Source organism: Blautia difficilis (assembly GCF_014297245.1).
Classification (GTDB): Bacteria; Bacillota; Clostridia; order Lachnospirales; family Lachnospiraceae; genus Blautia_A; species Blautia_A difficilis.
On record NZ_JACOQG010000008.1, the window covers coordinates 57672 to 115342 of the forward strand.

The 57671-nt window shown below is 42.6% G+C and carries 53 protein-coding genes and 1 riboswitch (2 of these 54 cut by a window edge); of the genes, 10 read left to right on the forward strand and 43 right to left on the reverse strand.

Features of this window, described 5'->3' with window-relative positions:
* On the forward strand, positions 1-14 hold the 3' end of the coding sequence (locus tag H8Z82_RS06935) for a dihydroxyacetone kinase family protein (RefSeq protein ID WP_186994685.1). Its footprint begins 631 nt before the window's first position; the window shows 14 of its 645 coding nt (coding positions 632-645); the start codon falls outside the window, past its left edge; the stop codon is at positions 12-14.
* A gap of 74 nt (positions 15-88) precedes the next feature.
* Positions 89-841, forward strand: a complete 753-nt coding sequence (locus H8Z82_RS06940; RefSeq protein ID WP_019162695.1) for a DeoR/GlpR family DNA-binding transcription regulator — start codon at positions 89-91, stop codon at positions 839-841.
* A gap of 111 nt (positions 842-952) precedes the next feature.
* Here H8Z82_RS06940 and mtnA read toward each other — a convergent pair whose 3' ends face one another.
* The 23 genes from mtnA to H8Z82_RS07055 form a co-directional block, all read right to left on the reverse strand.
* Positions 953-2065 (reverse strand): S-methyl-5-thioribose-1-phosphate isomerase, encoded by a 1113-nt coding sequence (gene mtnA, locus H8Z82_RS06945; RefSeq protein WP_019162696.1) that lies wholly within the window; start codon positions 2063-2065, stop codon positions 953-955.
* A gap of 28 nt (positions 2066-2093) precedes the next feature.
* The gene (gene mtnK, locus H8Z82_RS06950) at positions 2094-3308 is read right to left on the reverse strand and encodes an S-methyl-5-thioribose kinase (protein ID WP_186994686.1); all 1215 of its coding nucleotides are present in this window, start codon (positions 3306-3308) and stop codon (positions 2094-2096) included.
* Positions 3309-3351: 43 nt separating this feature from the next.
* The gene (locus tag H8Z82_RS06955; protein WP_186994687.1) at positions 3352-4362 is read right to left on the reverse strand and encodes an ABC transporter permease; all 1011 of its coding nucleotides are present in this window, start codon (positions 4360-4362) and stop codon (positions 3352-3354) included.
* Between the two features lie 45 nt (positions 4363-4407).
* The gene (locus H8Z82_RS06960) at positions 4408-5934 is read right to left on the reverse strand and encodes a sugar ABC transporter ATP-binding protein (RefSeq protein ID WP_019162699.1); all 1527 of its coding nucleotides are present in this window, start codon (positions 5932-5934) and stop codon (positions 4408-4410) included.
* 132 nt (positions 5935-6066) lie between these two features.
* Positions 6067-7224: a substrate-binding domain-containing protein gene (locus tag H8Z82_RS06965; protein WP_019162700.1), complete on the reverse strand. Its 1158-nt coding sequence runs from the start codon at positions 7222-7224 to the stop codon at positions 6067-6069.
* A gap of 370 nt (positions 7225-7594) precedes the next feature.
* Positions 7595-8032: an RbsD/FucU family protein gene (locus H8Z82_RS06970; RefSeq protein ID WP_019162701.1), complete on the reverse strand. Its 438-nt coding sequence runs from the start codon at positions 8030-8032 to the stop codon at positions 7595-7597.
* Between the two features lie 108 nt (positions 8033-8140).
* On the reverse strand, positions 8141-9976 hold the full coding sequence (gene recQ, locus H8Z82_RS06975) for a DNA helicase RecQ (protein WP_186994688.1): 1836 nt from the start codon (positions 9974-9976) through the stop codon (positions 8141-8143).
* Between the two features lie 66 nt (positions 9977-10042).
* Positions 10043-11113, reverse strand: a complete 1071-nt coding sequence (locus tag H8Z82_RS06980) for a cob(I)yrinic acid a,c-diamide adenosyltransferase (protein WP_019162703.1) — start codon at positions 11111-11113, stop codon at positions 10043-10045.
* A gap of 135 nt (positions 11114-11248) precedes the next feature.
* The gene (locus tag H8Z82_RS06985; protein WP_019162704.1) at positions 11249-12409 is read right to left on the reverse strand and encodes a 1-propanol dehydrogenase PduQ; all 1161 of its coding nucleotides are present in this window, start codon (positions 12407-12409) and stop codon (positions 11249-11251) included.
* A gap of 58 nt (positions 12410-12467) precedes the next feature.
* Positions 12468-13232 (reverse strand): DeoR/GlpR family DNA-binding transcription regulator, encoded by a 765-nt coding sequence (locus H8Z82_RS06990; RefSeq protein ID WP_019162705.1) that lies wholly within the window; start codon positions 13230-13232, stop codon positions 12468-12470.
* Between the two features lie 50 nt (positions 13233-13282).
* Entirely contained in the window at positions 13283-13831 is a 549-nt protein-coding gene (locus tag H8Z82_RS06995) for a BMC domain-containing protein (RefSeq protein WP_019162706.1), read from the reverse strand.
* Between the two features lie 16 nt (positions 13832-13847).
* On the reverse strand, positions 13848-15176 hold the full coding sequence (locus H8Z82_RS07000) for a 4Fe-4S dicluster domain-containing protein (protein WP_186994689.1): 1329 nt from the start codon (positions 15174-15176) through the stop codon (positions 13848-13850).
* A gap of 4 nt (positions 15177-15180) precedes the next feature.
* Entirely contained in the window at positions 15181-15447 is a 267-nt protein-coding gene (locus H8Z82_RS07005) for a EutN/CcmL family microcompartment protein (protein ID WP_019162708.1), read from the reverse strand.
* Between the two features lie 94 nt (positions 15448-15541).
* Positions 15542-16165, reverse strand: coding sequence for a phosphate propanoyltransferase (locus H8Z82_RS07010; protein ID WP_330699333.1), 624 nt, complete (start codon positions 16163-16165; stop codon positions 15542-15544).
* 56 nt (positions 16166-16221) lie between these two features.
* Positions 16222-16500 (reverse strand): BMC domain-containing protein, encoded by a 279-nt coding sequence (locus H8Z82_RS07015; RefSeq protein WP_005427721.1) that lies wholly within the window; start codon positions 16498-16500, stop codon positions 16222-16224.
* Positions 16501-16745: 245 nt separating this feature from the next.
* Positions 16746-17054 carry a BMC domain-containing protein gene (locus H8Z82_RS07020; RefSeq protein WP_019162711.1) on the reverse strand — a complete coding sequence of 103 codons (309 nt, stop codon included), beginning with the start codon at positions 17052-17054 and terminating at the stop codon, positions 16746-16748.
* Between the two features lie 72 nt (positions 17055-17126).
* Complete coding sequence (locus H8Z82_RS07025) at positions 17127-17402, reverse strand: BMC domain-containing protein (RefSeq protein ID WP_019162712.1); 276 nt, start codon at positions 17400-17402, stop codon at positions 17127-17129.
* Positions 17403-17557: 155 nt separating this feature from the next.
* A complete protein-coding gene (locus H8Z82_RS07030) occupies positions 17558-17872 on the reverse strand; it encodes a BMC domain-containing protein (RefSeq protein WP_019162713.1) in 315 nt (104 codons plus the stop codon).
* Positions 17873-17899: 27 nt separating this feature from the next.
* The gene (locus H8Z82_RS07035; protein ID WP_019162714.1) at positions 17900-19114 is read right to left on the reverse strand and encodes a zinc-binding dehydrogenase; all 1215 of its coding nucleotides are present in this window, start codon (positions 19112-19114) and stop codon (positions 17900-17902) included.
* A gap of 27 nt (positions 19115-19141) precedes the next feature.
* On the reverse strand, positions 19142-20530 hold the full coding sequence (locus H8Z82_RS07040) for an aldehyde dehydrogenase family protein (RefSeq protein ID WP_019162715.1): 1389 nt from the start codon (positions 20528-20530) through the stop codon (positions 19142-19144).
* A 29-nt stretch (positions 20531-20559) separates the two neighbouring features.
* Positions 20560-21429 carry a class II aldolase/adducin family protein gene (locus tag H8Z82_RS07045; RefSeq protein WP_186994690.1) on the reverse strand — a complete coding sequence of 290 codons (870 nt, stop codon included), beginning with the start codon at positions 21427-21429 and terminating at the stop codon, positions 20560-20562.
* 179 nt (positions 21430-21608) lie between these two features.
* Complete coding sequence (locus H8Z82_RS07050) at positions 21609-22400, reverse strand: glycyl-radical enzyme activating protein (protein WP_173742202.1); 792 nt, start codon at positions 22398-22400, stop codon at positions 21609-21611.
* A gap of 15 nt (positions 22401-22415) precedes the next feature.
* Complete coding sequence (locus tag H8Z82_RS07055; RefSeq protein WP_186994691.1) at positions 22416-24941, reverse strand: glycyl radical protein; 2526 nt, start codon at positions 24939-24941, stop codon at positions 22416-22418.
* 306 nt (positions 24942-25247) lie between these two features.
* Here H8Z82_RS07055 and H8Z82_RS07060 point away from each other — a divergent pair, with 306 nt between their 5' ends.
* Entirely contained in the window at positions 25248-25970 is a 723-nt protein-coding gene (locus H8Z82_RS07060) for a phosphatase (protein ID WP_186994692.1), read from the forward strand.
* A gap of 120 nt (positions 25971-26090) precedes the next feature.
* Here the strand turns inward: H8Z82_RS07060 and H8Z82_RS07065 are convergent, their stop codons facing one another.
* The 11 genes from H8Z82_RS07065 to H8Z82_RS07115 form a co-directional block, all read right to left on the reverse strand.
* Positions 26091-26384 carry a cysteine-rich small domain-containing protein gene (locus tag H8Z82_RS07065; RefSeq protein WP_186994693.1) on the reverse strand — a complete coding sequence of 98 codons (294 nt, stop codon included), beginning with the start codon at positions 26382-26384 and terminating at the stop codon, positions 26091-26093.
* Positions 26385-26663: 279 nt separating this feature from the next.
* Positions 26664-26855: riboswitch (cobalamin riboswitch) on the reverse strand.
* A 212-nt stretch (positions 26856-27067) separates the two neighbouring features.
* Positions 27068-28483, reverse strand: a complete 1416-nt coding sequence (locus H8Z82_RS07070) for a C40 family peptidase (protein WP_019162721.1) — start codon at positions 28481-28483, stop codon at positions 27068-27070.
* Positions 28484-28703: 220 nt separating this feature from the next.
* Entirely contained in the window at positions 28704-30182 is a 1479-nt protein-coding gene (locus H8Z82_RS07075) for an N-acetylmuramoyl-L-alanine amidase family protein (protein WP_186994694.1), read from the reverse strand.
* Positions 30183-30407: 225 nt separating this feature from the next.
* Positions 30408-31394 (reverse strand): diaminopimelate dehydrogenase, encoded by a 987-nt coding sequence (locus H8Z82_RS07080; protein ID WP_019162723.1) that lies wholly within the window; start codon positions 31392-31394, stop codon positions 30408-30410.
* Positions 31395-31547: 153 nt separating this feature from the next.
* Complete coding sequence (locus tag H8Z82_RS07085; protein ID WP_019162724.1) at positions 31548-32192, reverse strand: DnaJ domain-containing protein; 645 nt, start codon at positions 32190-32192, stop codon at positions 31548-31550.
* Positions 32185-33030 (reverse strand): DUF5685 family protein, encoded by an 846-nt coding sequence (locus H8Z82_RS07090; RefSeq protein WP_186994695.1) that lies wholly within the window; start codon positions 33028-33030, stop codon positions 32185-32187. Before H8Z82_RS07090 ends, H8Z82_RS07085 begins: the two co-directional genes overlap by 8 nt.
* 1 nt (position 33031) lies before the next feature.
* Complete coding sequence (locus tag H8Z82_RS07095; RefSeq protein ID WP_019162726.1) at positions 33032-33442, reverse strand: hypothetical protein; 411 nt, start codon at positions 33440-33442, stop codon at positions 33032-33034.
* 68 nt (positions 33443-33510) lie between these two features.
* Positions 33511-34017, reverse strand: coding sequence for a flavin reductase family protein (locus tag H8Z82_RS07100; RefSeq protein WP_019162727.1), 507 nt, complete (start codon positions 34015-34017; stop codon positions 33511-33513).
* Positions 34018-34033: 16 nt separating this feature from the next.
* Positions 34034-35236: a class I SAM-dependent rRNA methyltransferase gene (locus tag H8Z82_RS07105; RefSeq protein WP_186994696.1), complete on the reverse strand. Its 1203-nt coding sequence runs from the start codon at positions 35234-35236 to the stop codon at positions 34034-34036.
* 165 nt (positions 35237-35401) lie between these two features.
* The gene (locus H8Z82_RS07110; protein WP_186994697.1) at positions 35402-35914 is read right to left on the reverse strand and encodes a GNAT family N-acetyltransferase; all 513 of its coding nucleotides are present in this window, start codon (positions 35912-35914) and stop codon (positions 35402-35404) included.
* A 9-nt stretch (positions 35915-35923) separates the two neighbouring features.
* Positions 35924-37486 (reverse strand): DUF1002 domain-containing protein, encoded by a 1563-nt coding sequence (locus H8Z82_RS07115; RefSeq protein ID WP_186994698.1) that lies wholly within the window; start codon positions 37484-37486, stop codon positions 35924-35926.
* A gap of 248 nt (positions 37487-37734) precedes the next feature.
* Here H8Z82_RS07115 and H8Z82_RS07120 point away from each other — a divergent pair, with 248 nt between their 5' ends.
* Together H8Z82_RS07120 and rlmD are read left to right on the forward strand one after the other, a co-directional pair.
* Complete coding sequence (locus H8Z82_RS07120) at positions 37735-37953, forward strand: hypothetical protein (protein WP_019162731.1); 219 nt, start codon at positions 37735-37737, stop codon at positions 37951-37953.
* A gap of 96 nt (positions 37954-38049) precedes the next feature.
* The gene (rlmD, locus tag H8Z82_RS07125; protein ID WP_186994699.1) at positions 38050-39423 is read left to right on the forward strand and encodes a 23S rRNA (uracil(1939)-C(5))-methyltransferase RlmD; all 1374 of its coding nucleotides are present in this window, start codon (positions 38050-38052) and stop codon (positions 39421-39423) included.
* A gap of 81 nt (positions 39424-39504) precedes the next feature.
* On the opposite strand, the gene pcrA is transcribed toward rlmD, so the two are convergent.
* Positions 39505-41739, reverse strand: a complete 2235-nt coding sequence (pcrA, locus tag H8Z82_RS07130) for a DNA helicase PcrA (protein WP_186994700.1) — start codon at positions 41737-41739, stop codon at positions 39505-39507.
* A gap of 191 nt (positions 41740-41930) precedes the next feature.
* Between pcrA and H8Z82_RS07135 the strand changes: the two genes are divergently transcribed.
* From H8Z82_RS07135 to H8Z82_RS07150, 4 genes are all read left to right on the forward strand, one after another.
* Positions 41931-42482, forward strand: coding sequence for an ECF-type riboflavin transporter substrate-binding protein (locus H8Z82_RS07135; RefSeq protein WP_186994701.1), 552 nt, complete (start codon positions 41931-41933; stop codon positions 42480-42482).
* Positions 42483-42623: 141 nt separating this feature from the next.
* Complete coding sequence (locus tag H8Z82_RS07140) at positions 42624-44348, forward strand: ABC transporter ATP-binding protein (protein ID WP_186994702.1); 1725 nt, start codon at positions 42624-42626, stop codon at positions 44346-44348.
* Positions 44338-45168 carry an energy-coupling factor transporter transmembrane component T family protein gene (locus H8Z82_RS07145; RefSeq protein ID WP_186994703.1) on the forward strand — a complete coding sequence of 277 codons (831 nt, stop codon included), beginning with the start codon at positions 44338-44340 and terminating at the stop codon, positions 45166-45168. The genes H8Z82_RS07140 and H8Z82_RS07145 overlap by 11 nt, the downstream gene beginning before the upstream one ends.
* A 66-nt stretch (positions 45169-45234) precedes the next feature.
* Positions 45235-45852: a DUF1836 domain-containing protein gene (locus H8Z82_RS07150; RefSeq protein WP_186994704.1), complete on the forward strand. Its 618-nt coding sequence runs from the start codon at positions 45235-45237 to the stop codon at positions 45850-45852.
* 171 nt (positions 45853-46023) lie between these two features.
* Here the strand turns inward: H8Z82_RS07150 and H8Z82_RS07155 are convergent, their stop codons facing one another.
* The 5 genes from H8Z82_RS07155 to H8Z82_RS07175 form a co-directional block, all read right to left on the reverse strand.
* Entirely contained in the window at positions 46024-48225 is a 2202-nt protein-coding gene (locus H8Z82_RS07155) for an alpha-galactosidase (RefSeq protein WP_186994705.1), read from the reverse strand.
* A 127-nt stretch (positions 48226-48352) separates the two neighbouring features.
* A complete protein-coding gene (locus tag H8Z82_RS07160) occupies positions 48353-49018 on the reverse strand; it encodes a YesL family protein (protein ID WP_019162739.1) in 666 nt (221 codons plus the stop codon).
* Between the two features lie 151 nt (positions 49019-49169).
* Positions 49170-49994 (reverse strand): carbohydrate ABC transporter permease, encoded by an 825-nt coding sequence (locus tag H8Z82_RS07165; protein ID WP_019162740.1) that lies wholly within the window; start codon positions 49992-49994, stop codon positions 49170-49172.
* A 12-nt stretch (positions 49995-50006) separates the two neighbouring features.
* Positions 50007-50900 carry a carbohydrate ABC transporter permease gene (locus H8Z82_RS07170; protein ID WP_019162741.1) on the reverse strand — a complete coding sequence of 298 codons (894 nt, stop codon included), beginning with the start codon at positions 50898-50900 and terminating at the stop codon, positions 50007-50009.
* 165 nt (positions 50901-51065) lie between these two features.
* Entirely contained in the window at positions 51066-52331 is a 1266-nt protein-coding gene (locus H8Z82_RS07175) for an ABC transporter substrate-binding protein (protein WP_055199752.1), read from the reverse strand.
* Positions 52332-52574: 243 nt separating this feature from the next.
* Here H8Z82_RS07175 and H8Z82_RS07180 point away from each other — a divergent pair, with 243 nt between their 5' ends.
* The gene (locus H8Z82_RS07180) at positions 52575-53480 is read left to right on the forward strand and encodes an AraC family transcriptional regulator (protein WP_019162743.1); all 906 of its coding nucleotides are present in this window, start codon (positions 52575-52577) and stop codon (positions 53478-53480) included.
* A gap of 83 nt (positions 53481-53563) precedes the next feature.
* Here H8Z82_RS07180 and H8Z82_RS07185 read toward each other — a convergent pair whose 3' ends face one another.
* From H8Z82_RS07185 to H8Z82_RS07195, 3 genes are all read right to left on the reverse strand, one after another.
* Entirely contained in the window at positions 53564-55786 is a 2223-nt protein-coding gene (locus H8Z82_RS07185) for an alpha-galactosidase (protein WP_186994706.1), read from the reverse strand.
* Between the two features lie 115 nt (positions 55787-55901).
* The gene (mgrA, locus tag H8Z82_RS07190; protein ID WP_186994707.1) at positions 55902-56897 is read right to left on the reverse strand and encodes an L-glyceraldehyde 3-phosphate reductase; all 996 of its coding nucleotides are present in this window, start codon (positions 56895-56897) and stop codon (positions 55902-55904) included.
* Between the two features lie 245 nt (positions 56898-57142).
* Positions 57143-57671, reverse strand: the 3' end of a protein-coding gene (locus H8Z82_RS07195; RefSeq protein ID WP_186994708.1) for a glycoside hydrolase family 2 TIM barrel-domain containing protein. 2597 nt of this gene lie beyond the right edge of the window; only the last 529 of its 3126 coding nucleotides appear in the window; the start codon falls outside the window, past its right edge; its stop codon occupies positions 57143-57145.

Here is a 57671-nt window from a genome sequence, read left to right on the forward strand (position 1 = left end):
ACATATGTGAATAATTTTCAAAGACAGCCGCAGTCCCGTAACAAGGATTGAGGCTGTCTTATTTTTCCAAAAGAAAGGAGGAATTTTTTTGCTTGCAATTTCACGTCAAAACCTTATCAAAGAGCTTTTACAGGAAAACAAAAGTGTGACTATCGCAGATCTGGCAGTGCGTATGAACGTAACCCGCGAAACCATCCGACGTGATCTGCGTGCCATGGAAAAAGAGCATGAGCTGATCCGCACCCACGGAGGAGCCTATATTCTGGACGGTGTCCAGAATGATCTGGACATTTCCACCAGACAGGTTTTAAAAATCGAGGAAAAGAAGGCCATTGCTTTAAAATGTGATGCACTGATCCAGACAGGAGAAATTATTTATCTGGACAACTCTACCACAGCCTGGTTTATTGCCAACAAAATATCAAACAGGAAACTTACGGTTGTTACCAATTCACTTGAAATAGCCAATATCCTTTCCACCTCCCAGACCATCCATCTGTTTCTCATCGGCGGGGAATATTCCCAGAGAACAAAAAGCTTCGAGGGCAGCAGTGCCCAACGCAGTCTGAGGCAATATTTTTTCGATAAAGCTTTCATTTCCTGCCGAAGCGTAAACATGGAATCCGGGATCACCGATACCAGTGACAATTCTGCAGTCCTTCATCAGCTGGCCCTTTCCCACGCCAAACAGAAATATCTTGTGGTCGATCACTCCAAACTGGATAATATTTCCTTCTCCAGCGTTGCCCCTCTTGCAGATCTGAACGGTATTATTATGGATACCGAATTTTCTCCTGAGTGGAAACAATATCTGGACAAACACAATATCCGTTATTACTGACCTGATACAAGTAAGTCCCCTGCTTCAATTGCGAAGAGCAATAAGCGGGGGACTTACTTAATTTGGTTAAAAAGAGGAGCGGAATACTTTCCGCCCCCTTTCATAATACGTTTATTTTTTATCTACATATTTCTCAACCGGTTTGATACCCATCTTCTCAAAGGATTCTTTAAACGGTTCATATGCAATACCTTTTTCTGTGATAATACCAGTAACCAAACTGTGGTCTGTTACATCAAAGGCAGGGTTTACAACACCTACCCCCTCAGGAGCCATACGTTCCTTATACCACATTTCTGTAACTTCCTCTGCCTTTCGCTGTTCAATATGAATTTCGTCTCCGGACTCCAGAGTCATATCAATGGTAGAGGATGGTGCACATACATAAAACGGAACTCCATAATGTTTTGCAATGATGGCAACACCGCTGGTACCAATCTTATTTGCAAAATCTCCATTGGCGGCCACACGGTCACAACCAACAAAAATAATTCCTACTTTTCCACCCTTCATCGTATAGGATGCCATATTATCGCACTGTACATATGTGTCAATGCCTGCAGCCTGCATTTCATAAGCGCTTAACCTGGCTCCCTGTAAAAGCGGACGGGTTTCATCACAGTAAACATGAAGATCTTTCTTCGGATCCCATCCATGTTCCAGGGCAATATACATTGGAGCCAAGGCTGTTCCATATTTCGCTGTAGCCAATGTACCTGCATTACAGTGAGTCATAATGCCCACGCCTTTTCCCAGTTTCTCAAGAAGCTCAAAACCATAAGTACCGATATTTCGGCTAATCTGGATATCCTCTTCTCTGATTGCATCTGCTTCCTTCATCAGGCGTACCTTCAGGTCTGGAATATTCATATGATCTTTCTCTGTAAGCATTACATCATGCATACGATTGAGAGCCCAGGAAAGATTTACAGCTGTAGGTCTGGATGAATTGATGTATTCCATCATCTCAGTACATTCTTTTACAAATTTATCTTTATCCTCTGTTTCGATCTGATCAGCCAGAACATAATATGCATATGCTCCTGTAACACCAATAGCAGGTGCTCCTCTTACTCTCAATGAATAAATAGCTTCCCAGATATCCCCTGCCTTGGAAATGCTGAGGTATTTACACTCGTTCGGAAGCAGTGTCTGATCCAGGATTACAATTTCTTTTTTGTTTTCCGCAAGTTTCACGGTATCCAGATTAAGTGCATTTTCCATAACATCCGTCTCCTTTATCAAATATTTTTTATGCATCAACCTTTGCAATCGCATCCTTCAGAGTACCAAGGAAGCATTTGCCACACTTTTTATCGCCTCTGTTTTTAATAAAGTCAACTGCTGCGGTAATACAGATTTTCTCTGCACGTGCCCGTTTTGCTTCATCTTCAATACTGGTAATATCCTTTACATTTGCCATACCAACAATACGGCGGATCAGCTCCAGTCCTGTTACAGCAGAAGTATCTTCAATGATGGTAGCCATATAATACTTCCTGTACAGTTCATTCTTGCACATGGTGTCTGTCACATGTTCTTCATAGTATTTTTCCATTTTTTCTTTTGTCATATTAACAACATCTACCAGAACACTCTCTACCCAATTGCAGAATTCTTCTGCACCGGCAGCATCCCCATTGGCCCATGCAAAGATCATATTCGCGATCACATTACCAATATCATATCCCATAGGTCCGTAGAAGCAGAACTCAGGGTCAAATACCTTTGTGCTTTCTTCATTAATAAATACAGAACCTGTATGTAAATCTCCATGGATCAGTGACTGTGCCCTTGTCATAAAATCCATTTTCAGTTTTGCCACTTCACAGTGAAGCTCCTGGTCATCATAAAGAGTTTCTTTTACAAACTCAGCAATAGGAGGAAATACATGATTACGTTTCAGCTCATCATTATATGGTTCTGTATACACCAGTGCTTCTGTAATATCGCATAATTCTGGATTAATAAATTTACGCTGTAGTTCTTTTTTCTCCTGATGGTCCATCACAACATCTGTAGTTCCCATCAGAACCTGTGCCATAAAAGTAGAAATCTGGTCTGCAAATTTCGGGAAAATCTTATGTTCCAACATTGCTGTACGCATAATCTCATGATCGCTGAGATCTTCCATACCGCAGGCACTCATAACTGTATCATAGAAATAAATCTCCGGTACATATCCAGGTGCAAGTTTTCCTTCAAGAACAAGAATCTCTGATTCAATTCTGTTTCTGTCAGTATCCAGCTTCATATCAGAGGAAATACGGGCTTCCATCCCTGCCTGTTTGATAATCACGCTGTGTCCTTTTCCATCTGTTACTTTAAATACATAGTTAAGATTTCCATCTCCGATTTCCTTGCATTCCATGCTGTCCACATCCCAGCTTATCTGAGGAACCTTAACTTTTGCATATTCAATTGCATCGTCCGTTTTCATAAGAAAATAAGAATCAAATTTTGACATGATCTTTTCCTCCATTATTTATCCCATTATCTGTTATAAACTATTAATCTTCTTTTACAGTGATATATGCTGCAACCAGTGCCAGGCAGAGAACTGCACCCTTAACTGCCGGAAGTACGTAGTATACAACGCCGCACATTGTAAGTCCGTTTTCCAGTGTAGAAATAAGGAGAGCACCTACAACTGTTCCCAGAGCATTTGGTCTTTCAGCTCCACCTACGGAACGTCCGATAAATACTGCTGCCAGTGAGCTCATCAGATAGCTGTCACAGCTGTTGATCTGAGCTGCTGAGTTACGGGAAGTAACAACGATACCTGCAACTGCAATAAATACTGCCGCGAACATACCTGCCATAAATCTGTATTTCTTAACATTGATACCGGAAAGCTTTGCCGCTGTTTTATTTCCGCCCATAGCATATAAGTAGCGGCCATGTTTTGTTCTCTCCAGAAGTACCCAGCATACAACTACACAAAGAATCATAATAATAATGATATATGGAGATTTTCCGATATTCATAGAAGCGGTAGTCCATCCTTTTCGGAGTGGAGAATTATCTCCGCCATGTAATGCTCCGAACCATTTCGGTGCACTCAGGCCGGCAGATACAGCACTTCCGCCTGTAAACGCAAGACCAAGTCCTGCATGTACGAACTGCAGTGCACAGGTTGCCAGCATGTCCGGAATCTTACATACCAGTATTAAGAACATTGTCAACAGATACATTACCATTGTAAACACAATAGTAAGAACAATAGCCAGCCATAAAGGTGCGCCAAACCACAAAAACAGTGCTGCAAAAACATAGGCACTGAAGGTACCCAGTGTACCAGCTGACATATCAAATCCATCCGGCGCCATAGATACAGTTGCTGCAAGAGCAAAAATTGTAACTACTGACATGGCACGGAGAATATTCATCAGGTTATTCACTGAAAAAAATGCCGTGCCCTTAATTGTTGTAAAGATAATAACTGAAACCACAAGCACAATTACCGCTGCCCAGCTCAGCAATCCTTTTCCAATCGTTTTCATCTTTGAATTCTGAACCATATTATTTTCCTCCCAATACATTGATGCCTGGTATCATTTCTGATATCAGCCTGCAAATTTCTCCTCTGAACCAGTTGCATAATGCATAATCTCGTCTTCGGTAGTTTTTGCAGTTTCCAGCTCTGCCATAATCTTTCCGTCAAACATAACATACATACGGTCAGTAATTGACAGCAGCTCTGAATTTTCACATGTAGCATAGATGACACAGTTGCCTTCCTTTGCGATCTGATTGATCAGATGGAAAATTTCCTGCTTGGCACCAACGTCTACACCTTTTGTCGGTTCATCAAATATATATACATCACAGTCTGCAGCCAGCCATTTGGCAACTGCAACCTTCTGCTGATTTCCTCCTGAAAGATATGCAACCCTCTGTTTTACCGAAGGGGTCTTAATGCTAAGACTCTGCACATACTCTTTCGCCTTTTGAGCCGTCTTGCGGTCATTTACAAAAGACAGGGTGCAGAAATCTCCAAGACATGCTGCCGAAATGTTAAAGGTTACAGTTTCTGCAACAAGCACTCCCTCCTTACGCCTTTCTTCCGGCACCAGGGCAATTCGGTTCTTTACTGCATCAGACGGATTTTTGATCTTTAGTTCTTTACCATTCAGAGTAATGGTACCCCCTGATTTGCGATATACACCGAAGATTGTTTTACACAATTCTGTTTTACCTGCCCCCACCAGGCCTGCAAGTCCAACAATCTCTCCTTTTCTTACATACATGGAAACATCCTTCACACGACCTTCATGCTCATTCAGATGCTCCACAACAAAGGATTTTTCTCCAATCTCACAGATTTCTTTTGGAAAGTTTTCTTCAAAAGAACGTCCCAGCATTTTATCTACAATTTCTTTTGAAGTTGTCTGTGATGTGATAGGAGTGGTATCCACGATCTGTCCGTTTCTCATAACCGTGTAGGAGTCACAAATCTGAAGGACCTCCTGGATACGATGTGTAATAAAGATAATCGCAATGTTTTCTGTTTCTCTCAAATGTCTTACAACACGGAACAGTTCCTCTGTTTCCGTATCTGATAATGGTGCTGTAGGCTCATCCAGGATCAGGAAATTACATGAATTCTGAACCGCACGTGCTATCAGGACCATCTGCTTTTGCGCCAGCGTTAATGTGCCGCACCATCTACGCACATCAATGTCAATATTAAGGCGGGCCAAAGCCTCTTTTGCATCTTTTCTTATTTTTCCGTAGTTGACAAATTGTTTATGTCCCATGTTCATGACCATATCATTAAACATTACATTCTCAGCAACTGATAATGTGGGAACCAACGCCATATCAACTTCCTGATATACAATCTGGATGCCAAGTTTCTTCGCGGCAGCCGGATTTCTCAATTCCACCACATTTCCATTATATAAAACATCTCCTGTGTAATCAGGATTTGAACCTGCCAGAACTTTCATCAATGTTGATTTTCCAGCTCCATTTGCTCCCATAACCGCGTGGATCATACCTGTATGAATCTCAAAATCAACATTTGACAGCGCTTTTACACCAGGAAATTCTATGGAAACATTTCGTGTTCCAAGTGTGATTTTATCCATATATTCCCTCTTTTCCGTAATTCTTTTCCGTCGCAGATAATCCAGTACGGAAAAAGTGGCGCCGGAGCCTTGAACCCCGACGCCTCACTTTACTTAGATATTTTCACTAATAAGTACCGCCTTGCAAAAGGATCAGTGTCCAAGCGCTTCTACCATCCAATCGCAGGTAGGCATCCAAGAAGTATCGGAATAATCTTCTCCAGCAACTTCTGCCAGGTTTTCAATATTTATGCCGTCCTTAGAAGTAACCATTTCCTGGGTAACAATAACTGAAGGAATTTCCATCCAAGCTCCCGGATCTGCATAATAGCAGGAAGCCGCTTCAATATCCTCATACTGATCTGCCATTTCAAGTGCTAATACACGGCATGCAAATTCTCCATTGGATGTCCAGTTTGTAGTAGCGCAGGCTTTCCAGTTTTTACCTTCCTGCATGAACTGAATATCTTCATTACAGATATCTACGGATACCATTGGGATATCGGAATCAGCTTCACGAAGAGCCTGGTATACACCCTGTGCATATGCATCATAGCAACACCAGATACCATCAATATCGCCTTCGCCATATTTCTGTAAAGTAGCAGCAGTTACATCACGCATAGATGAAGTAGCATTCTGATCATCAATCGGTGCGATTCTCTCAACTGTTTTAATCTTTCCATCTTTTTCAAATGGTTCATAACCTACCTGACGACGGTCAAATGGGCTGTTATATCCGGCACCCTGCTGAACCTGAAGAATATTTACAGGCTCGCCTGCCTCTGTTTTGTCAGGATACATATCAAGGATAGCCTGAACCAGAGATTCTGCAAATCCTGCATCCTGCTGGAAGAACTGTGTAACACCATCAATCTTGGCTGTCTCACCATTTGCATCTTTAAATGGTGTATCGAATGTAACGATCTTCAGATCCGGATACTGTTCCAGGATTCCTGACAGGAAATCATATGCGTATTCCTGACCACCATGGGAAACCATCAATCCATCATAACCACCCTGCGCGCACTGTTCAATTGTACTCTTCCATGTATCCGCATTATCATTGCAGAAGAAAGTGCTTGCTTCCATTCCAAGCTTCTCTGCTGTTGCGGTAAATGAATCCGACCACATCTGGAAGATTGTTGCAGATGACATATACATAATGTATGCAATCTTTTTACCTTTTAACGGTGACTCTGTGGTGCTTTCTGTTGCTGTGTCAGCCGCTGCATCATCTGCTGCATATACCGGAACTGCTGCAGCCACCATTGTTGCTGCAAGTAACGCTGCGATTATTTTTTTCTTCATGGATATTCCTCCTTTTTTGGATAATTTGACGAAGCGTTTTTGTTTTTGTGAGTTTATATTAACACATATAAACAATTTTGTAAACCTGATAATGTGTCATTTTGTTCGTTTTTTTGTTTTTCAGTACATTTTGACAATTGTGTCAACCATATTTTGAACAATTTTCATGTTTCAATTCTGCTTTTTATGTAAAAGAATTACAAAATCCTATTTAGCTTGTGCATAATTACTAACAGTAATTAGTAATTTTGACTAATAACTTTTGAATTGTTAAGTTTTTTTCAATCTTTTTTCCACAAAAAACAGCAGTTATCTGCACAGATAACTGCTGTTTTGCATGAATGTTGTTTTTTGCCCGTTTTTGTTGTATTCAAAGACATCCTTTTTGTAATATTGTGCAGGCATAAAATGCAGTTTCCGTTGTTGCGATCACAGCATATGCCTCTTTTGCTTCTTTGTAAAAATCTTTTCTTGAAATCATCCCACAGGCTTCTTCACCTCTTGGATCATATTTTGCCACAATTTGTTTAAATTCATCCCAAACCGGACATTCAAGCTCAGCATGACGAGGCTCTTTATCCATAATCAACACCGGCTTGTCCACAAAATCATCCAATGGCATCAACGTAAGAATGGCATCCATAAGATCTGTGGCTTTTAATCCATCGCAACGTACCAGTATACTGTTTTTGGCCATAGATGCTGCTGCAAAATTAGCATCTCCTATGACCAGCTTGTCTCCATGTCCCATTTCAGCCAGAACCTTCAAAAGCTCAGGCGAGAGAATTGGCGGTATGTACCTTAACATAAATTCACGTCCTCCTTTTTTTGTTTCATAGGACTATTTTACGTCTCTCTCTATTTTCAGTCAATTGCCAGTATTGCCGATTTTTTATTTCTCTTTTTTGGTATTTTGCTATTTTTGATTGACAGCCTCCAGAAACTGTTGTCCATATTTCGCATATTTATGTTCCCCTACCCCGGAAACACTCAGCATTTCTTCTTTATTTTGAGGCTTGATCATGCACATATGTACCAGTGTTTTATCTGAAAAAACAATATAAGGAGGCACTTTTTCTTTTCTTGCAATTTCCATACGAAGCTGACGCAGTTTTTGAAAAAGAGGTGCATCCTCCTCCCGCAAAATGCCTGAAGCTTTAGACTTATTGTTTTCTTTGGATTCCTTTTTCTTAATTTTTTTCGGCTCTTCCTTTGCCATTTTCATAGTCAGAATATATGTTTCATTCAAAAGCAATTCCGAACGGTCTGTAAGCTTCACCAATGTATATTCATCATTGGAAAGCCTGATGTATTCTTTTTCCAGAAGGAAATTAAAAATCTGTCTCAGCCTGTATATGGGGATTTCTCTGCATTTTCCATAACAACTATTCTCCTCCATATGGTACTGGCGGATTTTAGCTGTATTAGCACCGCGCAATGTATCCAGGATCACATTCACACCATACCGCTGTCTGCACTCATCCACGCATCTGACAATACTGCATGCTTCTGCAGACACATCTACTTCTTCAAATTCCATAAGACAGTTCTGGCAATTTCCGCAGTAATTAGGACCATACTCTCCAAAGTATCTTAGAATATATTCTCTGAGACATTCATGGGTAAAACAGTAAAATGTCATTTTTTTCAGACGTTCCTCATCCCGCTCCTGCACAATAGCTCTGGTTACAGGATCCAGTTCCTGATTTTCCTGATTATTTTCAATAAAAAAGCGATTGGTGATCACATCCTGCCCACTGTAAAGCAATATGCATCTAGCCGGTTCTCCATCACGCCCTGCACGTCCTGCCTCCTGATAATAGCTTTCCATATTTTTAGGCATATTATAATGAAGCACATACCGGACATCAGACTTATCAATTCCCATTCCAAATGCATTGGTGGCAACCATGATCTGGCAGCGGTCATAAATAAAATCATCCTGATTATTCCGTCTTTCTTCATCAGAAAGCCCTGCGTGATATCTGGTTGCAGAATATCCCTCCTGAATCAGCTTCTGGCACACTTCTTCCACAAGCTTCCTGGAAATACAGTATATGATTCCACTTTCTGTCCTGTGTTCTGCCACATAATCTCTTATAAATCCATATTTATCCCTGGGTGTTTGCACAGAAAAAAACAAGTTCTGCCTGTCAAATCCCGTAGTGGTCACAAAAGGCTCCTGAAGCTGAAGGATATCAATAATATCCTCTTTAACCTCCTGTGTGGCAGTAGCTGTAAAGGCACTTACAACCGGACGGTCGGGAAGCCTTTCTATAAATTCCATGATCTTCAGATAGCTGGGGCGGAAATCCTGCCCCCATTGAGACACACAGTGAGCTTCATCCACTGCAATCATGGAAATCTTTACATGAAGGGCAAAATCCAGAAATTCTTCATTAAGCAATCTCTCCGGAGCTACATAGATAATAGGGTATCTTCCTGCTTTCGCAAGCCTAAGCACTGTATAATACTGCATTTCACTCAATGAACTGTTAAGAAATGCAGCCAGTATTCCAGCCTGATTTAAGGCACTTACCTGATCTTTCATAAGAGAAATCAAAGGAGAAATCACCAAAGTGATTCCTCCCATCATTAGTGCCGGAATTTGATAACACAGCGACTTCCCTGCCCCTGTAGGCATAATACCCACAACATCCCTTCCGGAAAGAATGGTATTAATCACCTCTTCCTGTCCTTCTCTGAATGTATCATATCCAAAATATTTTTTCAGTATTTGATTTTTTGTCAAAATTTTCAAATCCTTTCCAGGCAGTAACTGCAGGATCATTGCAGCCACACAAGTTTCTCACAAGTTCTACATTATGTCCCGCAAAACAGTCAGTCCATATTCTGCCAGACTGTGATCTTCTTCTGAGGTACCACCGCTGATTCCCAGGCCGCCTATGATGGTATTACCACATTTTAACGGCACTCCACCTCCAAATATTGCAATCTTTCCGCTTTCAAGTGTATCCACTCCATAAAATGTACCACCCGGCCCGGCAAGCTCACCCAGTTCTCTGGTAGACATTTTTACGGCTACTGAGGTATATGCTTTCTTTACAGCTACATCATAGCTTACCAGATAAGCACCATCCATTACATGAACTGCAATTGGATTTCCCTCAGGTCCACAGATTGCGATCACAGAATTCATGCCCCGCCGTATGGATTCCTCTTCAATTTTTTCAATCAGCGCCTTGGCTTTTTTGAGAGTTATCCTGGACTGTATTCCCATCTGTGCCAGTACTTCACGGACAACTTTTTCATCAATCCCATTACTTATCTCAGAAACAGTATTTTGTGTTTTCACTTTCTGCCTTTCCACATCTTGTTTTTCTATATTTTGCTTTTCCACCTTTTGATCCTCTGTCCATCCTGAGGCATCAGATAACTCCACATATTTTGCAAGAAGGAATAAATAGTCTGATAATCTGTTCAGATATTTCTTGCTTTCCGTATCTGCTCCAAATTTCACAGCAACCTGTGCCAGACACCGTTCCGTTCTTCTGGCTACCGCCCGGGTTACGTTTATTTCTGCTGCAGTCCTGTTCTGCCCGGATACTTTTTTTCCAGCCTGCTGTCCGCATAATTCTTCCAGTCTGTCCGTCTCTTTCTCAAGATTGTCAACAATCTCCTCATTGACTTTAAAATCTCTGCTGTATGGGTCCTCTACTCCCGCTGCGATCAGATCCAGATTATCCTGTATACTACTCAGCATTTTTACCGTTTCTTCCCATTTCAGCATACACTTTACCAGCCCGATATGACTGTTCAGCTCGTCAATTGCTCCTACAAGCTGGATACGGTCATCCGACTTGGAGACGTTTTTGGTACGGGCCATATCTGTAATTCCCTTATCTCCCCGTTTTGTATATACGCTCATATTTTTCATCTCCTGTAATGTGCAGAATGTTTCCGGTTAACTGAGTTTCTGATTTCAGCGGCAATAAATTACCTTTTTCAAGAGCCCGGCACAATGTCCGGGCCCAAAGGGCTTTCAGCAAGCCCTATAAACTGGTCAAAATGACCACAGTTTTTTATAAATCCTGATAATATCTTCTTTGGCTGGTACTCTGGGGTTATTTGCTGTGCAGGCATCTGCCAGTGCAGCATCTGCCATCTTATCAATTGCTCCAAAGTATGCATCTGGTGTAATCGTTCCCAGTTCCTGAATGGTCAGCGGAATGTTCATCTCTTTCTGCATAAACTGAATCCAGTTTACCAGAGAGCGCACTGTCATAACCTTATTATAGTTACTGAGTCCAAGGATATGGGCTACATTTGCATATCTCTTCACTGCCGGAAGATATTCTTTCTGGCTTTTACTATGTTTATTAATATCAGAGTTAAATTCAACAATATGGGGAAGAAGCATAGCATTTGCTCTTCCGTGAGGAATATGGAACATAGCTCCCAGCTGGTGTGCCATACTGTGAGTAATTCCAAGTCCTGCTGTATTAAAAGACAATCCAGCCAGGCAGGATGCTACATGCATTTTTTTACGGGCATGCATGTCACTGCCGTCAAGATAGGCACGTAACAGGAATACTCCGCAAATCTCGATTGCTTTCTCTGCAAGGGCTGAAGAAAACTCGTTATGCGCTATGCTGACATAGGATTCCAGCGCATGGGTAAATACATCCATACCTGTATCAGCCGTAATAGCCGGCGGCACACTTTTTACAAGCTCAGCATCCAGAATCGCCTCATCTGCAGTCAGACTGTCAGCAATCAACGGATATTTTACATGTGCCTCTGTATCATTTACAACAGCAAAGGATGTAACCTCTGATCCGGTACCGCTGGTAGTAGGAACGGCAATCAGGCCTACTTTTCCGTAATTATTGATCTTCAGGGCAAACTCACGGATTGCTTTGGAAGAATCAATGGCAGAACCGCCTCCAACTGCAACAACTGCCTCCGGCTGATACTGAAGAAACTTCTTTACGCCTTCTGCAATCTTATTCAGCGGTGCATCCGGCACCACATCACAAAAAATATCATATTCAATTCCTGCACTGTTTAACGGTGCAGTAATAAGATTCACCATTCCGCTTTGTACTACGAATGGATCGGTAATGATCAAAACCCTTTTGTATGGGATTTCTTTCAGTCTGTCCAGGGCATTATCGCCAAAATGGATGGCTGTTTTCATTTCGAACGTACTGAAGTTATTCATTTATAATGCTCCTTTTCTGTTACTGTCCACTTGGTACACAGTAACCCTTTCTCTGGTTTCAGACAGGATATCTGCACTCTATACCCAGTTTTTCAAAGTATATCCTCCACCTGTCCTCAGGTCTTTTATCAGTTACAACCATATCTACTTCTTTCATACTTCCCGCAACTGAAAAAGCTTTTTGGTCAAATTTCGTACTGTCTATAACCAAAATTTTCTTGCGTCCTGATTTCATCATAGCTCTTTTGGTTGAGCCAAATGCCTCCTGCGATTCCATGATTCCCCATTCCTGATCCAATGCTTTACAGGAAATGATAACCTTATCTACATAATAAGACCGGATAGATTCATCGGTTTTAGAGCCAAGGAAGGCCAGATAGCCTTCCTTCATAACTCCGCCTGTTGAAATAATATTCCATCCGGATACATCTGCCAGCTCCAGCAGAATCTCCAGAGAATTGGTGATCACAGTAAGTCTTTCTTTTCCTTTCAAAGCCTTTGCCACAAAAACCGCTGTGGTACTGGCATCCAGAAAAATATGATCTCCGTCATTTACAAGGGAAGCTGCAATTTCCGCCATTTTCTGCTTTCCCGAAACATTCTGGTTTTTACGGACATTAAAAGGTAAATCAATGCTTATATCCTCATTTATCACCGCTCCACCGTAACTTTTTATGGCAAGACCCTCTTTTTCAAGCTTGTCCAGATCACGGCGAATGGTCTCTTCAGAGACATTATAAAGCTGGCTGAGTTCACTGACTACAACCCGCTTCTCTGCCTGTAGTTTATCGAGAATCAGTTTCCGTCTCTCCAATGCAAGCATACTCGTTGCCCCCTTTACTGAGGAAATTCTCAAACATTCAATCTAAGATCTTACAAAATACTGTCAATCATTCGTCTGTCAGGATGTGCGATCACGGAAGAATCCAGATACATTCCCTTGGAAGATACCAGTTGCTTTGCTCTCTCAATAGAAGCCTCTACAGCTGAAACCTCACCTGTAATCATCATATATGATTTTCCACACATACCTTTTGCAATACGAAGTTCGATCAAATCAACGATCGCTGTTTTCGCTGCCTGATCTGCAGCCTCAATGATAGAAGCCGCATCATAGGTTTCCAAAATTCCCAGTGCACTGATTTCATCCACCTGTGTGGTTCCATAAATAGCCGGGAAAATAGATTCATGAGGATTACCCAGTACAAAACTGTCAATACACTTATCCTCATATGTAGTAACTGCTGCATCAACAGCTGCTTTTACCGCACTTAAGTCACCGGTAATAATTGCAATATATTTACCAGGACATACGGTCTGAGCCTCGATGATCTCTACCTCAGATGTTTTTACCATAGCATCTGCTGCGGTAACGCCGGTAGCTGTAGTTTTAAATTCAATCATTCCGATTGCTTTACTCATTTTGTGCACGTCCTTTCTAATTTACTGCAATTATGATATAACGGTCTGTCACTTCTGTCACTTTTCCATTGACAGAAGCATGGATTCCTACGCTTAAGCCCTGTGCAGGCTGAGCGATCATCTGTCCTCTGGTTACCGTATCACCTGCTTTTACTATTGCCTGAGCAGGTGCTCCGATATGCTGGCTCAGAAGAATTTTTACTTTCTTAACCTGTATCAGTTCTTCGTGGAGAGGTGCATCCTTGTCATATTTTGTAAGACCAAGACGTGCCATAAGACGTTCTTCAGGAACTTTACGATATTCTCTTGATTCCTGAACCGGTTTTGGCTGTACGCCCTGAGGCGGTCTGATGCCGGCTTTTCTAAGTCCGCCCTTCATATCAGCCAGAAGGCTTCTCGGTGCCAGACTCTGAGGACAGGAATACATCTCACATACACCGCAGGAACTGCAGAAGGATGCATCAATATATGGATTCAAATCCCTGAAATCCTGATTTGCTGCTGCGCGCATAAATTTTGCAGGATCAATGGGATGTCCCAGATTATGTCTCGGACATAAATCAGTACATGTATTACATTGACAGCAGATAGATGCTGCACGTTTTAAATCTATGGAAGAAGTCCGCTGCTTCTTCGCTACGATAAGATGGTCTTTTGGCAGTACCAAAATCGCATTTGTTGTCTTAGTCACCGGATCAGAACCATTTCCGATACGTCCCATCATCGGACCACCGACAAAATAGACCGGATCTTTTACTGTTGTGTTTCCAGCCTGGGCAACAACTTCCTCCAGTGTACATCCCAGAGGAACTCTCACTGTGACCGGATCACTTACCTCAGCAACAACAGATACATATTTATCAGTTACCGGCTGCTTCTCCTCAACCGCACGATATACGTTATAAACAGTTTCTACATTGAATACGGCTACTCCCTGCTCAATAGGCAGTCCGCCCGGCCGTACCACTCGTCCTGTAGCTTCATAAATAAGTACAACTTCGTCACCCATAGGATATACTTCGTCCAGAAGATGAAGTCTCATTCCCGGGAACTCCTCAATGTGCTGGTTCAACGCATTAATTGTCTGTACATAAGATTTTTTAATTCCAATGATCGCTTCAGAAGCCCCTACCGTTTCCTGGATCATATGGAATGTTTTCATAATTTCATATGCATGTTTTTCCAATAACTGTCTGTGTAATTTCAGTAATGGTTCACACTCTGCACAGTTCATAAGAATGGTATTTGCCTTATCTGTGAGCTTCATATAGGTAGGAAATCCCGCTCCACCGGCACCTACTACACCATTCTGCTGTATAATATCCTGTAATTCTTTGATTTCCATGGCGTTACTCCAATCCCGCACCGTCATCAATGATTCCGACTATAGCCGCATCTACCGGTGCTGTTTCTACGCCGCAGCCAATTCTTGCTGCGCTACCCTGTGCCACCAATACATATTCTCCCACTCCTGCTCCGATCATATCGATCGCAACAAGCTGGCTGAGGTCACCCTTCATATGATGCACAGGCTCGATGATCATAAACTTATTTCCTATTAATTTTTCACATTTACGGGTGGAAACAACACTCCCAACCACTTTGCCTACTATCATATGAGCCTCCGAATTATTATTGTTATGTCAACTCATTCACCGATAACCGTATAGCTGTTCCTCAGCATATACGGTTATCAAATGAATAAATATATTATTTAATGATCGTTACTGTATTGCCTGTGGCAATTTTTGCTGCATTTGCTTCATCTGTGTCAATATGCATTTCCAGAGTAAAGCTGTCATCCACACGGATCTTAACCTGATTAAAGATAGTTCCTCTTTCATTATCAGCTTTCACGGATACGATATCTCCATCCTTTACACCAGCAGCCTGAGCATCCTTCGGAGACATATGAATGTGACGCATAGCCACAATACAGCCTTCCTTCAGATAAATAGCACCCTTAGGTCCTACGATAGCAATCGGAGCACTTCCGGCAATATCACCTGATTCACGAACCGGTACATTCATTCCCAGTTTGATTGCATCCGTAGCAGATACCTCAACCTGTGAAGCCTTACGTACAGGTCCAAGGATTCTCACATTCTCAATAGCACGAAGCTTCAACCCTACAATAGTAACAGTCTCATTAGATGCAAACTGTCCACCCATAAGTGCTTTCTTCTTTGTAAGCTGATATCCAGGTCCGAATAATGCTTCTACATGCTCCTGTGTCAAGTGAATATGTCTTGCGGAAACTCCAATAGGAACAACAAAGCCATTTCCCGTTTCTTTATTCTGGTCAATTGCCTGAAGTACCAATCTGGTAATCATTTCAATATTATTTGTTTCCAAGAATACACCTGCTTTCCGTCAGAACTGACTTTAAATTATTTTAATACAGGCAGGATTTTCTCTACATCTGTGTGTGGTCTTGGGATTACATGTGTAGCTACTAATTCGCCAAGTCTGGATGCTGCTGCACTTCCGCTCTCTACTGCAGATTTAACTGCTCCTACGTCTCCACGAACCATAACTGTTACAAGTCCGGATCCGATTTTCTCTGTTCCTACTAATGCAACATTAGCTGCTTTACACATCTGGTCAGCTGCCTCGATTGCTGCTGTAAGTCCTCTGGTTTCAACCATTCCTAATGCTTCCTGTGTCATGATTTTTTCCTCCTTATGAAATACTGTTCCACGAATTTCTTCTTTTACTGTTTCTTTTTTTATTGCCGTTTTCTTCGATGTTTCTGTAGTTTTTGCCGCCGTTCCAGCTGCTGCAGCTTTTGTTTCATTTGACGTTTCTTTCTTCACAGCAGTTTTTGCTTTTGAAGCTGTACTCCTTGTTCTTCTGGGAGCAGCAGCCTTTCCGGGAGCTTTATTCTCTGCTTCAGGTTTCTTTTCTTCAGCCATCATTCATCCCCCTGTTTCGCCTGGTTCTTCCAGCGGCTTGCACTTAATTCCACAATCTTGACAATCTCTTCATGTGGTCGGGCAATCACTGCATAACTTACCGGTTTCTTAATCGCGCCTGCCACAGCAGCCTCTACAGCTTCTGTTACGGCAGACACATCGCCTTCAATTATAATGGTAACCAGTCGTCCGCCCAGCTTACGTTCCCATGACGCCAGCTCAACGTCTGCAGTTTTACACATGATATCAAGAGCGTCAATCGCTGCTACAACACCAGTGATTTCTATAAAACCATATGATTTACTCATGAGCGAACTCCTTTTAGATCACTGCACAATGTGATATGTACAGTACTCTATAATTTATACTACCGTGACTGGTCAGATGCTTGGAAGGATTTTCTCTACATCATTGTGAGGTCTCGGAATTACATGTGTAGCTACTAATTCGCCAAGTCTGGATGCTGCTGCGCTTCCGCTTTCTACTGCTGCCTTAACAGCTCCTACATCTCCGCGAACCATAACTGTTACAAGTCCGGATCCGATTTTCTCTGTTCCTACCAGTGAAACCTCAGCTGCCTTTGTCATTGCATCAGCTGCTTCAATTGCTGCTGTAAGTCCTCTGGTTTCAACCATTCCTAATGCTTCCTGTGCCATTTTCTATTCCTCCTGAATTTCCTGAATCAACGATAACTGTTCTTGTTCTGCAGCTACGTTTTCGGTTTTCTATTGATGTCTTATCATAACTGTTCCGTATTCAGCTGAGTACTGAACAGTTACATCTTATCTTATAATTCAAGGATATGCAACTGTTATTGCTTATCCAGGGCGCTGATCTTCAGCATTTTCTCCGTTCCCTCTTCGGGATTCGGAATGATATAATGCTGTACCACACCAGTCATTCTGTTCGCAACTTCCATGCCTGCTTCCACAGCCGCTGTAACGTCCGTTACACTTCCTCTGAACTTGATGCAGACAAGGAGCGGCACCGGCAGGCTGTCAGCATTAGCTGGTTTATTCTTATCGAACACTTCCAGACGGACATTTGCTGCCTTGCATCCGGCATCGCCTGCTACAAAGGCTGTTGTAAGTCCAAATACCTCTAAAATTCCTACAGCTTCTGCCATTTCGTTTCTCCTCTATTGCCAGGCCTGTTATTTATTTACTACCGCGATCTTCAATCCTGTCATAGCCAGGTTTGTCTGAAGCGCCTCATTGATCTGCTCTAACGGGAATTTGTCAGTGATCAGTTCGGACATTGGCAGACCGATTGCATTTGCTCTCTTGAGGAAATCAAAGGTTGTAACATAATCTCTCAGAGTATATACCCAGGATCCAACCAGATTGATTTCTTTGGAGCAGAGATCAAAATGAGGATTGATCACTGCATCTCCACCATTGATGAAGAATCCAAGTTCGCAAAGACCGCCGCCATTGCGGATAAATTTATAAATATTTGCATGAGCCTTCGGGTTACCTGTACACTGGAAAGCGAAATCTGCAAGATGTCCACCCTGTGCTTCCTTAACAGCCTCAGCCAGTGCTTCTGTTTCCTTGAAGTTCATAAAGTTAACGCTTGTTGTTGCGCCCATTCTCTTGGCAAACTCAAGACGTTTCTCATTTCCGTCTACAGCGCAGATATTTTCAATACCCATAGTACGAAGTACTGCGATACAGATCAGACCGATCGGTCCGCATCCCTGTACAACAACTCTGCTGTTGAAACGAAGGATTCCTGTTGTTTTTGCTCTCTCTACCGCATGTACAAGTACAGCACATGGCTCAATCAGGATTCGGGAATCCAAATCCAGATCACTTACATTAAAGAATGTAGTTCCAAAGCTTCCGCCTCTTAAGAAGATGTAATCTGAGAACCATCCGTTAAGATGTATATCATCATCCGGAAGAAGTCCGTATACGTCAGCACCGCCTACGTTTTTCTTGTTCAGGTCAAACATTGTGATATCAGGATCATCTTTAAAGATCATACAGGTAACAACCTTGTCACCAACCTTAACCGGTTTTCCGGCTGTATCTACTTTAACATTTTTACCCATTGCAACGATCTCACCTGTTCCCTCATGTCCGAGAGCTACAGGGATCAGATTAAACGGATCTCTCTTGAATTCATGTGCATCTGTACCGCAGACACCGCATCCCTCTACTTTAACCAGGATGTCATCATCTCCGATTGGAGGAATCGGGTATTCTTTCAGTTCAAAATGCTCTTTTTCTGTTAACACTGCTACTCTGGCTGTTTTAGGAATTGCACCACTGTTGCTGGATGCAGCTGCTGCCGGTGCTGTTCCTGTCATGCCGGAGAGAACCTGTTTTACGATTTCTTCAATATTCACGTTATTCATATCCATGTTCTTTTCTCTCCTTTAATACACTGATTAACGAATGCATAAATTGTCTACCATTACGCAGCGTCTTCTCTTTGTAAATGTGCTTGCACTGGTAAGACCCTCGCCTGTACGGCTGGCAATTGTAAAGGTAGCATATCCTTCACCGCCAAATCCAAGCGCTGAATAAGACGGAGCATTCTTTACAAGAATTGCTGTATCAATTGCTTTTGCATATTTTGTGATATTATCGATATTCTTTGAATGAATATGTGCGGAATGGCGATTGCCATGCTCCAGCCATACTGCCTGTTCTACGGCATCATCAAAGTCTCTGGCTCTTACAACACCCAGGATTGGCATCATGAGCTCAGTTGTGATCAGCGGATGTTCCTTCGGTCCTTCAAATACAATACATCTGATATTTGCCGGCGCCTGTACACCGATCATAGAAAGAAGAGTCTTTGCATCACGGCCTACGCATTTACGGTTCAGTTTACCGCCTGCAAGAACAACTGATGTCAGCTTATCCTGCTCTTCCTTGGATGCAAGATAGCAGTCATTTTCGCTTACCAGGTAATGCATCAGTTCATCTACAATAGAAGATACTGCAACAATTTCCTTCTCAGCAATACATGGAAGGTTATTGTCAAATGTACATCCATTTACAATGTCCTGAGCTGCTTTACGGATATCTGCGGTCTCATCAACCAGTGCCGGTGGGTTACCTGCTCCGGCTCCGATACCACGTTTACCTGAAGAAAGCACTGCAGTTACTACACCAGGGCCACCTGTTGCTACGATCAGATGAATATCCTTATGCTTCATCATAGTGTTGCTTGTTTCCAGAGTAGGTTTTTCAACTGTAACTGCGATATTGTCCGGGCCACCGTTTTCCAGAGAAGCCTCGTTCAGCAGATTGATTGCATAAATAGATGTTTTGACAGCTGCAGGATGAGGATTAAATACAACTGTATTTCCACCTGCCAGCATACCCATAGTGTTGCACAGTACTGTCTCACTTGGATTTGTACACGGAGTAATGGCTCCGATCACACCAAAGGGTCCCATCTCAACAAGAGTCAGACCTCTGTCTCCTGTCCATGCAGTAGTTGTAATATCTTCTGTTCCAGGTGTCTTATCAGCAACAAGAATATGTTTCAAGATCTTATCTCCTACATTTCCCATTCCTGTTTCCTCAACACCCATACGTGCCAGTACTTCTGCATTATCTTTGATTTTTTTACGAATACAGGTAATAATTTTCTCTCTCTGATCCATGGACATCTTCTTAACGATCTGCTGAGATTTCTTTGCAGCCTCGATAGCATCATTCATATCTTTGAAGATTCCATGTTTACCGGTCGGAGCGTCTGCAATCTGCATCTTTGCCATTACTTCCTGTACAATTGACTGTACCATGTTCTCATTAATTGGCATGAGACTGTCCTCCTTAATCATTCAAATATTTATTTCATTCCCAGCTGTTCCATAACTCTCTTTGTGATCTCAGCAACTACCTGTGCATCGTTCTGTGCAGGAGCTTCTTCTGCACATCCACAGTCACCGCCAACGAAATCATACTGATATCCAGGGAATTTCTTGAATTCACCGCCATCATGACATGCTCCGCCACAGTTATGGCAGTTCATACCACTCTTGTTCTGGCAAAGGTTTGCCGGATGTTTACCAGCCATACCGAATTTACGACGGATTTCATACAGTTTCTTAATATTCTTCTCATCGAATTCCTTCGGGCCACCCAGTAATTTACTCTGATACAGAAGCTGTGCATAGAATTCTACAGATTCCATTTTCATGTAAGCTGCATTCAGGTCTGTGCTCCATGTCAATGCTCCGTGGTTTTCAAGAAGAACTGCATCAAAATATGGAAGATATTTTTCAAGATTGTCCGGAATCTCCATTGTAGAAGGTGTACCATATTCAGCGATCGGAACGCATCCAAGAGCGATAACTGCCTCTGGCATGATCGGCTGTGTAAGCGGAATACCTGCAATTGCAAAAGATGTTGCATACATAGGATGTGCATGTACAACAGATCCTACATCCGGTCTCTTCTCATATACTCTCATATGCATCTTGATCTCGGATGATGGTTTGAATCCCGGATTAGCCTGGATCACATTACCCTGGGCATCAACTTTACAGATAAACTCTGGTGTCATGAAACCTTTGGAAACACCTGTTGGTGTGCAAAGAAATTCATTGTCATTTAATTTTACAGAGATATTTCCGTCGTTAGCTGCCACCATGTTACGATTGTAGATTCTTCTTCCGATGTCACAGATCTGTTTTTTGATTTCAAATTCGTTTACCATGCTCATTTTCCTCCTTAAGGCATTTGGTTCTTTGACGTTTCTTCACTGATCATAACATAATCCGCATAAAAAGTCAAGAGAACAGCGTTGTTTTGTGTTGTTTTTTATGCCTTTTCTGTGTTGTTTTTTGTTTGTTTTATATTTATGTGGATTTGGGATTCCACATATAATATTTATTTTCATCCTCCGATCTGGCAGTCAAGTGCGCAGACAGCATGTACCGCTTTTTTAAGGGTTTCCATATGCTCTTTTGTCGGAGGTTCGATATCTCCCATGAGATAGGGCCTTCCAAGGCCTTCATATTTATCCTGTCCTAATCTGTGGTAAGGCAGAAGATGTATCTTATCCACTCCGGGAAGAGTTGACGCAAATCTGGCAATCCCTTGAATCTCCTCTACCGTATCATTAAAAGTAGGAATTACCGGCACCCGGATCACCAGGCGAGTCTTACCTGAAACAGCAACCTTTCTGGCATTCTCCATCATCAATTCATTGGATTTCCCGGTAAAGGCTTTATGTTTTTCATGGTTTGTGTGCTTAATATCCATCAGATAGGTATCCAGATAAGGAAGGATCGCTTCTATGGTCTCCCAGGGTGCGCAGGCCATACTCTCAATGGCTGTAGTGATTCCCCGTTCCTTTGCTGCACGGAGCAGATCCCTGGCAAAATCAGGCTGGCACAGGCACTCGCCTCCGGAAAGCGTCATACCGCCCCCCGAACGATAGTAATAAGGCCTGTCCCTTTCCACCTCTTCGATCATCTCTCTGACTGTAGTATCATAACCGATCACCTTATTTTCTCCCAGAACCTTCATATTCTGAATTCTGTATTCCTGGGATTCCGGGTTACAGCACCATTTGCATCTGAGCACACAGCCCTTCAGAAAAACAATAGTTCTTATTCCAGGTCCGTCATGGATAGAATATCGCTGGACATCAAACACCCTGCCCTTTGTATCCAAATAGTCCATGTTTTCCCCTCTCTGTTAAAATCCCTGCTCTGTACGGCGGATAATATCATCCTGCAGAGATCTGGAAAGCGTTGTAAACAGTGCACTGTAGCCAGCCACACGTACGACCAGATGTTTATACTTCTCAGGATGTTCCTGTGCATCCAGCAGAGTTTGTCTGTCAACTACATTAAACTGCATGTGCATGCCCTTCTGGTCAAAGTAGGAACGGATCAGTGCCACAAATTTCTCAAGTCCCTCCCGTCCTGAAAGAGCAGACGGATGGAATTTCTGATTAAACAAGGTTCCATTGGATACAATAAAATGATCCAGTCTTGCAACAGAAGATGCTGCTGCTGTCGGTCCCTTTACATCCTTGCCTGCTGACGGAGAAACTCCATCTGCCACAGGAGTATGTGCATATCTGCCGTCAGGAGTAGCTCCTGTCTGTCCGCCCAGCGGAACATTTGCAGATACCGGATAAAGTCCTGCCTGGAACTGTCCCCCCCTTGGATTCTTATAATTCTGAAGAGGCTTGGTATATGTATAGGCAACCTCTCTGGCAAAATAGTCAACCTCCGGAATGTCATTTCCGAATTTCGGAACCTCATCGATCATGTCGTGGATTTCTTTGAATCTGGAAAGCTTATCCGGTTCCGGCTTCATGCCGATCAGACTGTTAAGCACTGCAGCCGCTGTAGATGCATCCACATTCCGTCCTGCCGCCTTCATAGCCTTCAGGATCTCTGTTCCAATATCTCCGGCAGACTGGGCATCCAATCCTTTATCGTAGTTCCATATCAGTGCTTCTTTCAGCTCTTTCATGGAAATCTTCTTTTCATCATAAACCAGCTGGCGTACTGCAAAAAGACCATCTGCCATATTTGCGATACCAAAGCCCTGCGGTCCTGTGAAATTATAAACTGCACCGCCTTCCTGAACGGATTTGCCTTTTTTCAGGCAGTCATCCACCATACAGGAAAGGAATGGCAGCGGACATCTCTCCGCATGTGCCACATCAATGGCATTATCCGCATTTACAAGAAGTGAAATACAATATTCCATCTGTTTCTTGTAAGCATCAAAGAATTCCTCAAAGGTGTTCATCTGAGTCACATCGCCGGTAGGAATACCCACCATCTCACCCTTGTCCATACCATTGGAGAAAACAAGTTCCAGCGGACGGCACATATTGAAGAATGCAGCATCATGCCAGCCTTCTGTCTTACCTGCTTTCTGCGGTTCCACACATCCGATAATGTTATAGTCACGGGCATCTGCCAGGGAAAGTCCTCTGTTCTGCAATGCCGGAATGATCACCTCATCATTGTAATATGCCGGCAGTCCGATTCCTGTTCTGGTAAGCTCTGCAGCCTTGATCAGGAATTCATGAGGGGAACCGTTCCACACTCTTACAGAAAGGGAAGGCTGAGGCAGTCTTACATGCATGGAAGCCTGAATGCACATAATAGAAAGATCATTTGTCACATCTTCCCCTTCACTGTTCTGACCACCTGCGATCAGGTTCTGGAAAAGGCTGTAACCTGCAAATCCCTCTGCTGATGCCGCATCACGGCATTTATTCAGGTCATTCAGTTTCACCCAGATACAGTCCATCAGTTCCTGTGCGTACTCTCTGGTAAGAGCACCTCTCTCCACATCCTTCTTATAATATGGATACATATACTGATCAAAACGTCCTGGAGAAATAGAGTGGCCACTGGATTCCATTTGTAACAGCTGCTGTATAAACCAGAATGACTGGCAGGCTTCATAAAAGCTGTCTGCACCCTTTCCCGGTACTCTGCTGCAGTTTGCAGCAATCTGAAGCAGTTCCTGTTTTCTGACAGGATCTGTACACTGTGACGCCATTTGCTCTGCAAGCTGTGCATAGCGATGTGCATAATCAATCACTGCCTGGCAGCTAATCAGTACAGCTTCCAGAAAATGAGATTTGCGGGCATAATCACCATCACCTACATTGCATTTTTTCAGTTCTTCCCGGGTTTTCTCCATAATACCCTCGAAACCGATTTCCAGTACCTCCCAGTATTTTACAGTAACATGTCCTACGCCATTATAGAAATAATTTCCAGGTGTAAAGATATTATGTTCGATAGCCTTAATGGCTTCCGGTGCCATATAGGAAGTAGCAAGTTCACTGGTTGTTCTTCCCTTCCAGTATTTATCTGCTTCCAGCAGATCAGCTTTAGTCTGCTCTGCAATATCAAATGGGTCAGCTGTTCTGGTAGCAACTGTGTCCAATTCAGCCTCCAGCCATTCATAGGAAAATTCCGGGAAGGTCTGACATCCTCTGGGAGCAATAGTACTGCTTCCTACAATCAATTCATTATCGCGGATGATAATCGGAATATGATGCAGAATATGCGCAAATGCTTTGGCCCTGCGGGTAATGATCGGTTCACCTTCCGTCTCCTTATAAGATTCCGTCAGAAGCTTCGCTCTGGAAGATTCGATCACCGGCATGTGCTCATAAAGGGCATCTACCAGCTTCTGGATTCTCGGAGATTTGGGAATATCTGATGTTTGAAATTTTTCCATATTTCTCCTTTCTCATGAAAGAGGAGTTTTTCATCTTCGCATTGCCATTCCCAACGCTCAGACAAATTTCTTTCTCTTTTTCATGTACTCATGTAAAGTCATTATACCTCATTCGCCTCATAAGGTCAACAAAAAACAACATATTTCAAACTGTTTATATGTTGTTTTTTGTTTGAATTGTTTGTGAAATTTAGTTGTTTTTATTTTGAACCCCAATTGACAATCTTTCTTCTTTCTGTCATAATTGTTATATATATTTTTTCAGAATATCTCTGCAAAACAGTCATTAATTTTATTTAAAAGGGGATGATCCTTACGTATCTTGCAGATATCCATACACATTCCATTGCAAGCGGACACGGTACTTCCTGCACAATTTCCGATATGGCAAAAGAAGCCGGACGCAAAGGCATGAAGCTTCTGGGCATTACGGATCACGGTCCCGGCACGCTTGCTTCCGGCACATCTTCTTATTTCCGCGGGCTGCCATTCTGCCCCAGAAAGCGTTTTGGTGTAGAAGTACTTTATGGCGTAGAACTCAATATTCTGGACATTCAGGGACATGTAGATCTAAGTGATGAGCTGTTGTCTAATCTGGACTACGCTATCATAAGTATGCATAGCCAGAACTACAGATCCGGAACTGTCAAAGAGAATACTCTTGCATACCAGAATGCAATGAAGTATCCTGCCGTAAAGGTTCTGGGCCATTGTGATAACCCGGCTTTTCCGGTGGATTACGATACACTGGCTTATACAGCCAGCAGAGAAAATGTAATTTTTGAAATCAACGAAGTCTCACTGACTCCCGGCGGATACCGCGGTGACACCAGGGCAAATAACGCAGAAATCCTTCGTTGCTGCCTTAAATATCGGCTTCCCATTGTTTTATCCAGCGACAGCCATGGAAAAGAGCATGTAGGAGATTTTACCTATGCAGCAGAGTTTGTTCATCAGACTGGTTTTCCCGAATCATTGATTCTGAACAATCAGATTCCCAGACTGAAGGTTTTTCTTCAAACCCGTTAGTTGTTTCCAATATGTGTTCATGCCATTTCTTATGCAGACATATAAAAAAAGATCATCAACAGATATTTCTCATATAAATATCCATTGATGATCTTTTTTATCTTCACCGGTCAACCATCCTTACTGCTGATCTGCGCGCATTTTCTTCATCAGTTCAGCCAGTTCCTGATATTTCCCGGTCACATATCCATAGTTCTTTCTCTTATGAGGAAGCTGACAGTTGGTACAGTCCTTCAATCCACTGTCTGTATATCGAAAATTCCCACCGCATTGATCCCCCAGTGCATATAAAGGGCAATAACAAAACAAACAGTTAAAATCCTCAGGATCTGCTCCCTTATGGCAGGGAAAAAACTCACATTTTTTATGACTAAAAAAAGAATACTCTTTATCTTCCCAATATGGTTTTTCCATATCTCATTTCCTTCTTCCAAACAAGCAGATAACAGATCAATCTATCATTTTCTCCATAATAAAGAGGGAGCGATGCTACTCCGGGGTAGAAGATTAATCCGTTCATGAGTGCGCGGAGGGAACGAATATTTCCGAAGTAGTATCGCCTGCCATTTAATCATGTATAATTCATAAAGAACAGGCGCATTCCATAAAAAAATGTCTGCCTTCGAAAAAAAGCAGACAACGCTCCGAAGCTGCGGATTCAACGGAGTTGGTTGTTACACTTTACACGGAAGTTTAACCTCGCCATACTAAGCAGGTTTCCTGGCTCCAGGCTCATCGCTCCTCTCTCCTTCTCATGCTATGGCACAATGGATCTGCGAGATTTGCTCCTCTGTTACAGTGACCGGATCGCTCAGGTTTCTCACCTGATTCCCTCTCTCTGTACCGTATAATAACAGTATCAGCACTTAATATGTTCTATATGGAATTATACTGACCTTATAATAGCATCACTGTTAGAGAATGTCAACTATTTATCAAAGTTTTTCAGAAACTTTTTAATCGAATCAAGCAAGTAGCGAAGCGGATTGCGAATATCCGCTTGACTTTTTTTCAAACAAAAACCAGGTAACAGCACATATGGATGTCACCTGGCCTTTTCTCATTATTTTTTTTGATCGGATATAATCTTTTGCAGATTATACAAGTCTTCTTACTGATACAATTGTTCTATATGCAGCATTGTCGCTGATCTTAATACCATCTACAGAGTTGGATGCATGTACAATACGTCCATTTCCCATATAAATTGCCACATGGCCGCCATAGCAGATCAGATCACCCGGCTGCGCATTTGCATAAGATACTTCTGTTCCACAGTTCTGCTGTTCATAAGAAGTTCTCGGAAGACTTACTCCAAAGTTGGCATATACACTCTGTACAAATCCAGAACAGTCTGCACCACTTGTAAGACTTGTTCCTCCCCATACATATGGATTTCCCACAAACTGTGTAGCATAATCCACTACAGAAGAGCCTGAACCTGAACCAGAAGAAGAATTGTCAGAATCAGAAGACTGTTCTTCTTCATAATCTTCCTTTGATACTGTATTGTCAGAATCAATAACATTGCCATACTCATCATATTCCACATCCTCACCGGACTGTGCATTATCAATGACATTGCCATCTTCATCATATTCTACATCATCTGATTCCTCATAGGTATCTTCGTCTGTATCCTCATCTGTATTTTCAACCGGATTTCCATCCTCATCATACTCTACATCTTCTGAGTTTGCTGCTTCCTCTGCTGCAGCAGCTTCTTCTGCCGCCTGTCTTGCAGCTTCTTCCTCTGCCTGACGTCTGGCCTCTTCCTCTGCCGCAATACGCTCTGCTTCCAGCTGCTGGATCTCTGCAGTCTGCTCTGCCAGAAGATTTGCATATTCTGTTGCCTGCTGCTGTGCATATGCGATTTCATTTTCATAATCAGCAGACTCAGATTTTTTCTGATCAATCTGGCACTGAAGAGTATAAGACTGCTCTTCATAAGAAGATTTCATTTCTTCCAGCTCTGCCTTATCAGACTCATACTGTGTTTTTAAATTATTTACTTCATCAATGGTCTTCACATATTTGTCCAGATTTTTTCTGTCCTGCTCATACATCTGCTGGGTATTCTCAGCTCGTGTAAGAAGATCACTGAGATCTTCGGAATTCAACATCATCTGGAACCATGCAGAATCACCGCCCTGCTCATACAGACACTGGATACGCTTCTTCATACTCTCGTACTGCTTATCTCTGGCCTTCTGCGCTTTTGCAAGATCCTGCTTTGTTCTGATGATATCAACCTCTTTATTGCTGATATCATTCTTAAGAGTATCGATGGAAACCATAACACTAACAAGATTGGAATCCAACTCTGAAATTTCACTCTCAAGCTGTGCCTTTGCATTTGCCAGTTCATCCATGCGGGAATATGTGGCATCAAGCTGCTGGCTTGTAATCGCCTGTTCTTCTCTTAAATCATCTTCTCTGGAAGCGCTTACGCTTACGGCCTGTGATGCAGTCATAAGCAGTGCTAATGTAAGACATACAATTTTTTTCTTCATGGTCTCTCGTCCTCGTAACCTTTTATTTCTTTTTATGTAATAGTTTCGTAATATTTGTTTTAAGTCTTATTCATATTAACACATCGTTTCCATGAATGCAAGGTTTTTTTATAAATTATTTTAAATTTCCGTAACATTTAGTAATGTTTACGCAAAAAAGCAGCCGTCCCAAAGGACAAGCTGCTTCTCTTATTTCATATTGTATCTATCTCTGAATTTCTTAGCTAAAAAGATCTGCCAGGATCTGATCTGCAGTCTTGTTCAGATATCCATCCGGATCAGAAAGTGTATTTCTGTTCCATCTGAAATAGTTTCCGTTACGGCTGTAGTTACCGCTGGATGTATGATATGCAGAACCATATTTTGCATATCCCGGATATCTGGACATATATTTCTGTGCCAGTGCAATTGCCTGAGTTCCATATGTTCCATTCGGTGTAGGAGTTCCTGCAATCTGTACACCTGCATTTGGTGTGGAATGAACAATTACAAGACTCTTATCACTGCACTGTCCCAGAACAATCCATACATGGCCTTCATTATAACCAATATCACCAGGTTTGAAAGTCCAGTCAGATTTTGACAGGTCAGACTGTGTAAGAATGCTTCCCCAGCCTCTTGCCTTATAGGTAGATCCAACTTCGCCGGAAACAACTGTATATCCGCTTCCAACTCCTGACTTCGTCTGCATCACCTGATATGCAGCCCAGCCAACAAAACCGGAACAGTCAAAACCTTTTGCTCTGTTTTCAGTACTCAGGTCTCTGTAATTATTATAATTATAATCTGCAGTCTGACTGTTATAGAAAGCAGTCATGGTAGGACTAAGTCCCTTACGGGTAGAATCATTCCATCCACCGCCCCATACATAAAGGGCTTTTCCTACCGGAAGCAATGCTCCCGCAAGATAATTCTTAATCGTCTTACTTCCGTTTGATTCCGGAGTAATCAGCAAAATACCGTTGGAATCAAAAGTATATTTCTTACCGTCAATGGTAGTCTGGCCTGTTGCCATTTCACCGGTCTTGGTATCAAAATAATATTTATTATAATTAATGGTCTTCCAGCCGGTAGCCATCTTACCGCTTCCTGTGCTGAAATAATAGTTCTTACCATCAATCTTCTGGAAGCCCTTTGCCATGATACCATCATCTTCTTCGAAGAATCTGGCCTCACCTTTTGTATTTTTTGCCCATCCTGTCAGCATGTAACAGGCACTTGTAAAATATCTGGTGTTCTTTTTGCTGTCTGTAAGAAACTCTTTACATGCAGCAACGCCACTCTTACTGTAGAAATAATATTTCTTTCCCTTCAGTGTCAGCCACTTAGTCTGCATAAATCCAGTAGACTCATCAAAATATCTCTTCTGTCCCTTGGAGTCTGTCAGCCAACCGGTCATCATGATTCCGGCGCCTTTGCTGAAATAACGCTTTCTTCCCTTGCTGTCTGTGACCCAGCCCTTTACCTGTACGCCTGTACTTGCATTAAAATAGTACTTCTTGCCGTCCAGCTCCAGCCAGCCTTTCTGTTTAGAACCTTCCTCATTTATGTAGTATGATTTACCGTTAATCGTTACAAATCCAGTCTCTGTGTCGGCCTTAACCCGCGCAGCTGAAAAAAATACAGATACACATACAGCAAAAAACAGCAGGAACAGAAACGCCCCCCAGGTTCTGAACTTCTTGTTTACGTTTTGCATACATACCTTCCTTTTCTTTTTCTTACATTTCATTATGTTTCATTTTCATGTTCAGAAATGTAAAGTCTTTACAATGTTGTTACGTTTGTATGACCCTATTATATTACAGCTTCAACATACAGTCAACATTGAAGTAAAAATATGTTAAATTTTCACTAAATCATCACAGGTTTTTCCAGCAAAAAAGAGACAAAGCTAACAAAAAAGCTCTGTCTCTTTTCGATTTTACAGCAGATGTTTTCTCAATTCAGCCCCATCGGCAGAACTTAAATATGCAGGAGCCACGTCAAATACTGTCTTAGCACCTGTCTGACCTTCTTTATTCATACGGTATGCTGCCCTCGCATAAGCAACCAGTACAGAAGAAGTAAACTCCGGATTTGAATCCAGTTTCAGGCTGTATTCAATCACATGATTATTCTCATTATTCCATCCTGTTTTTCCGGAACGGATCACAAAACCGCCATGGGGGATTCCACTGTGATCACGCTTCAGCTCTTCTTCAGAAATGAAATGTACCGTTGTATCATAATCTGAGAAATAATTCGGCATAGTCTTAATATCGTTCTCGATCTGTGCCAGATCTGCACCTTCCTCTGCAACTACGAAGCATTCTCTTGTATGTTTCTGTCTGGTAGTAAGCTCTGGATTTTCTCCATTTCGTACAGCTTCCAGTGCAGCTTCCACAGGAATCGTATACTGCTTTGCATCCTTCACACCTTTGATACGGCGTACTGCATCAGAGTGTCCCTGGCTTACGCCTTTACCCCAGAAGGTATAATCCTTTCCATTGGTGAGGATTGCATTTGCATAAAGACGGTTCAGTGAAAACATTCCCGGATCCCAGCCTACTGAAATAATACCGATATGGCCGCTTTCTTTTGCTGCCGCATCTACTGCATCAAAATGTTCCGGAATTCTTGCATGTGTATCAAAGCTGTCAATCACGTTAAACATCTTTGCATATTCCGGTGTCTGTTTCGGAAGATCTGTTGCACTTCCACCACAGATAATAAGAACATCAATCTTATCTTTCATTTTTTCAGCATCACTGACAGAATATACTGTTGCTGTCTCTGTAAGAATCTTAACGGTTTCCGGAGCACGACGTGTAAACACAGCCACAAGCTCCAGATCCGGATTATGTTTGATTGCGCACTCTACACCACGGCCAAGATTGCCATAGCCCAAAATACCAATACGAATACTCATTATGATTTCCTCCTGTAACCTTTCTTCTATTATCGCAGCTATTTGCTGTTATCATAGCTACGCATTATCACTTTACTATAGTAATATTTTCCCTTTTGATTGTCAATCCATTAATGAAAGTTTTATAATCTCATAACCCGTTCGTTACAAGAATCAACAACAAAATACACCTCCACCCGGGCAGCAAAGACTGCAGGCCAGATTTGCCAGACAAAGCTTCATGCAGTAATCATCACCGCCGGTCGGCATGCCCCCAAAAGGATTCTGCATTTCCCGGTACCAGCTGCCACCGCCCTCCATTCGCTGAAGAAGCATCTGATACTGCATATTATCCGGTTCCAGACGGACAGCCTCCCTGATATCACTGAGAGCGTTCACATTATTTCCAAGTCCCATATTTGCCATTGATGAAAGATAATACCATTGACCATTGTGCTGGGAAAGAGACTGCAGCACATTCATAGCCTCTCTGTAATGACCACTTTGGATATAATTTGCCGCTGCCTGCCTGCGAACACTTTCCTCATCCTGATAAGCATTGCCAGAATTTCCGGAATAATCGCCAAAGCCTCCAAATCCACTATAGGAGTTGCCATAACTGCTTCCTTGTTCCCTTTCCCGCATGATCTGCTCATAGGCCTGCTGGACCTGTTTAAACTTCTCCTCAGCCTGTTCCCTGTTAGGATTGTTAATATTTGCATCCGGATGATATTTGCGGCTCATCCGGCGGTATGCTTTTTTTATCTCATCATCTGACGCGTTCCGGGACACTCCCAGCACACTGTACGGATCAATCATGTTTTTTCTCCCCCGCTTCCCTTCGTTTCCTGACAATCGCCTCAAAACGACACCACACACCGGAATAAAGAATATTTCTCAGAATATCTGTATACTTTATAATAGGAAGCTTTTCAAATTCTCTGCAGGTCTGAGCCATCATCATGATCAGAAGCTGCCGTACCTGCTCATCAAACCCCTTCATTATATATTTTTCTGCAAAAGGGTTGTAATTTCCATTTTTTACATCTTTTTCCACATCATCATAGGCATCCAGAATATAAATAAATTTTCCAAGATAAAATCCCATTCTGCGCAGAGAGCCTTCCCATACATCCGTTTTCCAGGCAAAAATCTCCTCCATGATCCGACCAAAACAACCTGACATTTTGTCAATATCTGTTTCTCCCGCCTTTTCCATCTGAGATAATTCTTCAAGTAATTTCCTGATTTTCTCTGCTTTCTCCGGATACCGGTAACTCAGCCGGTTATTTTTCCTCTGCAGAATTTTCCCATATCCCAATGCAGCAAACTTTTTCTCATCTTCCCAGTCATCCATACATTTATAATATGTGAGAAGAACATTCATATCTGCTCCATATTCTGTAGCTGCATTTTTCCGAACTGGCTGTTTGCATACAGGATGGATCACGCATCTGGTTGTTCCCTTTTGAGTCGGTGGTTCATAAAGCGCACTGAGAAGCACGACCACAAAAGTCATATCATAGGTCAGGGTAATCTGTCCGGATATTCCATATTTTTCTCTCAGCTCTCTGCAGAGACCGCAATAGAAGGATCGATACAGATCAAAATCCTTAAATCTGATCTCCGGTTTATTCATTACCACATAGCCAAACATTTTATTTCCTCTTGATAAACTTCCTGTGACACTTCGGACATTCAATTTCTATCTTCTGACCGTTTCCTCTGGGAATGCGGATCTTTTGCCCACAACCCGGGCAGGTATAAATATGATGGGTCTTTCTCTGCTCCATCATACGTTTCTCTTTCATGAAACGACCGCGGATATTCTGGGTCATTGCCAGATATTTCTGATTTTCAGCATACCGCTTCTGAATATTTCTGGACAGAATTCTGACATAAGTATATATGATCAGTACAAACCCCAACAGATCCAATACTCCACCTGCCATATTTCTTCTGCAGAAAGATCCGATTACAACTATAAAAAGCGCCACACCCAGGGTAAATCTTGATAACTGGTCTACACCATAACGTCCCTGCATAAATTTATTCAGTTTGTCTCTCATCCTTACCTCTTTTCAAGTCTCTCTGAAATCCCTTAAGGATTTTGCCTGTTCAGCAGCAAAAGTACACCTTATTCTCTCACAAGAACCTTCTGAATTTCAGCAATATACATTGTATGGTAATCCTTCTGTGGATACCATTTTGTATCATTCTCTGCCTCATCAAAGCATTCCGGCTTAATCGTATCATGATACATTTTTTTACATACCATAATCATATCTGCTTCCTGAATGCCGGCTGTTCCATCTACAAAATAAGGAGTCAGTCCTGCCTCTGTGATCTTATCAATTCCCTTTCCGGAAACAGTTCCGCAGTAATTCAGAGCCTTACGATAATCCTCTCCCAGCACAGAAATTGTAAAGGTTTCCTCCCTGTCTACAAACTCCTTTGTATATCTCTGAGGACGAATATAAACAGTTACTGCATTTTTCCCCCACATGACGCCCATGGCACCCCAACTGGCTGTCATTGTATTGCATTTTTCCTCATTTCCTGCTGTGATCAGCAGCCATTCCTTACCAATCTTGGTAAATGGATTCATTGTCAGTTCCTCTGGTTTCACTTCTCTAAAGCTCATTTATTTTTCCTCTCTTTCATCTGTCATTGCAAACCTGGAAGATATAAAATTTCAAATAATAAGATTCATCTGCAGACCACAGGATGGGATGATCCGGTGCCTGAGTCCTGTACTCTACCTGGCGCAGTCTCTTATGTACATTTTTTGCAGCCTGTCCGATAGTTCTGGTAAACAATTCATAATCCATGAAATGGGAGCAGGAGCAGGTTGCCAGAAAGCCTCCATCCTTCACCAGCTTCATCGCCCGAAGGTTAATCTCCCTGTATCCCTTTACTGCATTTTTTATAGAATTTCTGGATTTGGTAAAGGCCGGTGGATCCAGGATCACTACATCAAACTTCTCTCCCTTCTCCTCCAGCTCCGGAAGAAGCTCAAATACATCCTCGCAGATAAATTTTACCCTGTCTGATAACCCATTCAATGCCGCATTTGCCGTAGCCTGATCTACAGCCAGCTGGGAAGCATCCACACCTGTCACACTGACAGCGCCTGCAATTCCCGCATTCAATGCAAAGGAACCGGTATGGGTAAAACAATCCAGCACTTTTGCACCCTTACACAGCTTCTGGATGGCAAGTCTGTTATATTTCTGATCCAGGAAAAATCCTGTTTTCTGACCGTCTTTTACATCCACTTCATATTTGACGCCGTTTTCCTCAATCTGTACCAAGGTAGGAAATTCCGGTCCGATAAATCCCTTGACCAGCTCCATTCCTTCCTGTCTGCGGACTTTCACATCGCTTCGCTCATAAACTCCACGGATTATGATACCATCCTCAGCCAGTACTTTTTTCAAAAGTTCAACAATCTGCTCCTTATAACGGTCAATTCCCAGAGCCAGGGACTGAACCACCAACACATCGGAAAACTTGTCCACTACAATTCCCGGCAGAAAATCTGCCTCTGCAAAAATAAGTCTGCAGCTTCCTGTATCCACTACCTTCTTACGGTATTCCCATGCATCCCTCACACGTTTTTCAAGAAATTCCTCGTCAATCTCCTGCCTCTCATCTCTGGTAAAAAGACGCACTGCAATTTTGGAATTTGTATTGATAAATCCCTTTCCCATGGGATATCCATCGAAATCATGGACCAGCACTGTATCTCCATTTACAAAGCTGCCCATGATCGTATCTATCTCATTATCAAAAATCCACATACCTCCGGATTTCAGAAGTCTGCCTTCACCCTTTTTCAGGGTTACCACTGCAAAACCCATATTTTATCCTCCTGTTGCTCCTAAACAATCCGTAACAAACTCTTTCTTCTTTCACTTTTACGATTCATTCTAACACAGAACTTTATTTTTTTCTACCCATTGTTTGTGCGCGCACAAAATGTAAAAAGCAGCCAGTGAAATTCCCATTCCACTGACTGCCCTTATTTATCTTCCGCGTTCCTTCAAAAGAATACAGCGTTCCAGTCCGCCGTAGCATCTGGCAATCTTTTTTACCTGATAGCCATGGCTCTCCATATTATGTCTGCTGAATCTGTTCTCCGGATGAACGGTACACATCAGATATACAAATCTGTCCGAATCCAACAGATTTTCTGCAGTTTCTAGCATTCTGCCCTGAAGTCCATTCCCCCGGAAAGCGTTATCCACTGCTGTTGAATCCATCACTGCCACCTGAGACAGCTGTCTGTCATCAAATCCCAGGCAGGTTCCCAGATTATCATCCTTATCCGGATATTTGACGATAAAAAATCCTGCAATCTCTCCATCTGAAGCTTCTGCTACTACACTAAAGCCCTTCTGCTCCAAATGTGCTCTTACATAAGCCTCATCATCTGCCACAAACCAATCCGGATGTATGTGGCATGTTCCAGCCTGCTCCATGATCCGCATAATCCCCCGGACATCTGCAGGCCCTGCTTTTCTGATCAGAAACTCCATAAGGCTTACTTATTCCTCAACCTCTGCTTCTTCAGCAGCATCTGTGCCATCCTCATTCTCCACAGCTGCCTCTTCACTGGTCTGTACTGTCTCATTATACAGCTTCTGGAAGAATTTCATGGTATCATCATACAGAGTCTGTCTGTCTTCATCTGTAAGTTCACTAAGCTCAGGAGCTGCCTGTACTCCTTCACTCAATCCGAAAATATCTTTCAGTGCCTTATCGATCATATTCAGCTCAGGAGTCATATAGATTTCTGTACCGTCTGCCTGGTAGGACTCAGTTCCCTGTTTCAGTACATCCAGATATGCTTTCTCTACATCCTTAGAAAGAGTTGCTCCGTTTTCTGCATCCAGCACAACTGTGGAAACGGCAGTATCATCACCCATAGCAGTCTGAAGTGAAGCTGCATCTCCCTCGTACTCACCCTTACAGAAAGTCTCTGCCTGATTAAATAATGTTTTCTGATCCTCTGTGAGAGAGGAGGTATCCAGTTCATCTGCTGTATCTGCAGTTTCACTGCCATCAAGGGATCCGTCTGTATCCTCACTGCTATCCCAGTCCCCATTATCCATATCTTCTGTATCAGAGGAATCTTCGTTCTGTCCATCTGCGCTGCCTGTGTTCATACCTGTTTCCTGTTCCAGAGTGGTATCTTCTGTGGAGCTCTCCAGTACATCTCCTCCAAGCACACTGTTATCTACACTTCCCAGAATGTCATCTCCATCTGCGGAATCCCCTGCATTTACAGTATCATCTTCCTCTTCGTCCACTTCACCGATCTCATCACTGTTTCCGGAAGTATTCTGATCCACCTGTTCCAGAGTTGCTTTTACATCATCATAATCGTAATCCTGCTGTGCGATCTGCTTCAAAAGCTCTACGATCTTGTTGATCTGATCAGAATCCAGAGTTACATTATTCTGCTGAGCCACATTCACTACAATATTATAGATATCATCTGCATTCTGTACATTGTTCTGAATGACCTGCATCTTGGAATTGTTCATAACAGTAGTTGCATCGTTCTTTCCCACTTCATCAGCCAGATTTCCTGTCACTACCATTTCCTCTGTTGCCAGTTCCTTCTTGGTGCTGTCCAGCTGCTCGCCTGTAGCAGTCTCATAAGCCATCTGGATTCCAGTCAGTGCGCCTGTACCGGAAACCTCAAAAGGACATGCTGCAACAACTTCGCAGTTCTTTACACCGGAAGTAGAAAGAGATGTAGCGATCATATTACAGGTTACCCAGTTCAGGTTTGCTGTACGAACTTTAATTCCGCCGGATGTGGTTGGCTTTACATAAGCACAGCTTACTGTCCTGGTTCCGATCTGCTCAATAGGAACGTATGCGCTCAGATGATCTCTCTCATCCTGATTGGTGATCGTCAGGATCTGTACCTGGTCACTGCTTACATTAAAATATTTCATCATAGTGTTCTTCTGTGCATCTGTAAGGTCAGCCCCCAGTGTTACAACCTTCATGGAATCTGCCATTGTCGGTATTGTGGTCCCGGAAACCACCAGACATGCACTGCAGAGCAATGCACCTAATTTCTTAATGTTTTTCATATTATAACCTCCCTGTGTTTAAACAAAAGACCTCTAGTTCTTTTTCGTGGCTTTCATTATAACATATTTTTATTATAATTTGTATTTCTAATTTCATGGCTTCTAATTTAATATCAATTTAATTTCAGATACTTATGGTAAAATCCAGGCAAAGGTGGTATAATAATCCCATTAATATAACAGACGGCAGATTTGGCTGTTCTTTTAATGGCTTCAGCCGACTTAATGATTGAGAGGATGGTGCGGTTATGAATATTAAAATTGATGAATTATTAGCAGCTTTAAAGAAAAAAGAAGAAGAGCAGGATAAAAATACAGTTCTCTGGGTATTGGCGATCATCGGTGCTGTCGCAGCAGTAGCAGGTATTGCCTTTGCTGTTTATCGCTTCTTTGCTCCGGATTATCTGGAGGATTTTGAAGAAGACCTGGATGATGACTTTGATGATTATTTTGAGGATGAAGAATAATCCAGAATATGATCGGCAGTCTTCGTCGACTGTACAGCAATCAGAAAGCTCCGGCTGAACCCGGAGCTTTTTTTAACGAAAGGATTTAAGTTATTTATGAAAAAAGGCGAAATATATGAGGGCACAATTGAAAAAGTAGATTTTCCCAACAAAGGGACTGTGATGATAGGAGATCAGAAGGTCACTGTCAAAAATGGCATTCCCGGACAAAAGATCCGTTTTATGATCAACAAAAAGCGTTCCGGCAGGGCAGAAGGACGTCTGCTAGAAGTTCTGGAGAAATCTCCTCAGGAAACCAGAGACCCTGCCTGTTCCATTTTTCCTGAATGTGGCGGCTGTATGTACCAGACCATGTCCTATGAAAAACAGTTGGAAATGAAGGAACGCCAGGTCCGGGAGCTTCTGGACGCAGCATTGGAAAACGCAGACTATAGCTGGGAAGGCATCCATGGAAGCCCTATGGAATTCCGTTACCGCAATAAAATGGAATTTTCTTTCGGAGACGCTTACAAAGATGGTCCCCTCACTCTTGGTCTTCATAAGAAAGGCAGCACCTATGACGTACTTACAGCATCAGATTGTAAGCTGGTTCATGAGGATATGACAAAAATCCTCTCCTGTGTCCACGAATATTTTTTGAAGCTGAATGCTTCCTATTATAAAAAGATGCAGCACACCGGTTATCTCCGACATCTTCTGCTCCGACGGGGAGTAACTACCGGAGAAATTCTGGTACATGTTATTACCACCAGCCAGGAAGAATATAATCTGGAGCCGCTGAAGAATCAGCTTCTCGCCCTTCCATTGGAAGGAAAAATCGTAGGCATCATGCACATTATCAACGATTCTCTCTCAGATGTGGTACAGAGTGATGAGACCCGTATCCTTTATGGTCAGGATTACTTCTATGAAACTCTGTTGGGATTACGCTTTAAAATCAGCACCTTTTCCTTCTTTCAGCCAAACTCCCTGGCAGCTGAGGTTCTGTATTCCGTTGTTCGGCAGTATATTGGAGATACCAAAGATAAGGTAGTCTTTGACCTCTATAGCGGAACCGGAACCATCGCCCAGCTTGCCGCTTCTGTGGCAGATGAGGTGATCGGCGTCGAGATCGTGGAGGAAGCCGTAGAAGCAGCAAGAGAAAACGCAGCACTTAACAATCTGAAAAACTGCAGATTTATTGCAGGTGACGTACTGAAGGTACTGGATGATCTGACTCAAAAACCGGATGTGATCATTCTGGATCCGCCCAGAGACGGTATTCATCCCAAAGCACTGCCCAAAATCCTCTCCTATGGGGTGGATCATATTGTCTATATTTCCTGCAAAGCCACCAGCCTGGCCAGAGATCTTCCGGCATTTCTGGAGGCAGGATATCGCCTGGAAAAAGCCTGCTGTGTAGATCAGTTCTGCCAGACTGTCCATGTGGAAACAGTGGCTTTATTAAAGCGTACCTTAACATCAGAATAATTTTTTCGTTAGGAAAAAGAGCGCTCTATGTCAGATTCTTTACTTCTGCCATAGAGCGCTCTTTTTTGTATTCTTTTCTGCTCAGATTTTCTTCAGCTTCGCAAATCCGGCAAACATTTTCTTCACTCCTACTTTATCGAAATCTACTGTGACCTCGTAATCTCTTCCTCCTTCTACGATATTTTTCACCACACCTACTCCAAATTTCACATGGCGCACAGTATCTCCTATCTGATAGTCCAGAGAATCCGCCTTGGTGACCTTAAACTGAGTTGCCTGAAAAGGCTTGGCAGCAAACACCTGCTTCATTTTGGAAAGACTGCTGTCTCCGGTTAGGGATTCTGATATCTTCGGTTTCTTTTCTTCTACCTTATAACCCAGATCCACCAGTTCCCTGGGAACCTCACGAACAAATCTGGATACCTTATTATACTGGACATCTCCACGGATCATCCTCTGTCTGGCACTGGTCATAGTCAGCTCCTTCATTGCCCTGGTGATCCCTACATAACACAGACGGCGCTCTTCCTCCAGATCAGAACAGTCATCTGACATAATAGACATATAAGAAGGAAAAATCCCATCCTCCATTCCTACCAGAAATACATTTGGAAATTCCAGACCTTTTGCACTATGAAGAGTCATAAGAAGTACATAATCCTGATCCGGATCTACACTGTCAATATCTGCGATCAATGCAATTTCTTCCAGAAATCCGGATAAAGTTGCAGGTTCTCCTCTCTCCTCCCCTGCTTCCTGATAAGCTTCCGTCTTGGAAATCAATTCATCAATATTTTCAATCCTTGCCCTGGATTCCTCTGTATCCTCTGCCTCCAGCTCCGTCACATAACCGGTAAGGCGGATTATTTCTTCCAAAAGCTCTCTGACTGTATAAGCCTCTGCCTTACTTTTCAGGCCCTGAATAAAAGTAACAAATCCATCAATCTTTGACAGACTTCTTCCTATAGAAGGAATCTCCTCTGCCACACGTAATGCATCATAGAAACTGATATCCATCTGATCCGCATAATCCTGCACCCTGCTCAGAGTAGTAGCTCCGATTCCTCTCTTGGGTACATTGATAATACGTCGCACTGCCAGGTCATCCTTGGCATTATCGATGGTTTTCAGATAACAGAGAAGATCTTTGATTTCCTTACGCGCATAAAAGTTTACTCCACCCACTATTTTGTAAGGAATATTTGCCAGAAGACATTTTTCCTCAAAAAGGCGGGACTGGGCATTAGTACGGTAAAGGACGGCAAAATCCTTATACATTCCTTTTCCTTCCCGGCGCGCTCCCGCAATCTCTCCCACCACATATTCTGCCTCTTCATATCCATTCATAAACTGGCGGAAATGGATTTTCTCTCCCTCCTGATTCTCTGTCCAGAGAGTCTTGGGCTTACGTGCCCTATTGTGGGCAATGACTTCATTTGCAGCCCTGAGAATATTTTGGGTGGAACGGTAATTCTGTTCTAGCCGGATCACTGCAGCGTCCGGAAAAATATGCTCAAAACCAAGAATGTTGCCAATATTGGCGCCTCGGAATTTGTAGATGGACTGGTCATCATCTCCTACTACACAGAGATTTTCATATTTTGATGCCAGCAGACTTACAAATTTAAATTGTGCAGTATTGGTATCCTGGTACTCATCTACCATGATGTACTTGAAACGCTCCTGATAATTCTCAAGAACATCTCCGCAATTCTGGAAAAGTTCTACGGTCTTTACGATCAGATCATCAAAATCCAACGCATTATTTTTCCTCAGAGATACCTGATACTCCCGATATACAGCGGCAACTTTCTTCTTATTAAAATCACTGCCTGCATTCAGTTCCATCTCATCCGGAGTGATCAGCTCATCCTTTGCATGTGAAATCTGAGCCAGCAGGGAACGTTCCTTATAAATCTTAGTATCCACATTCAGCCTGCGGCAGATGTCTTTCATAAGTGTTTTCTGATCATCGGTATCATAAATAGTAAAACTGTTGTCATATCCAAGTCTGTCAATATGCCTCCTGAGAATACGCACGCAGGTGGAATGAAAGGTAGATACCCAGATACTCTCTGAGCCAAAACCTACGATCTTATCCACACGTTCTCTCATCTCACTGGCTGCTTTGTTTGTAAAGGTGATAGCCAGAATATTCCAGGGATTGACCCCTTTCTCATCTATCAGATATGCAATTCTGTGGGTCAGCACTCTGGTCTTTCCTGAGCCCGCCCCTGCCAGGATCAGCAGCGGCCCTTCTGTATGAAATACTGCCTCCTGCTGTCTGGAATTTAATGTATTGTAAATGTCTCTCATTTTCTGCTCCTGTATTCGATCGCTATTTCAGTTCTCTCCCAATTATACACAAAAGCGGACCATACCACAACAGTTTTCAACATACGCCCCTGTTTGTCCATTGACAATCCACAATTAAATGCATTATACTGACACTGACTTACAGTAAATTGATTCTACTGCATACATACACTTTTGAGGAGGAATGAGTCATGAAAAGCAACAATAGCATTAAAACCGTTGTAGCCATTGGTATCGGTGCAGCGCTGTTCTTTGTACTTGGACGTTTTGTCGCAATCCCAAGTCCGGTACCTAACACCAATATTAGTCTCCAGTACGCAGTCCTTGCTCTGCTGGCCGTTATGTACGGACCGGTAGCAGGGGGACTTATCGGATTTATCGGTCATACTCTGATCGACCTTTCCTGGGGTGGAACTCCATGGTGGAGCTGGGTGATCACTTCTGCTTTCGTAGGCGTGATCGTAGGTCTCTTTGCCAAAAAACTGAATGTACAGGAGGGAGAATTTGGCAAAGGAAAGGTTGCTCTTTTCACCATTGCCAATATTGCAGCACATGTGATCGGATGGATCGTTGTAGCCCCTGTACTGGATATTCTCATCTATGCAGAACCTGCTAATAAAGTATTCGCACAGGGTGCTTTTGCAGCCATCTCCAATACGATCACAGCAGTAATCGTAGGCGGACTTCTGGTTCTGGCATATACCAAGACCATCGCCAAAAAAGGATCTCTGGATCAGGAATAAGCTTCAGACAAAAAGCCTTGTCATTTAGCGAAAAGCTTATGTGATAGGGCTTTTTCTTTTTCAGGACTCACCCTCTAAAGTACGTGATTATTATAGAAACAATTTTTCGATTATTATAGAAATTAATTTGAGGTTAAACAGATGACAGAACAAAACTTACCTGTTATTTCATTTAAAGATTTTTCATTTCAATACCGTGCCCAGAAAAAGCCAACTCTGACCGGAATTAATCTGGATATTTATCCGGGAGAACGTGTTCTCATTGCCGGCCCCTCCGGAAGTGGCAAGAGCACGCTTGCAGGCTGTATCAATGGTCTGAACCCTTTCTCCAATCCCGGAGAATGCACAGGTTCTCTTATTGTAGACGGTGTAGATGCTCCACACAGCAGCATCTTTGAACTCTCTGCACATGTAGGCACTGTACTCCAGGATCCAGATGGACAATTTATCGGTCTGACTGTGGGGGAGGATATTGCCTTTGCGCTGGAGAACAGCTGTATGCCACAAGAACAAATGCACAGTATCACCAGACATGCTGCTGAATTGGTGGGAATCCAGGATCACCTGGACTATGCACCTCACGAATTATCCGGTGGACAGAAACAGCGCGTCAGCCTGGCCGGAGTCATGGTAGACCAGGTAAAGATCCTGCTTTTTGACGAACCACTGGCAAACCTTGATCCTGCTACAGGCAAACAGGCCATCGAACTGATCGATGAGATCCAGCAGAAAACTGACACCACTGTTCTGATCATTGAACACCGTCTGGAGGATGTCCTCTGGAAAAATGTGGACCGGATCGTTCTGGTGAATGAGGGAAAAATCCTAGCAGACCTTCATCCCGACGAACTGCTCTCCACTACCCTGTTGGCAGATAACGGAATCCGTGAGCCTCTGTATGTGACAGCCATGCGTTATGCAGGCATTGAAATTGCACCATGCAAAAAGCCCTCACATGTAAATTCTCTGATTCTGGATCAGACAGATCAGAAAATGCTTCAAAACTGGTTTCATCAAAAAGAACTTTCTGAGCCTTCCGGCACACCGGAACCGCTCCTTGAGATAAAGAACCTAAGCTTTGGATATACCCGGAACCACCCCACACTGAAGGATGTAACTCTTACCATATACAAGGGAGAAATGGTCAGCATTGTAGGACGCAACGGTGCAGGTAAATCTACCTTGTCCAAGCTGATCTGCGGGTTCGAAACACCTGATCAGGGAACCTTACTTTTTAATGGCAAAGATTTCTCCGGAGAAAATATCCGACACCGGGCAAAATATATCGGTTATGTCATGCAAAACCCAAATCAGATGATCTCAAAAACCATGATTTTCGACGAGGTGTCCCTGAGTCTGCGAAATTCTGGCATGACAGAAGACCAGATTCGCGAAAAGGTAGAAAATACATTGAAAATCTGCGGACTTTATCCTTTCCGTAACTGGCCGGTATCAGCCCTCAGCTTTGGTCAGAAAAAACGTGTAACCATTGCCAGCGTGCTGGTACAGGATCCGGAACTGATCATTCTGGATGAGCCTACTGCAGGACAGGACTTTCATCATTATACAGAGATTATGGAATTTCTCCGTACACTCAACCAACGCGGAGTTACTGTTATAATGATCACTCATGATATGCATCTGATGCTGGAATATACGCCCAGAGCTCTGGTCTTCTCTGACGGGCAGCTGATCGCAGACCGAAGTGCAGCCGCAGTTCTCTGTGATGAATCCCTGATCACTCAGGCCGCGTTAAAAGAAACCAGTCTTTTCACTCTCGCTAACCGATGCGGTATCACTCCGCCGGAAGCCTTTGTGGAACGTTTTATTGAAGAAGACAGGGAGGTACGAGACAATGGCCGCTAATACTGTATTAAATTATCTTCCAAGAAAAAGTGTGATTCACAGACTGACCGGAACTACCAAACTGGCATTCTTCCTGCTCTTTACCTTTGCAAGTATGATCACCTACAATACCTGGGTGCTGCTCGGACTCCTGGCAGTAAGCATAGCTGCTTTCAGACTAAGCAAAATTAAGATTCGGGAAGTACGGTTTATGATGATCTTTATGCTGGTGTTCCTGTTGCTGAACAATCTGTTTATCTTTTTGTTCGACCCCAATCAGGGAACCCATCTGTACGGCACACACCACGTACTATGCCATTTATTCTGGCGATATGACCTGACCGCAGAGCAGCTGTTTTATATGGTCAATATTTCTCTGAAATACTTTGTCGCCCTGCCTGTAGCCATCCTGTTTATCTCTGCCACTGATCCCAGCGAATTTGCGGCAAGCTTAAACAGTATCGGGATTTCCTATAAGGTAGGCTATTCTGTGTCCATTGCCCTGCGCTATATTCCGGATATCCAGAGAGATTATCACAGCATCAGCCAGGCTCAGCAGGCCAGAGGTGTGGAGCTGGGAAAAAATGAAAAATTCTTTTCCAGGCTAAAAAACTCCGTTAATATACTGCTGCCCTTGATCCTTACCAGTCTGAACCGGATCGATACCATCTCCAATGCAATGGAACTTCGGGGCTTCGGCAAAAACAAAAAACGCACCTGGTACACACAAAGGCCTTTTACACGCAGAGATTTTCTCACGCTGGCGCTGGGCGTACTGCTGTTATTGATCAGTCTGACAGTAACTATAAAATGCGGACGCTTTTACAATCCATTTTTCTAATTCAGTAAAAAAAACATTTACAAGTAGTATTTGAAACTATATAATAAGGGACAGAGGTGATGAAAGATGACAATCGATGAAAAAGATATGATCAACAGTATTCTGTCCAGTATTTCCAGGATTGACTATATTAAACCAGAAGATATTCCAAATATTGACTTATACATGGATCAGGTCACAACCTTCATGGAAGAACAGCTGGCTGCCACCAAGCGCTACGGGGATGACAAGATTCTGACCAAGACCATGATCAATAATTACGCCAAAAATAAACTTCTTCCCCCGCCGGAAAAGAAGCGTTATTCCAAAGAGCATGTACTTATGCTGATCTTTATTTACTATTTCAAGAATATCCTGTCTATCAATGATATACAGACTTTGCTCACACCGATTGTGCAGAAATATTTCAAGTCTATGACAGAAAAGGATATGACCTATATATATAATGAAGTTTTCAGCATGGAGAAGGATCAGATCGAATCTCTGAAAAAAGACCTGCTCCGCAAATATAAAACAGCACAGGGGACTTTCGGAGATGCAGATGAAGAAGACCAGGAAATTCTCAAACGCTTTTCCTTTATCTGTCTTTTAAGCTTCGATGTTTATGTAAAAAAGATGATGATCGAGCATCTGATCGATGGAATGAACCCACCAGCAGAACAGGATTCCAAAAAGAAGAAATAACTGACTGCTCATAATCAAACGAATACTGAATATACCAAAAGGAGACTACATATTTTTCTGCAGTCTCCTTTGATCTTTTCTGTTATTCTACCCGTACATTACATATAATCTGTCAAGAGGATATTCGCAATCCCCGCAGGGGACTTACTTGATTCGGTTAAATGATATTTCTTATTTCTCCACTGCCTTAAATGTAAATTTAATTGGCTGGTAATCACCTGTTGTCAGCGGTAATGGCAGACCTGCTTTCATAAGGGCTGCACCTGTGTATACTTTTCCTGTTGCTGTGTCTTCGTATTTCATATCCGCATCCAGTCCCTGTGGGTAGAAAAGATAAATATAAGGATTTGCTTCACTGTGAAGTCTTACTCCGCACACCACTGTTTCTTTCTTATCTTTTGACACAAACTGCCAAAGAACATAGTTGTTATTTTCGAATGGGTTCACCAGACGATAGTAATCTCCTGACTGTACCAGATGCTCCATTTCTTTATACTTCAGGATCTGTTCTCTGGCGGTCTCTTTCTCTTCCTCGGACATCTTCATCAGATCAAGTTCATAGCCAAATGTACCGGCAGATGCAACAATCCCTCTTGTCTCAAATGGAGTAGTTCTTCCGGACTGATGATTCGGACATACACTGACATGTGCACCCATGGTACTGATCGGATATCCGAAAGATGTACCATACTGGATCTTCAGTCTGTCAATGGCGTCTGTATTGTCACTGCACCAAATCTGCGGAGAATAGTAAAGCATTCCCGCCTCAAATCTTCCGCCTCCGCCTGAGCAGGACTCAAACAGAAGATCCGGGTATCTCTGTACCAGGCTTTCCATCATTTCATAGACAGCCAGCACATATCTGTGGTAAACCTCTCCCTGACGTTCCTTTGGAAGAGCTGCTGAGAACACGTTATCTACACTTCGGTTCATATCCCATTTCACATAATCAGCCTTGCATGCATCCAGAACCTTAAAGATCTGGTTCATAATGTGTTCACGTACTTCTTTTCTAGTGATATCCAGATTTAACTGATGTCTGCTTCGATTCATGGCACGTCCCGGAATCTTCAGTGCCCAGTCCGGATGCTCTCTGTAGAGATCACTGTCCTCAGAAATCATCTCCGGCTCTACCCACAGTCCGAATTTCAGTCCAAGACCATGGATTTTCTCTGCAAGTGCAGGAAGTCCGCCTTTAATCTTCTCTTCATTTACTTCCCAGTCACCAAGTGCGCACCAGTCATTATCTCTCTTTCCAAACCATCCGTCATCCAGGACAAACATATCCAGTCCAATATTTTTTGCCTCTTCTGCAATGTGGTAAATCTTATCTGCGTCAAAATCAAAATAAGTTGCTTCCCAGTTATTTACCAGGATCGGTCTTGGCTGCTCTGTATACTTGCTGCGGATCAGATTGCTTCTGTATGCATCATGATAGATCCTGGAAAGTTTTCCGAAGCCTTCTGCTGAGTATGCCATAATCACTTCCGGTGTCTCAAAACTCTCTCCCTGTTCCAGTGTCCAGGAGAAATGATAAGGATGGATTCCCATTGCCACACGGGTGTGTCCTACCTGGTCCACCTCTGTTTCAAATAAGAAGTTTCCACTGTATGCAAGTGCATATCCATAGCAGTTTCCATAAGTTTCCTCTGTATTTCTGTCACAGAGGATCACAAATGGATTGTGATGATGGCTGGAGGTGCCGCGGATACTTTCCACAGACCAGTTGCCATGGCCAAGATGAGTTCTCTCCATCTGTCGCTCCACATTATGTCTGCCATAGAAGTGGACTACATCCAGTTCTCTGTATTCATAGTCCATTTCCATAGACATTGCTTTTTTTACTGTAACCGGTGCTGTACCTGTATTTTCCAGGCGTACCGCTCTGGTGATCACATCAAGATGGGGAAATACACCATAGAGAAGATGTGCTTTCAGTCCGCTGGCACGGTCTGTCAGAACAATTTCCAGTGTCTCTGCCTCATCTTCCTTTGCAAACATTGCAGGAAGCCCTTTCAGGCTGTACTTTCCTTTTGTGATCTCATAGGACTCAAATTTCAGATTTGCAGTATCACTGCCGTCTGCCTGCTCTGTCTCCAGGCCATTGATACGATAATCACCATTTCCATATGCAGTATATTCCTGTGGCAGGGTATCTAATGAAAATGTTTTGTCCTTTTCTGCTTCATAAGGATTTCCTGAAAATCCTCTGTCCACACATACGATTCTGTCTGTGATCAGTGCATCGCCTACCGGACTTCCATAATACAGATGAACCAGAGTATCATACTCTCTTACCTGCATCTGATAAGTGCTGTGCTCTGTTCTCAGGTCGAATACTTTTTCTGCCTCGTGATATTTGATCCATTCCATACTCTGTACCTCTCATTTCTTTGTTCTTTCTATTTTATAGATATTCTTTATAGATGTCTATTTATTTTTGTCAAGCGGATAAAATCATCCGCTTTGCTACTTGCTCATAACCGAATAACTGCTTCGGTTAAAACGCATACTGATCAGGTTCTGTGTCCACATAGTGATGTTCCTCTTCCTCCTCTTTGAAGTAGGGTTTGAACAGTTTCCACATAAACCAGGAGTCTGCATAGGCAGTCAGAGAGAATCCAAACATCAGCCAGATCAGCAGATATACCGGGAAAAGTTTTGCATCTACAAGTGTCATTGTCATTGGCAGGATTGTGATCACTGCCACAGCTAATGCATAGCCTATATGTTTAACCGCAAAATAAAATGCGTTTGTGATCAAAGTCATTGTTTTATTTTCAAATGCTGCAACTGTTGGAAATACATACAGTGCAACTGCCACCAGAGGAATATAGACCGCAAAGATCACATAATTAAAGATCTGTGACATGGATCCCGGCATTGTTGCCAGAGCTTCTTTTTCCATATAAATAAATATTCCTGCTGCAGCCATCAGAATCCAGATCAGTGTGGACTGCCTGAAATTCTGCTTAAAACTCTTAAAAAAATCATGAAGTACTCTGATATCTCCATCTTTATGGAGCTTCAATGTACAGTAAAATAATGCAGTGGTGGATGCCCCTGCCGTAATAATCGGAAGAGAACACACGATCCACAGCAAATTTAATGCGATCAACTGACCTAAAAATCCAAATATTCTGTCAAAAAGACTTCCTGGTTTCATTTCTATTTATCTCTTCCTTTCCCGTCATTTATCTTTTTTTATTTTATATTCAGTTTACTTTCTTTAAACATTATCAAATCCAGTTTCAGGCAAGCCCTGTTATACTCGTTCTAATTTTATAACAAAGCCTGCCTGTGCTGCTCAGATTTTATTACAGCTTACCACCGGATGTTGCAATACCTTCGATGAACTGTTTCTGGAAAATCAGATACAGTACGATCATCGGGATACATGCAAGCAGAGATGCCGCCATCAGCTGCGGATAATTGTTGGTGTACTGTCCCTGCATTTTTGCAAGTGCTGCTGACAGAGGCATTACATCCTTGTTACAGATCAGAGGCCACATCAGATCTTTGTATGCAAATACTGCTGTGAAGATTCCCAGTGCCACCATGGAAGAACGTGTCAGAGGAGCCATGATGAACAGGAAGGTCTGACCGATGTTACATCCATCAAGACGTGCAGCCTCTTCCAGATCTTTTGGAAGTCCCATATAAGCCTGTTTGAGGAGGAATGTACCAAATGCAGTAACAATACCGGGAAATACCAGGGCAAAAATGGTATTGAGCATTCCCATTTTACTTACCATTAAGTACTGTGGGATAATGAAGATCTGTCCAGGAACCATCATCTGGAAAAGTACCAGAGAGAACATCAGGTTTTTCCCCCTGAAGTTCAGACGTCCAAATGCATAGCCTGCCAGTGTTGCTGTCAGAACCGCGCATACAACACGACCCAGGATCAGAAGCAATGTATTGATATACAGATGTAAAAAATCCATATTTTCGATTACTTCTTTAAAGCTGTCCCATCTCCATGTAGACGGTAGGATTACGAACGGGTTGACAGAGGTTGCCTCTGTCATAGTTTTGAAAGCTGTCAGGATCATCCATAAGAAAGGAACCAGCATGGTAATAGATACCAGTATCAGGATAACATGGATCAGAACTCTGTTTGCTTTATCTCTTGCTGCCATAATTATCCCTCCTTAGTTATAGTGAACCCACTTCTTCTGGGCAATGTTCTGGAATACTGTCATGATCATAATTACAACCAGAAGAAGTACGACGATTGTTGAACCATAACCTTTGTTATTCTGTACAAAGGAATTCTGGTAGAACAGGTAAACAAGTGACTGTGTTTTGTAAAGTGCAGGATTGTTTCTGTCCATAACCATAAAGATCAGGTCAAATACCTGCATGGCACCGATAACACGGGTAACCATTACAAAGAAGATGGTCGGTGAAAGCAGCGGGATTGTAATATGGAAGAACTGTTTGATTCCGGTTGCTCCGTCAATGCTTGCTGCTTCATAATAGTCTCTTGGGATTTCCTGCAGACCAGACAGGAAAAGTACCATATTGTAACCAATGATGGACCATACACCGATCACTGCGATCGCATAAACTGCAATCTTCGGATCAGAAATCCAGTTAATCTTTGTATGGAAAATATGATTGAGAAGACCAAACTCTGAGTTAAACAGCCATCTCCATACCATGGCAATCGCAGCCGGAGCGGCAACCATAGGCAGGAAGAAAATAGTTCTGTAAACAGCACGGCCTTTCATTTTACGGTTTAATAAAACTGCCAGTACAAGTGCGATAGCAATGGAAAACGGAACTTCCACAATGGCATATTTAAATGTATTTAATAATGCCTGCCATACTTCCGCATCGTGAAACAGCTTTACATAATTATCAAAACCAATGAAGATATTTCCCTTACCGAAATCTCCGGTCTTGAAAAAGCTCTCATAAATGGTCTTAAAAATCGGATAGATATTTAAGATGATCAGACCAAGCATTGTAGGAAGAATGAACGCCCATCCCCAGATGAATTCATTCCGCGCCTGACTGGTACCTTTTTTTTGATTTGCCACGGCTCTCACTCCTTCTTATCATAAAATTTTGTTGCTGATTTGAATGGAAAACTGCCGCATATCTGCATACCTGTTGTGACTTCTGCGGTTATCACATGATCGGAATCTTTTCTGCGGCAGCTTTTCTGTTTCTTATTTTTTATGAATGGTTTTGTTAAACATTAATTAATAGGACTCTTCTGCAATGGCATCATTCATAATAGTAACGATGTTCTTGCATGCATCATCCATGCTTTCCTCATCATTCCATGGTTTCTTCAGTTCTTCACACATTGGGTTCCACCATGCAAGTGTTGCATTTGTGTGTGGTCTGAATACGATGTCATCCATTGCATCCATGTATGGCTGTAAGTTGAAGCAGTCAACACTGTTAACCCATCCATCGGACATTCCTTCGTAAGCTGCCATTGTTACACCAAGGTCAGCCTGTTTCTGTTGCATGTCTTTTGTACCGAACCACTCAATAAGCTGGAAAGCTTCGTCCGGCATATCTGTGTTTGCAGAAGCAGCCCATCCAAGACCATTGTAAAGAGATACGCTTCTGCCTGTCTCAGCGTCTTTCGGAAGTCTTGCTACATCACAGTGTTCTTTGATATAATCGTTGTCTTTGAAACCAGATACCATCCAGGATCCCTGAGAGATCATAGCTACTTTACCAGATCCGAAGAGTACGTCTGTACCTGTTTCGGACATTGTAGATGCAGGAGGCATTACATTTTTAACGCATTTGTCAACGAATTCCATTGCCTTGATAGTATTAGGATCATCAAAACCGGATTTGTTATCATCTGTCAGTACACATCCGCCCATGGAGTAAATAATATTCATCCATGTATCCTGCTCGTTAGACGGGTTTGCTGCGAAACCATACTGGCTTCCGTCTTCTTTTGTAAGTTTCTCTGCGATATCATAGAATTCATCCCATGTCCAGCTTCCGTCCGGATAGTCGATTCCTGCTTCATCAAACATATCTTTGTTATACCACATAGCGATTGTGTCGATATCCTTCGGTACTGCGTATGTTTTTCCGTCCCACTGATACATTTCTTTGATATCTTCCGGGAATTTGTCCATTTCCAGTTTGTCGCTGTCTGCAACCTTGTCTGTCAGATCAAGTAAGATATCATTGGACATATATCTTACTGCTTCGTTGGAATGCATCCAGAATACGTCCGGCATATCTCCGCCTGATGCACCTGCTTCAAGAAGTGTCCAGTAGCTGCTCCACTCTACTACCTGAAGTTCAGTTTTAATTCCTGTCTCTTTTGTAAACTCATCCATGATCTCCTGAAGTCCGGCTTTCTGTCCGTTATCCCAGATTGCAACTGTCAGAGTTTTGTCTTTCGCCTGTGCACTTACCGGTGCAAGTGCTGTAACTGTCATAGCACCGATCACTGTTGCGACTGTGAGTTTTTTCATGTTTTTTCTCATATACATCCTCCTTTATTCGTCGTTTCGACGTGTTCCTTGTGATTCTTATTATACGTTTTTGTCTATTTTTTTAAATGGACTAATGAAATGAATTTATGTCATAATCGTTATGGAAAAAACGCTGAATATATGGTAAAATGTCAACAACGACTCGAATTTATGCGTATTTGCAGGATATCAGTCCTTATGTCTTTATATCAACAATATCTGCAATCAAAGAAAATAGAAAAAGGAATTACCCAAATGCCAAATGTAAAATATACAGACAGCGCTACTTTCCGCTGTCTTGAAAACCTGAAAGAGGGCTCCCTTGATATCAGTCTGATCCATACGGGCAAAGAACACTGCCCGCCTGGACATATCTGTTCCATGCCAAGAGATGAGTTCATCATCCATTTTGTGCTGGACGGTACCGGATTCTATTCTGCCGGAGGTCAGACCCGGAGCCTTACTCCCGGACAGATGTTTGTAATTTATCCAAATGAACCTGTCACATATGGTGCAGACGAAACTCATCCCTGGACTTATGCCTGGATCGGTTTTCGCGGAATCCGAGCTCACTCTCTGGTAAGAGAATGTGGTTTTTCCAAAAATCAATTGGTTCTTCCTGCACCGGATCAGAAAATAATTCTGAAACACATTGATTATATGCTGGATCATAAGCAGCTTTCCAAAGCCAATGACCTGAGGCGCCAGGCTTATCTGATTCTGTTGTTAGCCGAACTTGCTGGCTTTCATGAAAAACAGTCTGCACAGAACAAAAAAAATGCCAAATATGCCTATAGCACCAGTGTCTACGTGGAACTTGCCATTGAATATATTAAAGATATGTATCAAAAGGGAATCGGCATCTCTGATATTGCAGATAATATCGGCATCAGCCGCGCCTATCTGAACAGTGCCTTTCAAAAAGAGCTTGGAATGTCCGCACAGACCTTCCTCATTGATTATAAGATGCATAAAGCAGCCAGTCTTCTGGTCAGCACTAGTCTGTCTGTTAAAGAGATTGCTAATAATGTGGGCTATGAAGACCAGCTTGTTTTTTCAAAAGCTTTTAAGAAGAAGTTTGGAATGAGTCCGAAGAATTATAAGACTCATAAAGAAATGATGGATAAATTTAACGAAAAGCAGGTAGACGATCCCGTGTGATCGTTCTGCCTGCTTTTTGTTGATTTTTTATTTCTGTCTATTGCTTTTCGCAACCTCCACAAGGAGCTTACCTGATTCGGTTATTATTTTGCAGTTAGAACATAAATTCTGGACTCATAGTCTGTGCATGGTTCGTCTTCACTTGTAGGTTCACCTGCTGTACAATCTGTGGTAAGCAGTCCCAGATTCATCAGCTCATCCCCGTAGTTTTCTGTTCCATTATACTCATTTCTGTAGATAAGATCCGGATCCAGTCCCTGAAGCCGCACTCTGGTAAAATCTGCGTTTACTACATTTCTTTCCCTGTACCAGAATACCAGCGCTGTTTTTTTGTCCTCGCTGACGGTCATCCACACAGTTTCATTTCCCTCAAAAGGACTCTTCAGTCTATAAAAAGTTCCAAACTGGATTAGTTCTCTGTATTCTTTCATAAAGGTAATCTGCTGTTTTACTTCACTGATTTCCTCATCAGACAGTTTATTCAGATCCAGCTCATATCCGAAAGTTCCAAAATAAGCTACATTTGCTCTTGTATGTAACGGAGTTTTGCGGTTTAACTGATGGTTGGGTACTACAGATACATGACTTCCCATGGAGCTTACCGGATAACACATGCTTGTGCCGTACTGGATTTTCACACGCTCTGCCGCATCTGTATCATCGCTTGTCCATCCCTGTGGTGCATAATAAAGGATTCCCGGGTCAAAACGCCCGCCACCGCTTGCGCAGGACTCAAAGAGGATCTGCGGAAATGCAGTATTTAACCGCTCATACAGATCATAAACTCCGAGAATATATCTGTGGAACACTTCTCCCTGACGGTCTGCAGGAAGTGCAGCCGAACAACATTCCGTGATACTTCTGTTCATATCCCATTTAATGTAGGAAACCTTTGCTTCTGAAAGAATTTTATACATCATCTCATAAATACAGTCCACCACTTCTTTTCTGGAGAAGTCCAGCACATACTGGTTTCTGCCATGACAGGAATGCCTCTGGGGTGTCTGCAGAATCCAGTCTGGATGTGCACGGTAAAGATCGGAATCCTTGTTCACCATCTCCGGCTCAAACCACAGACCAAATTTCATACCCATCTCTTCAATCCTGTCTGCGATTCCCTTGATTCCCTGCGGAAGACGCTCTCCGTTTGCCACCCAGTCACCAAGTCCTGCATAATCGTTGCTTCGTGCACCGAACCATCCGTCATCCAGTACAAATAATTCAACACCGCATTCCTTTGCCTTGGCTGCGATTTCTACCAGACGGTCCTCTGTAAAATCAAAATAAGTAGCTTCCCAGTTATTGTTAAGGATTGGCCTGGGACGGTCTCTCCAGTAACCTCTTGCCAGTCTCTTCTGATATAATTTATGGAAAGTCTGGCTCATTCCATTCAGACCCTTATCAGAAAACACTACTACTGCTTCCGGAGTCTGAAAGCTCTCACCACAGTCCAGCTTCCAGTCAAAATTCTGCGGATTGATCCCCACAGTGATGCGGGTTGTATCATGCGTATCCACCTCTGCCTGCATTCTGTGATTTCCGCTGTAGATCAGACTGATTCCCATCACTTCTCCTGCGTTTTCTGTTGCTGACGGACGTCGGAGCACAATAAAGGGATTATGTTCATGAGAGGAATTTCCTCTGATGCTTCCTACAGACTGGATTCCCTGCTCTAATCTGCGCTCTTTCACATGACGTTCTCTGGACCATGCACCTGAAAACTGCATCCACACATAATCCTTGTCCGGCAGATCAAGACTAAGGCTCATTGCATTTAACAGATGTACAGGGGCTGTTCCTTCATTGATGAATCTGACACTTCTGGTAATGATTCCCCCCTGTGCAAAAATAGTATAAAGCAATTCCAGTACAATTCCTGTTACTTCATCTTTCAGTTTTATACATAAGGTCTGGGCTTCTTCGTCATTCTCCGTATAGGTAGCCGGAAGTCCTGAAAGCTTTGGCTTTCCATCTGTAACCGTGTGACTGACATAAGTAAATTCCGAGATTCTGCTGCCGTTTTTCTGAAGGATTTCCACTGCCGGATAACGATAATCAGAGCTTCCATACACCGGATATTCCAGTTTCAGATGCTCCAGAGAAAATTTGCGGTTTCCCTCATAAACACAGGCTGTCATTGGTCGCTGCTTCATTTCAAGAAGATATGAAAAATCTTCTCTATCATGAATTCTTTTCCCAAAATAGAGATTTCCAAGATGGCCATTTGGAAGCACACACATAATATAACTGATTTCATTGTTGTATAAATGGAATGTCTTTGAACTTTCATGAAAAATTATACTCATAACTATCCCTTTCCGCATCTTTGGTTATTCACTGATAATTTCAAAAAATAATGCAATTCAGATTATATTACTATTTCATATCATTTAAGCAAATACTCTGTCAAGCGGATATTTATTATAATGCCAATGAATTTTCGTCAATTTTTTTCAATTCCTCTTCACTGAAGGGTGCGCTGTCCAGCACTTTCAAGTTTTCAAGGATCTGCTGTGGACGGGATGCCCCGATGAGAACGCTGGTTACGATTCCGTCACGGAGAATCCATTTCAGTGCCATCTGCGCAAGACTTTCGCCTCTTTCTGCTGCAATCGCGTTCAGGCTGCGGATACTGTTAATACGTTCCTCACTGAACTGGTCTGCATGGAGAAAACGCCCGTCTGTGTTGACACGGCTGTCCTTTGGGATTCCATTCAGGTATCGGTCTGTGAGCATTCCCTGCGCCAGAGGGCTAAAAGAAATAATTCCCTTTTTCTTTTCTGCTGCTGCTTGTTTCAGACCATTTTTCTCAATCGTTCTGTTAAAAATATTATATGAATTCTGATTAATGATAAACGGACAGTGCAATTCCTCCAGAATATCTGCGGCGCGTTTCATTGTCTCACCATCATAGTTGGAAATTCCAACATACAATGCTTTTCCGCTTCTGACGATCTGTGCCAGAGTCTCCATGGTTTCCTCAAGAGGAGTCTCCGGATCCATTCTATGATGATAGAAGATATCTACATAATCCAGCCCAAGACGTTTCAGGCTCTGGTCAAGACTGGCGATCAGATACTTACGGCTTCCCCAGTTTCCATAAGGTCCCGGCCACATGTCGTAACCGGCCTTTGTGCTGATAATCAGCTCATCTCTGTATGCAGAAAATTCCTCTCTCAGGATTTTTCCAAAATTTGCCTCCGCACTTCCAGGCTGTGGACCATAGTTGTTTGCAAGGTCAAAATGTGTAATTCCATTGTCAAATGCTGTGAAGCACATCTGTTTCATATTCTCATAAACACCGGTGTCCCCGAAATTATGCCATAAACCCAGAGATAACTCCGGCAGCATCAGCCCACTGGCACCACAGCGGTGGTATTTCATAGTTTCATAACGTTTTTCCTCTGCCTGATACATAAGATAATTCCTCCCTTTTCGTACAGTATGTCGAATCCGAATATTATTGTTATCATTCTCTATCGAAATAACTGTACCACTCGCTCGTCTACGCAATTAACACAGTTATTTACACAACAATGTACTTGATTTACTCTTTCTCTGTAATGATACATCCTGTTCCACTTATTTTCAACAAATGTTATTAGCGTTATTAAAAAAGCCACTTTCTGACTGAAAATGGCTTTTTTAATAAATAAACTATATTAAATTCCTTTAAAGCTAAAGGAGAATTCCATCTTTCCATTTGCATTCAACAGATATTCCGGATGGGTGTATGCTCCCCAGCTGTCGTCGCCGCCGATTCCCATCTGGCCTTTGGCTATGCGTACTACTGTGTAATGAATCTGCGGGAGTTCGTATGGATGCATGGCATTTTCCATCTCATGCGGAGTGTATGGGAGTGCAGAAAACATCACTGGTTCTCCAGCCATCTCGAAGTACATTCCTCTGCCCTTGCGGTTTGTGACTTTCGCCCAGCGTACTTCCTCTTTTGCACCACATTCCTGCGGCACCATGTATCTTGCCATGTTGTCCACAACTTTGTTCTGGTAAATGCCCAGTTTTGCACCTTTTTTACGGTCTGCATAGGTTTCAGCTTCTCCCAGTCCATACCACTGAACATTATCATAGTCTGCATTGAACTTAAACATCACGCCAAATTCCGGCATATCGCCAAGTTCTTTTACCGGATCATAAGTTAAAGTTGTCTTCACCTTTCCATCTCCGAATACT

What these genes read in the sequence shown, in the direction of transcription:
- mgrA (WP_186994707.1), bottom strand. Translation starts at nt 56,897, where the DNA reads ATGTATCAGGCAGAGGAAAAACGTTATGAAACTATGAAATACCACCGC.
- H8Z82_RS07000 (WP_186994689.1), bottom strand. Translation starts at nt 15,176, where the DNA reads ATGGAAATCAAAGAATTACAGGATATTATACAGCAGAATGGTGTAGTA.
- H8Z82_RS07055 (WP_186994691.1), bottom strand. Translation starts at nt 24,941, where the DNA reads ATGGAAAAATTTCAAACATCAGATATTCCCAAATCTCCGAGAATCCAG.
- H8Z82_RS07075 (WP_186994694.1), bottom strand. Translation starts at nt 30,182, where the DNA reads ATGCAAAACGTAAACAAGAAGTTCAGAACCTGGGGGGCGTTTCTGTTC.
- H8Z82_RS07015 (WP_005427721.1), bottom strand. Translation starts at nt 16,500, where the DNA reads ATGACACAGGAAGCATTAGGAATGGTTGAAACCAGAGGACTTACAGCA.
- H8Z82_RS07065 (WP_186994693.1), bottom strand. Translation starts at nt 26,384, where the DNA reads ATGGAAAAACCATATTGGGAAGATAAAGAGTATTCTTTTTTTAGTCAT.
- H8Z82_RS07105 (WP_186994696.1), bottom strand. Translation starts at nt 35,236, where the DNA reads ATGGGTTTTGCAGTGGTAACCCTGAAAAAGGGTGAAGGCAGACTTCTG.
- H8Z82_RS07040 (WP_019162715.1), bottom strand. Translation starts at nt 20,530, where the DNA reads ATGCCAATTAATGAGAACATGGTACAGTCAATTGTACAGGAAGTAATG.
- H8Z82_RS06955 (WP_186994687.1), bottom strand. Translation starts at nt 4,362, where the DNA reads ATGGTTCAGAATTCAAAGATGAAAACGATTGGAAAAGGATTGCTGAGC.
- H8Z82_RS07080 (WP_019162723.1), bottom strand. Translation starts at nt 31,394, where the DNA reads ATGAGTATTCGTATTGGTATTTTGGGCTATGGCAATCTTGGCCGTGGT.
- H8Z82_RS07005 (WP_019162708.1), bottom strand. Translation starts at nt 15,447, where the DNA reads ATGATAGTAGGCAAAGTGGTTGGGAGTGTTGTTTCCACCCGTAAATGT.
- H8Z82_RS06965 (WP_019162700.1), bottom strand. Translation starts at nt 7,224, where the DNA reads ATGAAGAAAAAAATAATCGCAGCGTTACTTGCAGCAACAATGGTGGCT.
- H8Z82_RS06985 (WP_019162704.1), bottom strand. Translation starts at nt 12,409, where the DNA reads ATGAATAACTTCAGTACGTTCGAAATGAAAACAGCCATCCATTTTGGC.
- H8Z82_RS07025 (WP_019162712.1), bottom strand. Translation starts at nt 17,402, where the DNA reads ATGGCACAGGAAGCATTAGGAATGGTTGAAACCAGAGGACTTACAGCA.
- H8Z82_RS07160 (WP_019162739.1), bottom strand. Translation starts at nt 49,018, where the DNA reads ATGAAACCAGGAAGTCTTTTTGACAGAATATTTGGATTTTTAGGTCAG.
- H8Z82_RS07140 (WP_186994702.1), top strand. Translation starts at nt 42,624, where the DNA reads ATGACAGAACAAAACTTACCTGTTATTTCATTTAAAGATTTTTCATTT.
- H8Z82_RS07135 (WP_186994701.1), top strand. Translation starts at nt 41,931, where the DNA reads ATGAAAAGCAACAATAGCATTAAAACCGTTGTAGCCATTGGTATCGGT.
- H8Z82_RS07035 (WP_019162714.1), bottom strand. Translation starts at nt 19,114, where the DNA reads ATGGATATGAATAACGTGAATATTGAAGAAATCGTAAAACAGGTTCTC.
- H8Z82_RS06970 (WP_019162701.1), bottom strand. Translation starts at nt 8,032, where the DNA reads ATGTTAAGGTACATACCGCCAATTCTCTCGCCTGAGCTTTTGAAGGTT.
- H8Z82_RS07165 (WP_019162740.1), bottom strand. Translation starts at nt 49,994, where the DNA reads ATGGCAGCAAGAGATAAAGCAAACAGAGTTCTGATCCATGTTATCCTG.
- H8Z82_RS07010 (WP_330699333.1), bottom strand. Translation starts at nt 16,165, where the DNA reads ATGATTACCAGATTGGTACTTCAGGCAATTGACCAGAATAAAGAAACG.
- H8Z82_RS06960 (WP_019162699.1), bottom strand. Translation starts at nt 5,934, where the DNA reads ATGGATAAAATCACACTTGGAACACGAAATGTTTCCATAGAATTTCCT.
- H8Z82_RS07050 (WP_173742202.1), bottom strand. Translation starts at nt 22,400, where the DNA reads ATGGACTATTTGGATACAAAGGGCAGGGTGTTTGATGTCCAGCGATAT.
- H8Z82_RS07145 (WP_186994703.1), top strand. Translation starts at nt 44,338, where the DNA reads ATGGCCGCTAATACTGTATTAAATTATCTTCCAAGAAAAAGTGTGATT.
- H8Z82_RS07020 (WP_019162711.1), bottom strand. Translation starts at nt 17,054, where the DNA reads ATGAGTAAATCATATGGTTTTATAGAAATCACTGGTGTTGTAGCAGCG.
- H8Z82_RS07085 (WP_019162724.1), bottom strand. Translation starts at nt 32,192, where the DNA reads ATGATTGATCCGTACAGTGTGCTGGGAGTGTCCCGGAACGCGTCAGAT.
- H8Z82_RS06980 (WP_019162703.1), bottom strand. Translation starts at nt 11,113, where the DNA reads ATGAGCGTATATACAAAACGGGGAGATAAGGGAATTACAGATATGGCC.
- H8Z82_RS07155 (WP_186994705.1), bottom strand. Translation starts at nt 48,225, where the DNA reads ATGGAATGGATCAAATATCACGAGGCAGAAAAAGTATTCGACCTGAGA.
- H8Z82_RS07100 (WP_019162727.1), bottom strand. Translation starts at nt 34,017, where the DNA reads ATGAGCTTTAGAGAAGTGAAACCAGAGGAACTGACAATGAATCCATTT.
- mtnA (WP_019162696.1), bottom strand. Translation starts at nt 2,065, where the DNA reads ATGGAAAATGCACTTAATCTGGATACCGTGAAACTTGCGGAAAACAAA.
- H8Z82_RS07060 (WP_186994692.1), top strand. Translation starts at nt 25,248, where the DNA reads ATGATCCTTACGTATCTTGCAGATATCCATACACATTCCATTGCAAGC.
- pcrA (WP_186994700.1), bottom strand. Translation starts at nt 41,739, where the DNA reads ATGAGAGACATTTACAATACATTAAATTCCAGACAGCAGGAGGCAGTA.
- H8Z82_RS07175 (WP_055199752.1), bottom strand. Translation starts at nt 52,331, where the DNA reads ATGAGAAAAAACATGAAAAAACTCACAGTCGCAACAGTGATCGGTGCT.
- rlmD (WP_186994699.1), top strand. Translation starts at nt 38,050, where the DNA reads ATGAAAAAAGGCGAAATATATGAGGGCACAATTGAAAAAGTAGATTTT.
- H8Z82_RS07110 (WP_186994697.1), bottom strand. Translation starts at nt 35,914, where the DNA reads ATGGAGTTTCTGATCAGAAAAGCAGGGCCTGCAGATGTCCGGGGGATT.
- H8Z82_RS07180 (WP_019162743.1), top strand. Translation starts at nt 52,575, where the DNA reads ATGCCAAATGTAAAATATACAGACAGCGCTACTTTCCGCTGTCTTGAA.
- H8Z82_RS07070 (WP_019162721.1), bottom strand. Translation starts at nt 28,483, where the DNA reads ATGAAGAAAAAAATTGTATGTCTTACATTAGCACTGCTTATGACTGCA.
- H8Z82_RS07185 (WP_186994706.1), bottom strand. Translation starts at nt 55,786, where the DNA reads ATGAGTATAATTTTTCATGAAAGTTCAAAGACATTCCATTTATACAAC.
- H8Z82_RS07090 (WP_186994695.1), bottom strand. Translation starts at nt 33,030, where the DNA reads ATGTTTGGCTATGTGGTAATGAATAAACCGGAGATCAGATTTAAGGAT.
- mtnK (WP_186994686.1), bottom strand. Translation starts at nt 3,308, where the DNA reads ATGTCAAAATTTGATTCTTATTTTCTTATGAAAACGGACGATGCAATT.
- H8Z82_RS07115 (WP_186994698.1), bottom strand. Translation starts at nt 37,486, where the DNA reads ATGAAAAACATTAAGAAATTAGGTGCATTGCTCTGCAGTGCATGTCTG.
- H8Z82_RS07150 (WP_186994704.1), top strand. Translation starts at nt 45,235, where the DNA reads ATGACAATCGATGAAAAAGATATGATCAACAGTATTCTGTCCAGTATT.
- H8Z82_RS07095 (WP_019162726.1), bottom strand. Translation starts at nt 33,442, where the DNA reads ATGAGAGACAAACTGAATAAATTTATGCAGGGACGTTATGGTGTAGAC.
- H8Z82_RS06990 (WP_019162705.1), bottom strand. Translation starts at nt 13,232, where the DNA reads ATGCTTGCATTGGAGAGACGGAAACTGATTCTCGATAAACTACAGGCA.
- H8Z82_RS07120 (WP_019162731.1), top strand. Translation starts at nt 37,735, where the DNA reads ATGAATATTAAAATTGATGAATTATTAGCAGCTTTAAAGAAAAAAGAA.
- H8Z82_RS07045 (WP_186994690.1), bottom strand. Translation starts at nt 21,429, where the DNA reads ATGGTAAACGAATTTGAAATCAAAAAACAGATCTGTGACATCGGAAGA.
- H8Z82_RS07030 (WP_019162713.1), bottom strand. Translation starts at nt 17,872, where the DNA reads ATGGCAGAAGCTGTAGGAATTTTAGAGGTATTTGGACTTACAACAGCC.
- H8Z82_RS06995 (WP_019162706.1), bottom strand. Translation starts at nt 13,831, where the DNA reads ATGAGTAAAGCAATCGGAATGATTGAATTTAAAACTACAGCTACCGGC.